Genomic DNA, 57,671 nt, shown 5'->3' on the forward strand with positions numbered 1-57,671 from the left:
GCCGGCCGGGTGGTCTTCGACATCCGCCGTGAGGACGAGTCACTGTCCAGCGAGTTGCTGCGCCGCGGAGAGGTGATGGCCGCAGTGACCAGCCAGTCCCGCCCGGTGCAGGGATGCCGGTCGCAGCCCCTGGGCTCCATGCGCTACCTGGCCTGCGCCAGCCCGGGCTTCGTCTCCCGGCATCTGAGGGGCGGCTCGACCACCGCCGCGCTCGGGCGGGCCCCCATCGTCGACTTCGACCGCAGCGACGGCCACCAGAACCACCATTACCGTCGCCTGGCCCGCCGCGAGCCCACCGGGCCACGGCACTTCATCCCCAGCTCACACGATCACGTCCGCGCGATCGTCGCGGGGCTGGGGTGGGGCCTGATCCCCGAGCAGCTGGCGACCCCGTGGCTCGTCTCCGGTGAGATCGTCGACGTCTCCCCCGATCACCACCTCGACGTCCCCCTGTTCTGGCAACACTGGAAGCTGCAGTCACCGGACCTCGACGCCCTCACCGCCGCGGTCCTCGACACGGCCCGCACCGAACTGCGGGCCTGATCGCGCCGTCTGGGATCATGGGCGCCGTGACTACCGCTGAGACGCCCGGCCCCACCCTCATCGTGGGCCTGGCCAACCCCGGCCCCGACTACGAGGGAACCCGCCACAACATCGGCTGGGACGTCCTGCAGGAGTTGGCCTCCCGCGCACTTCCGATGCCGGCGACTTTCTCCAGCCACAAGCGGACCAACTGCGAGATCGCCCAGACCCGACTCGCCGACACTCCGGTCGTCCTGGCCCGACCCCGCAGCTACATGAACCTCTCGGGGGGTCCGGTCGCCGCGGTCGCCAAGTACTTCTCGGTCAAACCCACCGACATCATCGTGATCCACGACGAGATCGACATCGACTTCGGTCAGGTCCGCCTCAAGCGCGACGGCGGCGAGGGCGGGCACAACGGCCTGCGCTCGATGTCCGGCTCGCTGGGCACCCGCGACTACATCCGCGTGCGCACCGGGGTGGGCCGCCCGCCCGGCCGGATGGCGGTGGCCGACTTCGTCCTCAAACGCTTCTCCAAGCTCGAACAGCCCGACGTGCCGTTCCTCATCCAGGACGCCGCCGACGCCGTCGAACTCCTCCTCAAGCACGGGCTGGAGACGGCACAGAACCAGGTCCACTCGGCGTGACGCGCTCCCGGCGGTTCGAGCGCGAGGCCCACCTGGGTACCGGAGCCGAGCTCTTCCGCCGCGCGAGTGCAGCACTGATCAACTGGGACATGCATCGACGGGCCGGCCTCGTCGTCGTCGCCACCGGACCCGCCACCCCCGGCCGCACCGTCACCCTCCGTCCGCGGACCGGCCCCGGCGCGTGGTTACGCCTGGCCGCCCCCTGCGAGGTCACGGAGGTCATCGACCGACCCGACGCACGTGGTTTCACCTACCGCGCCCTCCCGGGCCACCCCGAGCGTGGGTGGGAGACCTTCCTCGTCCGTCACGATCCCGTCTCCGACGCCGTCGCGCTGACCGTCACCGGCGAATCCGCGCACGCGACCCTGCTCGCGCGGCTGGGCGCACCCCTCGCCCGCGTCGAGCAGGAGCGGATCACCCGCCGCTACCTCGCCGCCCTCCGTGAGCAGCCCTGACCCGTCGCACCGGCCCGCACGTCACAGGTCGTACAGCTCCCGGAGCCGGTCGAGAAGTGCCACCAACGCGCCCTCCCTCAGGGCCTCCGCGACCGAGCCGTCGACGAACCGCTCCGTCCGGACCACCCAGGTGAGCAGCGCGCGGGTCAGATCCTCGTCCGAACATTCCGCCAGCCCGGTGAGATCGGTCAGCGCGCCGTCCGACATCCCGCGCCGCTCCAACTCGTCCAGATACCCGTGCCGGGTGAGCACTCCCCCCCCGAACGCCTCCATCACGGCCAGCGTGTCCTCGCCGTAGGTCGGATACCGCACCAGGTAGGTTCCGTCCCTGTCCCGCCGGCCGCCCGCCCAGGTCACCCCGTCGGCCGCCCGCAGTCGATCGACCACGGGGAGCAGGTGCAGGAACGCAGCCCTGCGTTCCTCGACGCCGTGCGTGGTACTGCTCTCGTCCATACCGGTCCCTGCCTCCGCGCGTCAGGCGACGCCGCTCGTCCGCACCGTATCGAGCAGGTCCGACACCGAACGGCGGGAACCTCTCCTTGCCTGACCATCGGCTGCCACGGGGCGGATCGTTACGGCACCTACCGATCTCCGGCCGGACCGGGGCCGCGTCCCCGCCACCCCGACCGCGCCCCCTCGGCGTCCACCGCGTCCCTCGCCGCCCCTGACCTCGACTTTCACGCCCCCGCCTCCCCCGGTCACCCTGCCTCCGGATTGGGTGCTCGGACGTGCGCGGACGTACCCTGGGTGACGACGACGAGGGCCGTCGACTGCCGTGAGGAGTGCGTGTGACCGAGACCGCCGAGGACACCGGAACGGGCGGGCACGCCACGAGTGCGTATGCCGGCGCGGACGTCAGCTCCGAAGTCGCGCGCCGCCGGACGTTCGCGGTGATCGCGCATCCGGACGCCGGCAAGTCCACGCTCACGGAGGCGCTCGCGCTGCACGCCCGGGTGATCACCGAGGCCGGCGCGGTCCACGGCAAGTCGGGCCGCCGCTCCACCGTGTCGGACTGGATGGAGATGGAGAAGGCCCGCGGTATCTCCGTCAGCTCCACGGCACTGCAGTTCACCTACGCACCGGAGGGATCGGACCCGGGCGACGACCCGTACGTCATCAACCTGGTCGACACCCCCGGCCACGCCGACTTCTCCGAGGACACCTACCGCGTCCTCACCGCCGTCGACGCGGCGGTCATGCTCATCGACGCCGCCAAGGGCCTCGAGCCGCAGACCCTCAAACTGTTCCAGGTGTGCAAGCACAACGGCCTGCCGATCATCACGGTGATCAACAAGTGGGACCGGCCCGGCCAGGCCCCGCTCGAGCTGCTCGACGAAATCACGGAGCAGATCGGCCTCGTCCCCACCCCGCTGTTCATGCCCGTGGGAATCGCGGGCGACTACCGGGGCCTGCTGCGTCGCGGACCGGACGGTGCTCCCGAGGAGTACGTGCACTTCACCCGCACCGCCGGCGGCTCGACCATCGCACCGGAGGAGCTCTACGACCCCGCCACCGCCGCCGAGCGCGAGGGCGAGGTCTGGGAGACCGCCGTCGAGGAGTCCGAGCTGCTCTCGGCGATGGGTCAGGACCACGACCAGGAGCTGTACCTGGCCGGAGAGACCAGCCCGGTCATCTTCGCCTCCGCGATGCTCAACTTCGGTGTGCACCAGATCCTCGACGCGCTCGTCGAGTTGGCGCCGCCGCCGCGCGAGTGGCCGACCGTCTCGGGCGAGCCCCGCACGACCTCGGAACCGTTCTCCGCCATGGTGTTCAAGGTGCAGGCCGGCATGGACGCCGCACACCGCGACCGTCTGGCGTTCATGCGTGTCGTCTCCGGCGAGTTCGAGCGCGGCATGGTGGTCCAGCACGCTCAGACGGGCAAGCCGTTCACCACCAAGTACGCGCTGACGGTGTTCGGCCGCGACCGCACGACCGTCGAGACCGCCTACCCCGGCGACGTGGTGGGCCTGGTCAACGCCACCGCCCTCGCCCCCGGCGACACTCTCTACAGCGGCAAAAAGGTGCAGTTCCCGCCGATCCCGCAGTTCGCACCCGAGCACTTCGCCGTGGTCCGCGCGCAGTCGCTGGGCAAGTACAAGCAGTTCCGCAAAGCCATCGACCAGCTGGCCGCCGAGGGCGTGGTGCAGATCCTGCGCAACGACACCCGTGGCGACGCGAACCCGGTCATGGCCGCGGTCGGGCCCATGCAGTTCGAGGTGGTCACGGCCCGGATGAAGGCCGAGTTCAACGTCGAGGTCGTGGTGGACAACCTGCCGTACACGATCGCCCGCCGCACGGACGCCGAATCCGCCGACGAGCTCGGCCGCCAGCGCGGGGTCGAGGTCTTCCAGCGCACCGACGGTGAGCTCCTGGCCCTGTTCGGGGACAAGTGGCGGCTGCAGTACATCTCCAAGGAGATGGAGCACCTCACGATCGAGCCGCTGGTCGCCGACACCAACTGAGGACTGGCATCCTGGACGTCATGCCAGCAGACAATCCGGCCTCGCCCGACCCCGCCTCCTCCGTCAGCCTCCGCGTCTTCGTCGAGCCCCAGCAGGGCGCGACGTACGCCGATCAGCTCGCCGTCGCCCGCGCGGCCGAGGACCTCGGCTACGAGGCCTTCTTCCGGTCGGACCACTACCTCAAGATGGGCGACATCAGTGGGCTGCCCGGCCCCACCGACGCATGGTTGACCCTCGCCGCCCTGGCCCGGGAGACCTCGACCATCCGGCTCGGCACGCTGCTCACGTCGGTGACGTTCCGCCACCCGGGCCCGCTGGCGATCTCGATGGCCCAGGTCGACGAGATGTCCGGCGGCCGCCTCGACGTGGGACTCGGCGCCGGCTGGTACGCCGACGAGCACACCGCCTACGGCATCCCCTTCCCACCGCTGGGCGAGCGGTTCGACCTGCTGGAGGACACCCTCGGGGCACTGGAGACCTTCTGGTCCACGCCCGCCGGCGAGACGGTCTCCGTCCGCGGGAAGCGCATGGAGATGCTGGACTCCCCCGGCCTTCCCAAGCCCGTGCAGCAGCGCCCGCCGGTGATCGTCGGTGGTCACGGCAAGAAGCGGACCCCGGCGCTGGCCGCCCGGTTCGCCGACGAGTTCAACGTGCCGTTCGCCGACCTCGACACCGTGGCGACGCAGTACCGTCGCGTCGACGAGGCGTGCGCCGAGCGCGGCCGGGCCCCCGGGGAGATCATCCGTTCCGCCGCCCTCGTGCTGTGCTGTGGACGCGACGAGGCGCAGATCGCCCGGCGCGCGGACGCCATCGGCCGCGAGGTGGAAGAGCTGCGGGCCAACGGCGCCGCCGGAACTCCTGCGGAGGTCGTGGACACGATCGGCCGGTACGCGGAGGTCGGGGCGCGGCGCATCTACCTGCAGGTGCTCGACATGTCCGACCTCGACCACCTCGATCTGGTCGCCTCCGAGGTGGCGCGCCAGCTCTGACGCGAGCCCCTCGCCCGGCCGGGCGAAACCGCCTCCCCTGCCGGAGGGGTGGGATTAGTGTCACGCCATGGGGGCAGGAGAAGCGACGACGACGAGGGCAGCACATCCCGGAGGCCGTGCGTGGGCCGCGATGGTACTCCTCGTCGTCGTCGCTCTTCTCTTTCCCCTGATCGCCGCACCGACCCGGGCGGCCACCACGCCCGGCGAGTCCCCCATCAGCGGCATGGTCGACGCCCACGCGCACCTGGCGGCCTCCCAGGCGTTCGGCGGGGCACTACGCTGCGGCGAGCCGTTCTCCCCCGGCGGCCTCGCGGCGGCGATGTCGGACTGCCCGAGCCACTCGGGCACCGGGCACTTCGCGCTGCTCGAATCGGTCCTCGGAGGGACCGCCGTGCCCGGCGGGACCCAGGGGTTCCCCACCTTCGCCCAGTGGCCGTCGCATGACTCCCAACTGCACGAGCAGGCCTACTACACCGGTATAGAGCGGGCATGGCGCGGTGGACTGCGGGTGCTCAACAACCATCTGGTGGCCAACCGGGTCCTCTGCGAGGCCCTCGCCGGGATCGGGGTGCCCGCGCGCTCGTCATGCGATGAGATGGATCAACTCCGACGCCAGGTGGACTACCTCGAGCGGATTGAGGCCCACATCGACGCCGAGCACGGCGGCCCCGGGCAGGGGTGGTTCCGGATCGCCCGGTCGCCGGAGGAGGTGCGGGCGATCGCCGCGGACGGCAAGCTCGCGGTCACCCTGGGCGTGGAGGCGTCCGAACCGTTCGGCTGCCGGGTGGCGGGCGACGCGCCGATGTGCACGATCGAGGACATCGACCGCGGGCTCGACGAGTTCGCCTCATGGGGCGTGTCGACCGTGTTCCCGGTACACAAATTCGACAACGCCCTGGGCGGCGCCCGCATGGACGAGGAGCTGGCGGGCCTCGCGGTCAACATCGGCAACAAGCTTGCCCGCGCCCGCTTCTGGGAGACCGAACCGTGCACCGGTCCCGACGCCGACCACGCCCAGCCCCTGGCCAGCACGCCCGTCGCCGACGGGCTCGCGGCGGCGTCCTCCGACGCACCCGCGGGCGCGGCACTGCCCGTCTATCCCGAGGCCCCGCTGTGCAACGTCCGCGGCCTGACCCCGCTGGGTGAGCACGCGATCCGCGGGCTGATGGCGCGCGGCATGGTGATCAACATCGACCACATGGGCGTGAAGACCGCCCACCGCACGCTCGACCTCGCCGCCGAGGCGGGATACACCGGACTCGTCGTGGACCACGACTGGGCGACCCGGGGCAACACCCGCCGCGTGCACGAGCAGGGCGGGTTCGTCGCCGGGTTCGCCTGGCCCGCCGAGGCCACCGAGACCTTCGAGACCGGTTTCCTCGAGCAGTGGCGGACCACCACCGCGGGCGCCACCCGGCCGTTCACCGGCTACGGATTCGGCTCGGACGTCAACGGTCTGGCCCCGCTCGCCGATCCCCGGCCGAGCGCTGCGGAGGACCCGCTCGTGTACCCGTTCACCGCGCCCAACGGCGAGCTGATGGACCGGTGGCGGTTCGGTGAACGCACGTACGACCTCAACACCGACGGCGTCGCGCAGTACGGCCTCTACGCCGACTGGGCCGCCGATCTCCTGCACCGCGCCGGGCCCGACCGCGACGAGCTCGAGCGTCAGCTCATGGGCGGCGCCGAGGCGTGGACCTCCAACTGGGAGCGGGCGCGCTGACCACCCCGTCGACCTGCGCCGCTACCGTCCGTCGCCCGCCCGGGCGACTACCCTGAGGCAATGACCCCGGACCCGGCCCCCTCCAGTCGTACGCGCCGCCGGCGGACCGCCGGAGCTGCGGCGCTCGGGCTCACAGTCGCCCTCACCGCCTCCGCGTGCGGCAGCCCGCTGCCCAAGCCCGAACCCGGCCAGAGCCCCGCGGCGTACTCCGGACTGGAGGTCTCGGAGGACCGGGTCGAGTACGCCATCGGCAAGGTGACCGACATCGTCGAGGAGGAACTCGAGGCCTCTGGCATCCCCGGAGCCGCCGTGGCGGTGGTCCATGGTGGTGAGGTGGTGGTGGCCGAAGGGTTCGGCGTGCGCAGCACCGAGACCGACGAGGCGGTCGACGAGCGCACGGTCTTCCCCCTGGCGTCGATCTCCAAGTCGGTCAGCGCCACCGTGGTGGCCGCGGAGTCCGCCGCGGGCGAGGTCGACTGGTCGACGCCCGTGCGCGAGCACCTGCCGTGGTTCGAGCTGTCCGACCCCGGGGTGACGGCCCGGGTCACGGTGGGCGACCTGTTCGCACACCGGTCGGGACTTCCCGAGCACGCGGGCGATGACCTCGAGGATCTCGGGTACGAACGACCCGCGATCCTGCACGGCCTGCGCCGTCTGCCACTGGACGACTTCCGCACCTCGTACGCGTACACCAACTTCGGGCTGACCGCCGGGGCCGAGGCGGTGGCGGTCGCGGCGGGCACCCCGTGGGCAGACCTGGGCGGTCAGCGCATCTTCGACCCGCTCGGGATGTCGGACACCTCCTACTCCTACGAGGACCTGCTCGACCGCGACAACCGCGTCGTCGGCCACGTCCGCGCCGCCGCCGACGAATCGGGCGAATCGTCCGGCGACTGGGTCCCGGCCGACCCCGCGCGCGATCCGGACGCCCAGGCCCCCGCGGGTGGCCTGAGCTCCTCGGTGTCGGACATGGCGCGGTGGATGTCCATGGTGCTCGACGACGGCAAGGGGCCCGGTGGCTCGCAGGTGGTCCCCTCCGACGCACTCCGACAGGCCCTGACCCCGCAGGCGGTGTCCTCGCCCCCGCAGTCCGCGGCGGACCGCACCGGGAGCTACGGCTACGGGTTCAACATCTCCACCAGTTCCTCCGGCCGGGTCGAGTGGAGCCACTCCGGGGCGTTCGCACTCGGCGCCGGGACGGCGATGCTGATGATGCCGGCCCTGGACGTCGGCATCATCACCCTGACCAACGCCTCGCCCGTCGGGGTGGCGGAGACGATCAACTCCCGCTTCGCCGACTACGCACAGTTCGGCGACCCGACGCTGCAGTGGCGTGAGCTGTACGGCGAGGCGTTCGGTCCCCTGCTCGCCCCGGTGGGTGACCTCGTCTCGACGCGCCAGCCCTCCGCTCCGGCGCCGCCGCGACCGGCCGACGAGCTGGTGGGCGTCTACCGCAACGACTACTACGGCGAGATCGAGATCCGCCGCGTCGCCGCACCCGCCGACCGGGGATCGGACGAGCGGGATACCGACGGCGCCTCGACGCCGGGGCCCTCCCTCGCGCTCGCCGTGGGCCCGGGCCCGCTGGTCTGGCCGCTCGAACACTGGGACGGCGACACCTTCGCCGCGAGTCCGGTGGGCGAGAACTGGCCGCCCGGGTCCCGCGGCAGCGTCACCCTCGACGGCGACACGGTGACCGTGGAGTTCCTCGACGGAAACGGCCTGGGCACCTTCACCCGCATCGGAGAGGACGAGACGGGCGACTGACCGCGGGACCTACCCCTCGTGGGTCGCCTGCAGCCGCTCCGCTCGTCGCCTGTCGCGCTTCGCGTCCGCGTCGGGCGTGGTGAGGAACGTGGAGAACCAGGCCATCCGGGGATCAGCGTCCACGAGGAACGCCTTGACCGCCAACGTCAGCGGGACGGCGAGGATGGCGCCCAGCGCTCCGGCGATCGCCGACCAGAACACCAGTGACAGGAACGTCACCGTGGGGGTCAGCCCCACCGCGTCGCCTGTGAACTTGGGCTGGATGAAGCTCTGCATGACCAGGTTGATGACGCTGTAGATCACCACCACCCAGATCGCGTCGACCGGCCCGCCGGTGAGCAGGGCGAACAGCGCGGGCGGCACCAGGCCCAGCACGAAACCGATGTTGGGGATGTAGTTGGTGACAAAGGCGAGCACGCCCCACACCAGCGCCAGCGGCACCCCGAGGATCATCAGCGCCACCGTGTCGATCACCGCCACGATGAGGCCGAAGACCGTGGAGACGATCCAGTACGACTTCACGCCGTCGGTGAACGAACCCAGCGCATCGGCCAACCGCGGCCGCTGCCGGGCGATCACCGCGCGACGCCTCGTGATGCCGGGGATGTCGAAGACGAGGAAGGTCAGCGCGATCACCAGGACGGTGAGCTGGCCACCGGCCGAGGACAACTGACCGGCGACGTTCTGAACGGTGCCGACGATGGTGTTGGGGTCCACGCCCTGCAGGCTCGAGGTGACCTGGTCCTCGCTCACCCCGAAGGTGCCGAGGAACGCGATCGTCTGCTCGTACAGCTCGATGAACTTGTCCTGGTACTGCGGGATCTCCTCGGCCGCCACCCACAACGCCCACACCAGCATCCCGACCAGCGCCGCCAGCAAAAGGTAGAGGACCACCAGGACGATGATCATCGCGCCCCACCGTGGCAGCCCGGCCCGCTGCAGCACCCGCTGCAGGGGCTGGGCGGCGATCACCAGGTTCAGCGCGAGGAACGCCGGCATCAGCAGACTCGCGTGCTCGGACAGTCCCCACACCACCACGAACAGGGCCGCGAGGGACACCGCCGTGACACCGGCGATGCCCCAGCCCTTGGGTTCCTCGTGGGGGGCGAGAGCCTCCGGCGTCGGTGCCTCCGAAGGTCGACCGGATGCGATGGAGACGTCTGTACCGGTCGCGGTCGTCCCAGCGGTCAACGTGGGGCCTCGATCGGACGGTTCCGGTTCCGAGGTGTTGTCGCCGGACAAGTCAATGCGGGACATCGCCGCCTCCTGTTGACACCGTCCCCCGAGTAGGACTGCTCCGAGAGTACGTGGATCGGCTGGGCCTCACCACGCCGCCGTTCCCATCCCCGGACGAAATCTGAGGGCAGGGAGCAGACACTTCACGCCTTACCGTTGTCCAGTTCGCCCCGAATCCGAACACAGCATTCTCTCAGAATGCGCCCGCAGGATTTGATTAAATTACCCGAAAGTCCACTTCAAGCGAGTTTAAGTTCCCGGCGAATTTACTGCTCCTCGCGTTGACTTATCTCGTATAAGTAACTGTTCATAGACCCCCTTGACGTTGAGGCCCGATGGGAAGACGCTTATCTCGGCTCGGTTGAGCCATCGCCTCACCTAAGGGCCCATCTCATGACATCGACACCTCTCCGACGAACGGAAGCCCCTCAACCGGGGCCCGTGCTCCTCCCGAATGGATTGTGCGCGCCGTCCGCCGCGGAGAAGTCGAACACGACGAGAGCTGGATTGTTCCGCCGTCACGAAGGCGGATGGTCCTCCCCCTACAGCCACAAGCTGTGGTGTTCGGACGTGATCGTCGTGGGCGTGGCGCTGATCGTCGCGCACTTCCTGCGGTTCGGTATCGCGCCCCGGGAGATCGCGGTGATGCATCAGAGGGTGCCCTACGTGCTGGTCGCAGTCGCTCTCGCCGCGGTCTGGGTGGGATGTCTCCGTCTGACCAACAGCTATGACCCACGAGTGTTCGGCGCGGGGGCGGACGAATACAGTCGGGTCGTCAGGGCGTCGTTCTGGCTCTTCGGCGGGCTGGCCATCTTCGAGGTGGTATTCCAGCCGGACGTCGCCCGAGGGTTCGAGGCGATCGCACTACCTCTCGGCAGTGCTGGCCTGCTGGCAACCCGGTGGTACTGGCGCCATCGCCTCTCGGCTCGACGCTCGAGGGGCGAAGCTCTCGAACGCCTCCTCATAGTGGGATCGGTCGAGTCATCCTCGGCGCTGGCTGAACGTCTGTCGGCGACCCCTGCATTCGGCTACGCGGTGGTGGGTCTCTGCGCGCGCCCGGAGCGAGCTCTCGGCCAGGCTGAGAGTGACCCAACCAACAAGCTGGGCGTACCGATCGTCGGGGACTGGGATTCTGTCGGCGAAGCCGTGACGCTGTCCGGCGCGACCACCGTGGCGGTCACGGCCGCGAACATGTTGGGTCCCAGCATTATGCAGTCCCTGTGCTGGGAGCTCGACGAGTTGGATGTCCGTCTCTTCGTCGCTCCGGGCCTGGTCGATGTCTCCGGTCCACGCGTACTCATGCGACCGCTGGCGGGTCTGCCGTTGCTGCACATCAGCCGGCCTCAGTACAAGAGCGCAGTTCGGCTCTGGAAAGGCATTTCGGACAAGCTGGGAGCAGCAGCGCTCCTTCTCGCTCTGTCGCCGGTACTTCTGACGGTCGCCGTCGCCATCAAGTTCGACTCCCGTGGCCCGGTCTTCTATCGCGCGGCTCGGGTGGGATATCAGAATGAGCCGTTCCGCATGTGGAAATTCCGGTCGATGGTGATCGACGCCGATGCCCGACGTGCAGCTCTGACCGGTACGGACGACGGTAACGGCGTCCTGTTCAAGATGAAGGACGATCCCCGTGTAACCCGCGTCGGGAAGTGGATCCGGCGGTACAGCCTTGACGAGATTCCGCAGTTGTTCAACGTCCTGGCAGGCGACATGAGCATCGTCGGCCCGCGGCCACCGCTGACGGAAGAGGTCGAGAAGTACGACGGACGCATCTCCCGGCGAATGCTGGTCAAGCCCGGGATGACAGGTCTGTGGCAGGTATCGGGACGATCAGACCTCACATGGGAGGAGTCCGTCCGCCTGGATCTCTACTACGTGGAGAACTGGTCACTGATGCAGGACCTCGTGATCCTGTGGCGGACGGCTCGGGCGGTTCTTTCCAGCGACGGAGCCTACTGATGCCTCACTGCCGGTGGGCATGTCGGCCACGCGACGGGGCAGCAACGTGAATCCGATCACCACCACTCAAGTCAACGTGAAGAGGGACGAGATGCCTGCTGAAAGACTTCGGATCGCTGTAATCGGCGCCGGGTACTGGGGACCGAACTTGGCCCGGAACTTCGCCCAGAGCCCCGACTGGGATCTTGCTGCCGTATGCGACCTCGATGTGGAGCGAGCGCGAGCAGTGGCTGACCGGGTCGGGGCCCCTTTCGCATCGTCGCTGGACGAGGTACTGGATGATCCCACGATCCACGCCATCGCGATCGCGACGCCCGCCCGAGCTCACGGGGAGATCGCCACCGCCGCCCTCGGGAAGGGCAAACACGTCGTGGTCGAGAAGCCGCTGGCCGACTCACGCGGTATCGGCGTGGAGATGTGTGACGCCGCCGAACGCAACGGGTTGGTGCTGATGGCTGATCACACCTACTGCTACACGCCGGCCGTACTGAAGATTCGCGAACTCATCGAGTTGGGTGAAATCGGCGAAATCCTTTATATCGATAGCGTCCGGATCAATCTTGGCCTGATCCAGCCGGACGTGGATGTCCTGTGGGATCTTGCGCCACACGATCTGTCGATCCTCGACTTCATCCTGCCCGACGGGCTCGATATGTCCGAGGTCTGCGCAGTGGGTTCAGACCCCCTGAATACCGGCAAGGCCTGCGTGGGCTACCTGACGTTGCCTCTAGGAAGCGGCGGGATCGCTCACGTCCACGTGAACTGGCTGAGCCCCACCAAGATCCGGAGGATGGTGATCGCTGGCTCCCTGCGAACCATCGTCTGGGATGATCTCAATCCCCAACAGCGCATCAGCATCTACGACCGTGGCATCGACCTCGACACGCAATCGCGCACCGAGGCGAACGTGACGCCGGCGACCGTCTCGTACCGGCTCGGCAGCATGTGGGCGCCCGCGCTGGCCGAGCAAGAAGCTCTAGCCAACATGGCCACGGAGTTCGCGTCCGCTATCCGGGGTAGGCGCGCTGCTCGCACGAGCGGCGGGTCAGGTCTCCGGGTCCTCTCCGTTCTGGAAGCAGCCGCTCAAAGCCTTGCCAGGGGTGGGATGCCGGTGGCCGTCGAGCACGAAGTTCCCGAGTTGGAGACGGTCCTATGACAAAGCTCCAAGGTGCGGAAGTCCTGGTCACGGGTGGCGCGGGGACTATCGGATCAACACTCGTCGATCAGCTTCTCGAAGCCGGGGTCACCCGGGTCGATGTTCTCGACAATCTGGTGCGTGGGCGGCTCGCCAATCTCGAGGCCGCCCTCGAGAGCGGGCGGGTCCACTTCACCGAGGGTGATATCCGCGACGCCGAACTCGTGGACGAGGTGACTGCGGGGAAGGACGTCGTATTCCACCAAGCGGCTATCCGCATCACGCAATGTGCGGAAGAGCCACGCCTGGCCCTGGAGGTCATGGTCGACGGAACGTTCAATGTGGTCGAGGCCGCAGCCAGGCACCACGTCGGCAAAGTAGTGGCCGCATCCAGCGCGTCCGTCTATGGAATGGCGGAAATCTTCCCGACCGATGAGCGACATCATCATGGGAACAACGACACCCTGTACGGTGCGGCGAAGACATTCAACGAGGGTCTGCTCAAGAGCTTTCGAGCGATGAGCGGATTGGACTATGTGGCGCTCCGGTACTTCAACGTCTACGGACCTCGCATGGACGTGCACGGCGTCTACACAGAGGTGCTGGTGCGGTGGATGGAACGGATCGCAGACGGCGAACCGCCGCTGATCTTTGGCGACGGCCACCAGACCATGGACTTCGTCTGCGTCCCGGATATCGCACGAGCCAATATTCTCGCTGCTACGAGTGGAATAGCGGCCGGAACCTACAATGTCGCGAGCGGAACCGAGACGAGTCTCCGCGAACTCGCGAGCATGCTCCTCAGGGTCATGGAATCCGATCTGGACATCGAGTTCGGTCCGGAGCGCGCCGTGAACGGGGTCGCACGACGGCTGGCCGACACCGCCGCCGCCCGGCGTGACCTGGGGTTCGAGGCCGCGATCGGGTTGGAGGACGGCCTACGCCGGCTTGTGGAGTGGTGGACTCCGTTGCGAGACGAAGTCGCCGCGGGCCGGAAGACAGGTGCGCTGTGAGAGAGCGCATCAACGTCATGAAGCCCTGGCTCGGCCGGGAGGAAATCGACGCGGTCGCAGAGGCGATCGATAGCGGCTGGATTGCGCAAGGCCCGCGCGTCATCGCCTTCGAGAACGAGTTCGCGAGCGCGATGCAGGCGGATTTCGCGGTCGCCACCTCAAGTTGCACCACCGCCCTGCATCTGGCGTTGGTGGTTGCAGGGATAGGTCCTGGCGACGACGTCGTGGTTCCGTCGCTCTCATTCATCGCCACAACTAACGCAGTCCGCTATGTCGGCGCGGAACCGGTCTTCGCTGACGTCGAACCGGAAGGCGGCAACGTCACCGCCGCAACCGTCACGAAGGCGCTGACGCCGCGGACTCGCGCGGTGATCGTGGTCGACCAGGGCGGAGTTCCCGTCGATCTCGATGCCATTCGAGCGGTTACTGATCCTCTGGACATCGTGGTGGTGGAGGATGCCGCGTGCGGTGCTGGCTCCACCTACAAGGGCTCGCCTGTGGGTGCCCGCGCGGCTCTGACGACATGGTCGTTCCACCCTCGCAAGTTATTGACCACCGGCGAAGGCGGAATGCTCACCACCAACAACCGGGAGTGGGCGGAACGAGCGCGCCGGTTGCGCGAGCATTCCATGTCGGTGTCGGCAGCCGAGCGTCACAACTCGACATTGCCGGCAGCCGAGTCGTACCCCGAGGTCGGGTTCAACTTTCGTATGACAGACGTGCAGGCGGCCATCGGGCGAGTTCAGCTCGGGAGGTTGCCCGCTATCGTGGCCCGGCGTCGGGAAGTCGCCGCCCGCTACTCCGCGGCGATCTCCGACATCCGCGGGCTGCGCGCCGTCTCCGATCCGGAACACGGGACGACAAACTTCCAGTCTTTCTGGGTGGAGGTCTCCGACCCCTACCCCACCGATCGCGAGGGGCTGCTCGGCGCGTTGGCGGCGGAGGACATCTCGGCGCGCCGCGGAATCATGGCGGCCCATCGCGAAGAGCCGTATCGCGATCTCATCCCGGATGGCGGCCTGCCAGCGACAGAACGACTTCACGACAGAACGCTGATTCTGCCGGTGTATCACCAGATGACCGACACCGAACAGGATCGTGTCATAGACGTCCTCCACTCTCCGGCAGCGACATGACAGGGGGACTGCTACTGGTCGGTGCCAGCGGCCTCGCACGTGAAGTGCTCGCCGCAGGCCTCGGGGTCGTCGGGGTCCTCGATGACGATCCGGGCCTGGCTGGGAGGAGTCTCTCGGGCACTCCCGTCCTGGGGGCGGTGGCGGCCGCGGTCGATCGACCCGAACAGCTGCTGATCACGATAGGTCCGAGTATGGCCAGGCAACGTGTCGTCAACGGGCTTGAACGCATGGGCGTCGGCCCGGACCGGTATGCCACGTTCATCGCCGGGTCGGCAGTGGTGGGATCAACCAGCACGGTCGGCGTCGGTTCGATCCTGCTCGATGGCGTCGTCGTCACTGCAGACGTCGAGATCGGCAGCCATGTGGTGATCATGCCGAACTGCACGATCACGCACGACGATCGTCTGGCTGATTTCGCAACCCTAGCCGCCGGCGCCTCACTCGGTGGTGGCGTTCACATCGGGGAAGCCGCGTACGTCGGGATGAACGCGTGCGTGTATCCCCGATGCTCAATCGGGCAACACTCAACTGTCGGTATGGGGGCAGTGGTGATCGGAGATCTGCCGAGGGACCAGACCTGGGCCGGGGTACCCGCACGTCGCTTGAAAGGCGGAAGGTGATGGGGGACGTTCCTTTTCTGGACCTGACGGCGCAATCGGCTGAGATCGCCGATGAGGTACTGCCGGTGTGGCAGCAGCAGCTCGCCACCGGAGCCTTCATCGGCGGCGAGGAAGTCACAGCGTTCGAATTGGAGTTCGCGGCTTACATAGGGGTCCCGCATGTCGTCGGAGTCTCGAACGGCACCGACGCCCTTGAACTCGCGTTCCGCGCGTCCGGGGTTGTCCGGGGCGACGAGGTCATCATGCCGGCCAACACCTTCATCGCGACGGCGGAGGCGGTGTCTCGGATCGGTGCGGTGCCGGTATTCGTTGATGTGGATAAAGACCATCTCCTCATCGATCCGAAGCACGTCGAAGCTGCGATCACCGAGCGAACCCGCGCGGTCGCTCCGGTCCATTTGTTCGGGCAGACCGCGCCCGTAGAAGCTCTCGTGCCTATCGCTTACAAGTACGGATTGACGATCGTCGAAGATGCAGCTCAGGCTCAGGGCGCATCAGGCCCGGCCGGTCGAGCCGGCGCCATTGCTTCGATCTCTGCTACCAGCTTCTATCCCGGGAAGAATCTCGGTGCGGCAGGCGATGCGGGCGCAGTGATGACCAAGGATCCGGAGGCCGCCGCCCTCGTCCGCAACCTGGGCGCCCATGGCAGTTCAAGGAAGTATTTGCACGACCATGTCGGGATGAACGCGCGACTGGACGCCGTTCAGGCGACTGTGTTGCGAGCCAAACTCCGCCGCCTGGAGAGATGGAACGAGGCGCGCCGCGCCGCCGCCGAGCGTTACCAGATGCTTCTCGCGGATACCGCCGGGGTCTGGCTCCCGCGGACGCGGACGGGCAATATCGACGTCTGGCACCTGTACGTGGTGCAGGTCGAGGGGCGCGAACAAGTCATGGCCGGTCTCGCCACCGCCGGTATCTCCACCGCGATCCACTACCCGACTATCGTGCCCCTCACCGAGGCGTACGCGTCGCTGGGATACCGACCAGGCCAATTCCCGGTAGCAGAGCGCGCGGCCACGCGAATTCTGTCGCTACCGATGTTCCCGCATCTGACAGTCGAACAGCAGGAGCGCACTGCCGAGGCCTTGGCCTCAGCAGTGTGGAGCTATTGGGCCGGAGATGACTAACACCGGTGAGCCCGGAGCACGCCGGGCGCTGATGTGGAGTTTCACCAATACAGCCGTCGGGAAGTTCGGGACGCTCTTCATCTCTATAGTCATCGCCCGACTCCTCGGGCCGGAGGAGTTCGGCACCTACGCGGTGGCCCTTGTTGCGCTCGCCGCGGTGCTGAGCTTCAACGAGTTGGGTGTCAGTCTCGCGATCGTGCGTTGGGAGGGAGATCCGTACCGGATCGCTCCCACAGTCACGACGATATCTGTGGTCGCCAGCGTCGCAGTGTTTGGAGCCGGCTGGTTCGCGACCCCGACGTTCGCCGCAGCAATGGGCGACTCGGATGCGACAGATGTGGTGCGCTTGATGCTCGTGTGCGTGCCCCTGAACGGCGTGGCCGCCACACCGGCGGCCCTTCTCCAGCGCGAATACCAACAGGGGCGACGCACAGCCGCCGATCAAGTCAACATCTGGCTCGGGGCGGTGATCTCCGTGACGTTGGCCGCCGCGGGCTGGGGGGCAATGAGCCTCGCAGTCGGCCGGGTGGTGGCGGCAGTCGTGTTCACCGGCATGCTCATTCGGCTGTCGCCAGCTCGACTGAATTGTGGTTGGAACCGGGAGGTGGTGCGACCGCTGTTGAATTTCGGTCTTCCGCTGGCCGGGTCCAGCCTGGTCGTCTTCGCGGTCGGGTATGCAGATCAACTCGTGGTGGGCAACCGACTCGGCGCTCAAGCGCTGGGCTTCTATCTGCTCGCGTTCAATCTCGCCAGTTGGCCCGTGAACATTTTCTCCCAGCCGATCAGGGCCGTAGCGCCGGCCGCCTTCGCCCGCATCCAGAACGATGCTGCGCGAATGGACCAGAGTTTCAGGGCGGCGTTCCGCCTCGTACTTGTCATCGCTCTGCCCGCCTGTGCGTTCTTGGCCGGCGCAGCGGTGCCCATCGTCACTGTCGTGTACGGGGAGGTCTGGGCTCCGGCGGCGCTGGCGTTGCAGTGGCTCGCGTTACAGGCCGCAGTCCGCATCGTTTTTGAATTGTCCTACGACTTTCTCGCGGTCAAGCGCCGATCTGTCACCTTGATGATCGTTCAGGTGTGTTGGCTCGCCGCGTTGATACCCGCACTCATCATTGGCGCTCGGTATGGCATCGCCGGCGTCGGCATAGCGCAATTTGCGGTCGCGCTTCTGGTCCTGATCGGCGGATACACGTGGGCGCTGAGCCGTACAGGTATCGGATTGGTTGCTCTGATACGCACCGCCCTCGTCCCGTGCACAGGTGGAACGCTCGTGTGGGCGGTGGGATACGCGGCTACACAGGGTCTGGAACATCCGTTCGCCGCGGTGTTGGTCGCAGGCGGAGTGACCCTGGCGGTCACCGCTGCGCTGGCACGGCTGTCGCGCGACAGTCTTCACCTGCTCCGGAAGATCGATGTCCTCGAGGAGGTCGCATCATGAGGGTGATCGTCTACCCGCACGACCTGGGCATCGGCGGGAGTCAGCTCAACGCGATCGAACTCGCCGCAGCTGTTCGCGACCGGGGTCACGACGTACTCGTGTTCGGTCGGTCCGGTCCACTCCGCGCGCGGATCGACGAACTAGGTCTGCCATTCGTCGAGGCACCCCCGCAGGGGAAGCGCCCATCGCTTCCCACCGCGCGAGCCCTGGCCGAGTTGTCGAAGCAACGCAGTATCGACGTGATCCACGGTTACGAGTGGCCGCCGATCCTGGACGGGGTCCTCGCCGCGGCGAGGCGCCGATCACCGACGGTGGTAGGGACGGTGATGTCGATGTCTGTGCCGCCTTTCATACCGCACAGCGTCCCCCTGGCCGTCGGGACAGCCGAGATGCGGGACTACGAAGAGGCTGCGGGTCGCCTCCGCCTTCATCTGCTCGAACCACCGGTGGATCTCGAGTTCAACGACCCGCAGAGCGTTGACGGTGTCGCGGAATTCCGACAGCAGCACGGCATAGACGAGACCAGACTGAACATCGTGAGCGTGGGCCGCCTCTCTCGCGAACTGAAGCTCGAGGGGATCTTGACCGCCATCGACGTCGTGGGCGAATTAGCGGCCACGCACGCGGTGCGGTTGGTCCTGGTGGGAGACGGTCCTGCACGCGACGAAGTCGACTGTGTGGCCGATGCCGTCAATCGGCGATGTGGCTCCGGCACGGTGATCCAGACCGGACAGATGGACGACCCGCGGCCTGCTTACGCGGTAGCAGACATTTCACTGGGCATGGGTGGCTCGGCGCTACGGGCGCTCGCATACGGGAAACCGCTCGTGGTCCAGGGGGAGAAAGGGTTCTGGCAGACCATGACGGCAGCGTCGGTCGAGCAGTTCTTGTGGACCGGCTGGTACGGAATCGGCGAAGGCTCCGCCGTGGGAGCCGCGCGTCTGAGGAGCGAGCTCGAAAGTCTGCTCTCCGATCCGCATCAGCGGACCGAGCTCGGGCTGTTCGGTCAGCAACTCGTAAACACGCGCTTCTCGCTGACCAGAGCTGCGGCAATTCAGGACCAGATCTACCGAGAAGCGATCGCACACCCTTGCCCACGACCGCGACGTGATGAGGCCACCGCGCTCTTCCGTTATTCGTCGTACTACCTGCGAAAGCGGATCCAGCGGCTTCGCGGCACCACCACAGAGGACGACTTCAACTCGCGGCCGGTCACCGCTATCAGGAAGGAGGCCATGTCATGACTGATTCGTCCGAGGTGGTCGTCTGGATTGCCGGTGTCGGGTGGGATGACTTGACCGGTACTGATAAGCGTATCGTCCTTGAACTCGGACGCCGGGCCGAAGTCCTCTGGGTCGACCCTCCGCGGCGAGGTGGTTGGGTGCAATGGCGCGCCGGCAACAGGAGTGGGGAATACGTGGCTCCGGGAGTTCGCCGAGTCAGGATTCCGGGACTGCCGGGATTCTCGCGCTGGCCGATCCGTGTGCTGACGAGGTTCACGACAAGCGTGACTGTCCGACATGCGCTCAGCGGGAGCCTCCGGACTCGCGCCATCGTCGTTGCCAATCCCACGGGCTATTTCCCGCCCGGGGTGACCGGTAAGCGTGTTCTCTACGTGACCGATGACTGGATAGCCGGAGCGAAGCTCATGGGCCTGTCGCCTCGATTCGTCACGCGCACCCTATCTAGGGCGGCTCGGGAGTCAAACCTCATTGCGACAGTCAGCCCGGGGCTTATTGAACGGATGAAATCGCTGGGGTTGACAGGAATCCCCTCTGCGTTCGTACTGCCCAACGGTGCGCCGCCTGTGTACCCCCCCCAGCATTCCCGCCGAGCGCCGGTAGCAGGACTTGTCGGAACACTGAACGAACGATTGGATCTGGCACTTCTGGAAGGAGTGGTAGATGCCGGCATTAGAGTGCACCTGATCGGTCCGCGGACAGACCGCGATCCGGAATTCGGTCAACGGCTGGACCGGCTTATCTCGAGAAGTCTTGTCGAATGGACGGACCGCGTTCCTGCCGATGAACTGTGTCCGAGGATCGGAGCCCTCGCAGTGGGACTCACACCGTACACGGACAGCGCATTTAATCGCGCTAGCTTCCCGCTCAAGACTTTCGACTATCTTGCCGCTGGCGTCCCGGTGATCTCTTCTGATCTTCCGGCATCCAGGTGGATCGGTTCCGAGTGTGTTCAGACGACCGAGAACACCACCGAATTTGTTGCGGCTGTGAAATTACATGTCGAAGTGGTGCGGCGGGGTGGACCCACGGTTGAGCGATCGAACCTCTGCCGCGAGTTGGCCAGCCGGCACTCGTGGGAGCACCGTGCGCAGGAACTGCTTGATTCAATCGACGGCACCGGCTAACCACAGATGAAATTTATCCCGTCAAGTCGATACGGTAGATGTGGTAGGTGGACTCGGAGGGGAATTCGTCGGTCAGCCGGCCGTCGATGATCCCCACGGTGCGGCCCTCATGGACGAGTGTCGCCGTGTCACCAAGACCATCTGGCAGAACGAACGACCTGCGGCCGGTGCCGCCGTCGGTCATGGCGAAGAGGTAAGCCTGCCCCTCGTGCACTTTCAACATCGTCTGAGATTCATCTGCGGCATGCCAACGGAGTGACTGAGTATTCAGGACCGGGGCCAGCTCGAGTATTTGATTGTTCACCTGCGTCATAGCTTCGACCTGGCGAAAACCACAGAAGGCCTCACCTAGTTCCTGCGCCTGCCGCACCGGTTGGGTGCTCTTACACGGACCGCCGAGTGACTGCTGAAACCACACGATGCCCCGCGCCTCGTTAATGAGAGAGGACATCGCTGCGCCCCGAATCTCCTCAGGCTCCATGTACCGAGTGAACGCCCCGTCGTCGTTGGCCCCGCTCATCACCTCGACAAAGTTCCAGATCGGCATGAGATTGTCGTCCCGCGCGTCAAGATTCCGCAGTGCCTTCACGAACTTGCCATAGCTTGATGCAGTGCGGCAGGTCGATTCAGGTATCCGTCCGTCGTAGAGATGGCCCCGGTATGCGTCCCCGGCCTCGCAGAAGGGCACCGTGTAGAAGTACATGTCCAGACTGACGACGTCGGCGAAGGTGTTCACATATCGAAGTCGGTCTGCGTACGACAATTCGGGCCCTACTACCATGTTGGTGAAGTTGGCATACAAGAACTGCCTCCCCGTAGCCATCGAATTCTTGAGCCCCTCAAGGTGCGCGAATCCTTCAGCTGGCGGGGTGAAACGCCCGTCGACCTCATCGTCGAGAAGAATGCCGGGCCAATACCGGGATCTGTCGTCAAAGGACGCATTCACCCGCCCACCTACCCAGTACATCTCGGACTCCTGCAGAGCCGCGAAGTCTGTTTCCTCCCACAGCCCGCCGGTGTAAAAAGTGAGTCCGGCGGCTTTGTCAGACCGGGCGTGATCTGCATTCGAGACCTCGCCGTACCAGAGTCCGATCGGGAAGAACCGAGGATCCGTCCAATTGCTTGCATTGGCGAACCGCGCCCAGTACCCGGGCCCCCCCTCCCACGCAATTCGAGGGAGGGTCTGAATGTCGTCGCCAGGCGAATAACTGCCTGGGGTGGGCGAGCTACACCCGCTCGTTATGAGCGACACGGTCAGGACCGCGGCGACCACAAGTCTCCATCTCGGCGATACCATCCATGTTAGAGTAGTTTCACCGTCGGCGGCGGGGGGGGATTTCCGCCAGAGCCAGCATTTTCAGAGCCGGCAGTGGAGGTCGGCCCACTATCGAGTCGGTTGACACGTCCGCGGATTGGGGACACGACATGGATCTATTTGATGTGGCGCAGGCCTGTCGTCGACGCTGGTACGTCACTGTCCCACTTGCGCTGCTCACGTTGGCCATGGCGGGTCTGGCATATTACGCCGTCCCCGTCGTCTACCGAGCATCCGCTGTCGTCGGCCTCGCCCCCTCGCCTCTCACTGGTGGCGAAGGAAACGGGATCATCAATAACGGCGGAACCATCATGCTGGCGAATCTCACTGCTGCGGGTATCGATTCCGCCAGCGTTGCCCAGGACATCAAGGACTCGTCGGGCGCAACCGATTTCGCTGCAGCTGTGGTCGCGGTCCCCGGTGGCCAGATGCCGATGTTGAATCTCGTTGCTTCTGCTCGCGACCGCGACACGGCCGTTTCTGCAGTGACGATCGCGCAACAACGCGCCCAGGATGAATTGGACCGGATTCAGGCCAACGCCGGCATCTCCGAACGTGCATACGGTGTGATCTATCAGGTCAGCGGGACTCCGAACGTGGAAGAATTACGCCCGGGTCGAAAGAAACTGGTGGCGGGCATAGTAGGGCTGGGCGTGATTGTCAGTGTTCTCGCGGGACTGCTCTGGGATCTGAGAAAGTCGAGAGAGCCCAAAGAGAACGGAGCCGTCAGCAATGAGTCCGCCGCGAGGGGTACCGACGGTGGTGAAGACGGCGATGGCGACCCGATAGCCGATGGCCCGGATGGACAGACGCACGACCACGTCAATGATTCGACGAGGTACCTGCTCGACCACGAGTCAGCGATGTTCCACTCACCGGCCGGGGGGCGAAACACGGGAGAACCCGGCAGGGCTGATCCCGCGGGTCGAGGGCTTGTTGATAGCGGTGAAGCCGGCGATGCCGGGCCATCCGAGCCACGGTCCCCCGCGGAAACCGAGCGCGGCGGTAATGCGACCAGCCGTCACCGGCGATAGCGATGTCGGCCGCGGTGCGCTTGCGTGGTTGGTGGCGCTCGGAACGGCTCCGCACCGACCGCATCCCCCTCCTGGGAGCGCTGTTCTGCCTGGTCGTTCCTCTCATCCCCGCGTCGGCCGTCTTGCCGGGACCGCTCAGGGGGCAAGGCTCGCCGGCGCGGCTACTTGCAATCGCGATGCTGCTGGTGGTGCTCTGGCACTTCGTAGGGCGCCGACGATCCGGGCCACCACAATCGCTGAAACCAGGGGCGGTTCTCCTGGTGTTGTTCCTGGTTCTCCAACTGTTCACGTACTTCATGGGGGCGTTCTCCCCCGGAAACGCCGAGATCGAAGCGAATAAGGACCGTATCGCGGTAGCAACCGTCATGTACGCGTTCGTAGCGCTGTACATCATCACCAGAGTCACGCATTCGCGGCAACAGCGCTATCTGATCGGGGCGCTCCTCACCGGGCTCACGTGGGCGATGTGCGTCGGCGTCCTGCAGGGTGTCGTCGGGCTCGACATCCGCAATTTATTCGTACCACCGGGTCTCATCAGTAGCGTTCCGGATACCGAGATCATCGCCCGCGGTGCGGCGGTTCGTGTAGTGGGAACGTCGTCGCACGCGATTGAGTTCGTCGTGCTGTCCGCAGCGACCATTCCGCTCGCACTGCACATGTCCCGCTTCGCGCGCACCACGCGTCGGCGGCGGTGGGCGATCTTCTCGGTTGCGGTGGCCTGTCTCGCCCTACCTCTGGCGGTGTCCCGGACCGGACTGTTAGCGCTGCTAGCCGCATTCGCTGTGTACTGCGTCGGCCAATCTGTGAGATTTCTGCTCAACGCGGTGGTTATCGGAGGAGTAGTAGCGGCTACCTACCGTCTCGTTTATCCCGGCCCCATTGCATCGTTGATCTCCTCGGTACTCGACGCGGGTCAGGACGATAGTATTACCACTCGCACCGATGACTATTCGTGGGTAGGCAGGATGTTCGCCGAGCGCCCTTGGGTCGGGATGGGCCTCGGAGGCAACCCCTATCCGGAATATCAGATCTTGGACAACCAGTGGCTGCAGGCCGTGGTCCAGGGTGGAGTAGTCGGAGTCGCGGCGTTGACATTGTTCGTCTTCGCCGGGTTCGCAGGTCTCGCAGTTGCCCTTCATCGCAGCACGACTCCCAGGGCGCGGGACGAGGCCTACGCATTGGGCGCTTCATTTGCGGCGGTGACGGTGTCGATGGTGACGTTTGATCTCCTGGTATTCCAACAAGTGAGCGCGCTTCTCTTCATTCTTTACGGGCTCTTGTGGACCCGAGTCGCACCCGTCAGATCCGACCCACCGAGTCCGAGGCACGAGGGAAGTGCTCGGCTTGGTGTGAGCAATCGACCGAAAGCACGTGAATACTGACACCGGCTGGTGGACTACACGAATCATCTGCTCGATTCGTCGCGCTCCCATCGCTCGGCCGTGTCCAGCCCGCTCCTGAGGCGGGCAACACCCGCGATCGACAGATAGACGAGCGCGTCCAGCGCTGAAACGGGCCCACGAATCGTGCGGAGTACCGCCACCGCGGTAGAGGGTGACGACCAGTTCGCCTCTGCTACCTCGCGATTCGTACGGTAGATCCGCTTCAGGGTATGTGTGAGGTGCGGGACGCCGACCGGCGTGGTGACGACCGCCGGGTCGGTCCGAACCACTCGATACTCGGCCGGCGAGAACTGCAGATCGAGCCAGAGATCGTCGGCGGTGAGATCCGGGAACCTCCCGATCCGTTCGAGGCCCCCGCTGTTGAGAGCATAGATGCCAGCGCCCCAGATCGAGGTGTTCAGCATGGGTACTCGACGGCGACAACGGTAGTAGCGTCTGACCAGAAAAGTGGACGTGGAGAAGTCGTACTTTCGATCGGGTCGAGCAGCAAGAACACCGGGTTCGCGAAGCACCCTCACCAAGTCGAAGACCGTCTTCTCGGTCACGGTGATATCCGCATCGAGGAAGATACACGGGGCAACTGATGCTGCTCGGAGCCCCGCATTTAGTGCTTCAGCCTTGTTCCCGTCAGCGAGTTCGAGCGCCCTGACCCCGGGGTACGATTGCGCGATCCGGGCGGTGTCGTCTGTGCAACCATTCGCCACGACGATGACATCGAGGGCACCCCTGGCTGCGGCGTCAGCCAGAGGGGCCATGGTTCGCGAAAGGACTGTCGCCTCGTTGTGTGCGGGAATGACGACCGAAGCGGACCGCGGTTCTAGAACGTGGGCCGGACTCTCCTCTGCCTTCGGGAGCTCGTCCCATCGGGCCGGGTCCAGCAGCGCGGTCCGTGTGTGGCGAGAGCCCGGTCGATTACCCCGCAGCAGTGTGGCGAGAACAAGAATGCTACGTACGACTTCCGCGTACGCGTCACTGTGCCACTTGGCCGCGTAGCGAACCTTGTTCACGGCGAGCAATGTGTCGAGTTCTCGTGATGTGCCGGAACCGGCACCGTGATGAATGACCGTCACATCGGGATCGAACAGGATCTCGTGACCGAGCTCTCGGATTCGTCGGCAGTAATCGGTCTCTTCCGAGTACAGGAAAAAGCGCTCATCCCACGGGCCGACCGCCTCCACGACATCTTGCCGGAGCAACAACGCCGCGCCGGTCACCCACTCGGCCTTGCCCGGGCGCGAATAATCCCGTGGATCGGACACGCGCTCGGTGAATGCCGCTGGCCGTCCGAGAATATGGTCCCCGAGGAGCGAGTCCCCCAACGTGCGGAAGACGGTGGGCTCTCGATGGAGCGACCGGTGCAGAGTGCCGTCCGAATGGACCATCGCGGGTGCCACAGCAGCAGCACCAGCCCGGCGGGCAGATTCCACCCACTTGCTCAGTGCGCCGTCGGGTAGACGGAGGTCGGGATTGATCACCGCCTGAAAATCACAGGAACCGGCGCAACGCGTGGCGGCGTTGACTCCCCCGGCGTAGCCGATATTGCGTTCTTCGACGAGGCCGATGTCGGTTCCCGCGGACCGGACGATGTCCCGGGTTCCGTCGGCGGAGCCGTTGTCGACGACGATCACACGGATTGCGAGGTCGGCCGCTGCCCGCCGTAGATCGCCGAGTAGCAACCCGATGTCATCAGCGCTGTTGTAGGTGACGATGACGACGCAGACGTCGGCGTGTTCGTCATCCGCTCGAAAAGAGCGGTCAACGCCCATCCTGGACCTCCTCCAGACCAGCCGGATCAGAGGCCGGATCCACGCGCCGATAGCTGCGACCGCATCGACAACGGAGGTCAGCCTCGAGTCGCTCGCCGCACCGGCAGACCCAGCCCCTGAGACGGGCAGGGTTCCCGACATAGAACCCGTGCGGCGCGAGATCCGTTGCGACGACACTCCCAGCCCCGGTGAAGCTGTACTCGCCCACGGTGTGACCCGCGACGACGACACTGCCGGCGCCGAGGGTGGCGCCCCGGCGAACGAGCGTTCGGGTCAGTGCGTCACCGCTCTTCTTGATCTCGGCCCGCGGCCTGAGGTCATTGGTGAACACGACGGCCGGTCCCAGGAACACGTCGTCCTCGACGGTCACACCGTCGAAGATCATCACCCGGTTCTTCACCGTCACCCGATCGCCGACCACTGCACCAGTCTCGATGAACGCGTGATCGCACACGTTGCAGTCGGCGCCGACAGCTGCGCCGGGAAGGATGTGTGCGAACGCCCATACGCGGGTGCGTGGACCAACGTCATCGCTCTCGCACAGGGCGTGTGAATGGGTGAAGAAATCAGGTGCATCTGACATCTGCGACCCTCCCTGAGATGGGCGGTTCCCCGCTGCTTCCTGTGTCACTTCAGACTAGGGCACCGAATGAAGAAGAAGTCACGCATCGAGAGTTGCCCCTCGCAGCTTCTTGAATTGCTGCGGGCCCTCGATCAGGTATCGGCGCGCAAGTCGTCGTGGTTCGCGATAAAGCCGGTAGAGCCATTCCGCTCCGGTTTTCTGCATCCACTGCGGTGCTCGCGCCACTCTGCCCGCCAGGAAGTCTCCCGATGCTCCGAAAGCGAGCAGTACCCGAGCTCCGGAAAGTGCGCCATAGGTGTCGATCCACTGCTCCTGGCGCGGCTTTCCCAATGCGACCACCAGAATGTCCACCTGTGCGGCGGCGATGCCCCGGACGATCGCTCGCGCTCTGTCCGGGTCATCGAGCTCCTCTCGGCTCGGAGCCCAGACCGATCCCGCGTCGAGTCGCGGCCAGCGCTGCGCCATCACCTCGGCGAGGTCGTCGTGCATGGATCGCGTCCCACCCAGCCACCCGACCCGGGCGTCGGAGTTCTCCGCCGAGCTGAGGATTGCCGGTAACAAGTCCGCGCCGGTCACTCGGGGCCAGGCCAGCCCCGTGAGGGTTCTCCCCCTCCACGCGATCGGCATCCCGTCCGCCAGCCACAGCCACTCGACCGGGTGGGTGACCGACTGGACTCCCGTACCGTCCGGGAAGTGGTGGAGGTGGTCGAGGTTCACCGAGCCGACGGCGAGCGCCACTGACGGGCGTTGCCTGATCGAGTTGCCGATTCGTGTGACGACGTCGTCCTGCGTGGCACGAGTAACGGTGACTCCGGCGAGGTTCATCCCATTGGCCATACGACTAATCCCGACCTGCGAGTCGGACCCGATTCAAACCTCTCGGGCCTACGCATCTGCGAGTGCTCACCGCATCCGGCACCCACACCTGGTGGTCGTCCATTGCCCGATAATACGCGCTGCAGGTGACCTTGTACGGGCAAAGTGAACAGCGTCCCCGCCGGGCGGCCAGCCCAGGACCAGACCCGACCGGACGCACGTGCCCCTCCGACCGGAGATCCGGCCGAGGGGCACGCGCGTCGTCCCGCCGCGTAGGTGCCCGATCAGCTCCCGGCGAGCGCCGAGCGGATGGCGTCGACGTCCACGGAGTCGAGGTCCGCCGGGTCCCAGGTGGGGTTGCGGTCCTTGTCGATCACGACGGCCCGCACGCCCTCGACGAAGTCCGGGCGGGCGGTGATCCAGGCGCCCAGGGCCAGCTCGTTGTCCAGGCACTCCCGCAGGTCCTCGGCCTTCGCGCCGGCACGCAGCAGTTCGATGGTGGCGACGATCGACGTGGGGCAGTGCGACCGCAGCATCTCGAGAGTGGACGTGGCCCACTCGTCCTGCTCACCGGACTCGAGCGCCGCGATCATCTCCTGCGCGGTGTCGCGGGAGAAGACGTCCTCGATGCGCTCGATACGGGCCTCGACGGCGGACTCCCCCGCCTCGGAGCGCTCGAGACCGAACCTCTTCAGTGCGTCGGCCAAGCCGATGGCGGCGACCGCGTCGACGAAGGCGTTGCGCTCGTCGTCGTCGATCAGGTGGGTGCCCAGGCCGGTGAAGAGGGCGTCGGCGGAGTTCATCCGCACGCCCGTCGTGCCGAGGTAGATCGCCACGGCCAGACCGCGCGCACCGCCGCCGCACAGGCGCGGCAGGAAGTGGCTGGCGCCGACGTCCGGGATGAAGCCGATCGCCGTCTCCGGCATGGCCATCATGACCTTCTTGGTCACCACGCGGTGCGAGCCGTTGATCGAGACTCCCAGGCCTCCGCCCATGGCCACCCCGTGGATCACGGCGACCGTGGGGACGCGATGCGTGTGGTACGCCAGATCCATCGCGTACTCCTCGGAGAAGAACTCGTGGTTCCTCTCGTGCTCACCGGCGGCCGCGGCGTCGCGCAGCGCGCGGATGTCGCCACCCGCACAGAACGCCTTCTCCGAGGTGCTCGTGGTGATGACGGCCTCGACGTCCTCGTCCTTGGCCGCCTCGTCCAGCGCCGTGTGCAGGGCCCGGCACATGGACAGGTCCAGCGAGTTCAGGGCCTTGGGGCGATCCAGGACGATGTGCTGTATCCGGCCATCACGCCGGCTGCTGACGAATTCGCTCATGACCCCATAGTGTCAGGCCGCCCACCGACCGTCGCACGGATACTAGGAATTCCTACTTCGCTGCCCCCGATGCGGGCCCGCCGCCTCAGCCCTCCAGCAACTGCGAGGCCACGTCCGGGACATACCTGAACTCCTCGCGCGGCGGGCGGTCGTAGTTCGAATCCGCGCCCTTCGGCCGCTCGGGGATCTCCAGCTCCGGCGGGTCGAGCTTCTCCCACGGCACGGTCGACAGCAGGTGCGAGATGACGTTGATCCGCGAGCGCTTCTTGTCCTCGGACTCCACCGTGAACCACGGGGCCTCGGGAATGTCGGTGTGGACGAACATCTCGTCCTTGGCCCGGCTGTAGTCCTCCCACCGGGTGATCGACTCCAGATCCATCGGCGAGAGCTTCCAGCGGCGCATCGGATCATCGTGGCGCGACCGGAACCGCCGCTCCTGCTCCTCGTCGGACACGGAGAACCAGTACTTGCGCAGCATGATCCCGTCCTCCACCAGCAGCCGCTCGAAGATCGGAGCCTGGTGCAGAAACCGGCGGTACTCGTCGGGTGTGCAGAAGCCCATCACCCGCTCCACGCCGGCGCGGTTGTACCAGGACCGGTCGAAGATCACGATCTCTCCGGCCGCCGGCAGGTGCTCGATGTAGCGCTGGAAGTACCACTGCGTCTTGTGCACCTCCGTCGGGGCGGGCAATGCCACGATCCGGGCGTGCCTCGGGTTGAGGTACTGCGTGATCCGCTTGATGGCCGAGCCCTTGCCCGCGGCATCGCGCCCCTCGAAGACCACCACCATCCGGTTGCCGGTCTCCCGGAGCCACGCCTGCATCTCGACCAGCTCCGCCTGCAGCCGCTCGAGCTCGGCCTCGTAGGCCTTCTTCGGCAGCTTCTCCAGACCGCTGGGTAGGAGGTCCTTCTTCTTCACACCGCTCTTGGCACTGCTCTTGGACGCGCTCTTGCTGTCGCTCTTGCCGGAGGGCTTCTTGCTGCTCATGGCCCGAGCCTACGGACCCAGCCCGGCCCCCTCGGCCGGGACGACGATGTTGACAGTTTTCAGCCAGACTGTCTAGTTTCACGCCCATGTCGCACATCTCCCGCCGGGGCTTCCTCGGCACCGTCGCCGCGGCCGGGATCGCCGCCCTGGCCACCGACCCCACGGCTGCCGCCCAGCCGACCGACTCCGCCGGCGTCGCGACCGACTCCCCCGCACCCGGACGGATCCCCCACGAGGTGCAGGACCACCGGTGCATCGTGGTCGGGAGCGGATTCGGCGGCGGCATCTCGGCGCTTCGTCTCGCTGAGGCGGGCGTCGCCGTCGTCGTCGTCGAACGAGGCCGCCGCTGGCCCACCGGACCGGACTCCACCACCTTCCCCAGCGCCACCTTCCCCGACGAGCGCGCCCTGTGGTTCCGCTCGCCGGCCGAGGTGTTCGGCCGCCCCGTGGACCTCCCGCGCCACACCGGCCTGCTCGAGGCGTCCGTCGGCGAGAACATGACGTCCGTCTGCGCCACCGGCGTCGGCGGCGGCTCCCTCATCTACCAGGGCATGGCGCTACAACCCACCGAGGAGCTGTTCCACACGTGGTTCCCCGGCGCGATCGACTGGCGCGAGATGGAACGCGAGTACTACCCACGCGTCTCCCGGATGCTGCGCCTCGCCGAGGCCCCCGACGAGCTCGTCGCCGCACCCCAGTACGCCGCCTCTCGGATCTTCGCCCAGCGCGTCCGCGACGCGGGGCTCCCCCTGCGCAAGATCCCCATGCCGATCGACTGGGACTACGCCCTCGCGGAACTGCGCGGCGAGATGCGCCCGTCGTACACCAACGGCGACAGCTCCCTGGGCGTCAACAACGGCGGCAAACACTCCGTCGACCTCACCTACCTCGCCCGCGCCGAGGCCACGGGCCTGGTCGAGGTCCGGCCACTGCACGACGTGCGCGCGATGCGCCGCCTGCCCGACGGCCGCTGGGAGCTGGACGTGGAGGTCCTCGACACCGCCGGACGGCTCGTCCGGACGCTGTCGATGCGGGCCCCGGCACTGATCATGGCCGCCGGTTCGGTGGGCACCTCCACCCTGCTCACCCGCGCCGACGCCACCGACGCCGTCACCGACCTGCCCGACGCCGTCGGCAGCGGCTGGGGCACCAACGCCGACCGCATCTACCTGTGGACCGACCCCACCGCCGGGTTCGGCGCCGTCCAGGGCGGACCGGTGGTCTACGGCAGCCTCAACTGGTCCGACCCCGCCACCGCCCACACCGTCATCCAGGCCTCGCTCCCACCGTTCGGACCGGACCCCCACACCACGGTGATGGTCGGCTACGGCGTCAGCGCCGACCGCGGTCGGGTCGTCTACGACGCGGCGCAGGACCGCGGGATCATCCGATGGCCGGCCGGCGGCGACTCCGGCATCCTCACCCACGTCGACCGCACCGCACGCGCCATCGCCGGCCCGACCGGGCACCTCACGGACACCAACCGCATGCTCAACTCCACCTGGCACCCGCTCGGCGGCGCCGTCATGGGACAGGTCTGCGACCTCGACGGCCGCGTCCTGGGCCAGCGCGGGCTGTACGTCGTCGACGGCGCGCTCATCCCCGGCACGACCGCCGCGTGCAACCCGTCGCTGACCATCGCCGCGATCGCCGAGCGCGCGCTGGACAGGATCGTGCGGCAGGACGTGGGCGTCGTTTTTTAGGGGCGCCGACTTCTAGGGGCACCGTTTTTCGGGCACGGCGTCCGGCGGCGTCCGGGATACTGGCGGGGTGCGCTCCCGCGACTCCATCCTCGACGCCACCCGAGCGGTCATCGGGCGCGCCGGTTTCAGGGGCGTCACGATCGCCGCGGTCGCCAAGCAGGCCGAGGTCAGCCGCCAGACCGTCTACTCCATCTTCGGCAGCCGCGAGGACCTGGTCTCGCAGGCCGTCTCCGAGCGACTCACCATGCTCACCGGCGCGTTCACCGATGTGCTCGACGCCGCGACGACGCCCCTCGAGCTGATCGTGGAGATCGTGGTGGTGGGCCGCCACTGCATCCTCGACGATCCCCTCCTGCGCGCGCTCACGCTCGGCGGCGGCTCGAACCCCATCTTCGACCCCGGCTCCGCCGAACGGGCCCGCCAGTACGCGGTCGCGCTCCTCGTCCCCGCCGCCGAGCGGTTCCCGCAACTGGCCGGCCGCCTGGACCTGGTCGCGGAGGTGGGCGTGCACGTGGGCTGGTCGGTGCTGTGCCTGGACTCGCCCGAGGCCCGCTCCGACGACGACCTCCGCACCTTCCTCACCACCTGGCTGGCGCCGCTGCTGGAGACGTTCGGGACGTGAGCGACGTACTGGTCCTGTGGGACCTCGACCTCACCCTCCTCGACCCCGCCGGCTTCGGGACCCGCATGATCACCCCGGCGCTCGCCGACCTCCTCGGCCGCGACCCCGTCATGGGCGCGTCCTTCGCCGGACGGACCGACCGCGCGATCCTCACCGATCTGCTGGAGATCAACGGGATAGGTGTCGACGACGACGAGGTGGTCGCGGCACTGATGGATGCAGTATCCCGGCGCTGCGAAACGTTCGGGGAGGATCTCCTGGCCGGAGGTGGCGGTCCCCTGCCCGGCGCCCACGAGGCTGTCGCCGCCCTGGCCGCGGACCCGCGACTGCACCAGGGGATCGTCACGGGCAACATGCGGCGGACCGCGCTTCTCAAGCTGCGTCTCTGTGGCTTCGACGGGCTACCCGACCCCGGACTCGGCGCGTTCGGTGATCACCACGCGGACCGCGCCCACCTCGTCCGCGACGCCATCGCCGCGGCCCGGGCCCGCGGTGTGGACGTGTCCCCCGGGCGGTCGGTGGTCGTGGGCGATCACGTGCACGATGTCCGCGGGGCGCGCGCCGCGGGTGCCGTCTGCGTGGCTGTCGCCACCGGCAGGGTCTCCGCCGACGACCTCCGCGCCGCCGGCGCCCACACCGTCCTGCCGGATCTCACGGACCCCGACGCACTACTGGCTGCCGTCCACGCCTCCGTCTGACCTGCGGCGTCGCCTGAACCGTGGTGCCGTCTGAGCCGCGGTGCCGTCTGACCTGCGGCGCCCTGGACGGGGCATCCAGGGCACCGCAGGTCACGAGGCTGCAGACGCCGCCCGGGCCCACGGGCTGCCGGTATCCATCGAGCGCCCGGGCGCGGTGGCACGCCGTACCGCCATGCCTCACCTACGCCGCCGCGCTGCCTGCTGCCGTCAACGCCTTCGCCTGAACCGCAGTGCCGTCTGAACCGCAGTGCCATCTGAACCGCAGTGCCGTCTGACCTGCGGTGCCCTGAACGGGGCATCCAGGGCACCGCAGGTCGCGACCGCGCCAGCTTTTTCTCCCGACCATGTCGTACCTCGAACATACAGTCGAACCATGAACACAACAGACGCCGCCCACTCGCAGTTCGTGGTCCCTCCGGGATTCACGACGGTCCCGACCCCCGCCACCGACGTCGTCGTGCCCGAGGCCTTCAGCCGATGGGACCCCGGACAGCGACGCGGCTATCTCGCGCAACGGGCGATCAACGCTGCCGAAGGCCGCACCGTGGCCTATGCGTACGACTGCGTATCCAGGTCCACCCGGAGCGACCAGCGACGCGATCCTCTGGACACGGCGGCGACCATGGTGAGCGCCTCGATGGCTTTGTCCCGCCGCGGGGCATTTCGGCTGGTGGCCACCGCCATAGAACTGACCGAGCGGCTGCCTCTCACCGCGACACTGCTGACGACCGGGTGGATCGGAGTCGACGCGGCCCACGCCATCGCCGAGGAGACCGCCCTGGTGGAGGACCGTCTCATGCCGGAACTCGACCGCCGCATCAGCGAGGGACTCGCACCGACGAGGCGCCGAACCCACCCGCCCAGGATCGGGCCGCTGCGCAAGATGCTCAGCAAGCACGTCGCGAGCTGCGACCCCGTGGGAGCGGACGCCCGCGCACAACAGGCTCGGCGAGAGCAGAACGTGAAGATGACGCCGGTCACGGGCGATCTCGCGCTGCTCACCGCGACCCTCTCAGCCGTCGACGGCCTGGAGATCACTGAACGGATCGAAGCCCTGGTCCGCACCGCCGCAACAGACGACCCCCGGTCGATCGGGCAACTCAGGGCCGCCGGCCTCCTCGCCCTGAGCCGCGGCTGGACCTGTCTGCCCGCACCCGACGGAGACCACCCCACGGACCCGGACGCGATGGCCGCGGCCCGCCGGGTCGTGATCCACGCCTACGACGACGGGGACGCGGACTTCCGGGGACTGTTCGTGGCAGGTTATGGCCCCGTCAGTCGCTTCACGTCCGACGAACTGCAGCGATTCGCCAGACGCAGGCTCGACGCGATCGACACGCTCGCGGACCCGGACAGTGAGGCGTCCCGCCGGTACAGCCCCTCGGAGGCACTGGCGCGCTTCTGTCGAGGCCGCGACGGCACCTGCGTCTTCCCGGGCTGCCAGACCCCGGCGGACAAGACGGACCTCGACCACATCATCCCCTTCGACCACGAGGATCCCCAGCGCGGCGGATACACCACCAGCGACGACCTCGGCAGCATCTGCCGCACCCACCATCGCCTCAAGACCGATGGCATCTGGGCCTACTACCGGAGCCCTGACGGGGACTACGTGTGGATCCATGGTCCGAACCATCCCGACAAGGACCCCGGGACACGCGTCATCACCACCCCCACCGGCCCATTGGCGGAGTTCGGCGCACCGCGACACCCCGAACGCTCCCGGCTACAGAAGGAGGCCGCCGAAGCCGGCAGAACCGGTGACAGCATCCCCGGATCGCAGCGCCAACCGCACACCCGGCACCGTCGCGCCTCCGAACGGAGGTACCTGCGCGCTCAGGCGGAACAGCGACTACACGCTGCCGAGAGCGAACCAGGGTCGCAGTCGGCTGCCTAGGTCGGCCGACCGTGCGACTCAGCCCTCGATCTGCTCGCCCAGCTCCATCCAGCGCTCCTCGAGCGTGTCCTTCTCCGCAGAGACGTCCTTGAGCTCGCGGTCCAGGGCGGCCAGCTTCTCGGTGTCCATCGCCCCTGCCGAGACATCGGCCATGGCCTTGTGGAGTTCGGCCTCGCGCTTGTCGAGCTTGCCCATCTGCCGCTCGATCTTCGACATCTCCTTGGTGAGCGCCCGCTCCTCGGCTGCGGAAAGGGCGGGAGCCGTGGCAGACCCGTCCGCGCCGCCAGCCTCAGAACCGCCAGCCACAGAACCGCCAGCCGAAGCAGACGCGGCGCCCGGCGCGGAGCGCGACACCTTGCCCGAGTCGCCCGCCGCCCCGGCGACGCGACGGCGCTCGAGGTACTCGTCGATGCCGCGCGGGAGGTTGGTGAGCTGGCCGTCGCCGAACAGCGCCCACACCGAGTCACAGATGCGCTCGACGAGGTAGCGGTCGTGCGAGATGACGACCATCGTGCCGGGCCAGCCGTCGAGCAGGTCCTCGAGTTGGCGCAGCGTGTCGATGTCGAGGTCGTTGGTGGGCTCGTCGAGCAGCAGGACGTTGGGCTCGGCCATGAGGACGCGCGTGAGCTGCAGCCGCCGCCGCTCGCCACCGGACAGGTCGCCGACGGGCGTGCGCTGCCGGGCCGGCGAAAAGCCGAGCCGCTCGGCCAGCTGGGAGGCGGTGAGCTCGTCCTTTCCGAACGCCACCCGGGCGGCGACGTCCTCGATCGCCTCGAGCACCCGCTGGTCCAGCGGAAGGTCGTCGAGTTCCTGGCGCAGCCACCCGATCCGGATGGTCTTGCCCTCCTTGCGTCTGCCCGCGGCGAGCGGGGCCTCACCGGCGAGGGCGCGCAGGAGCGTGGTCTTGCCGGAGCCGTTGACGCCGACCAGACCGACGCGCTCGCCGGGCGCCAGTCGCCAGGTGAGGTCCTCGACGAGGGTGCGGCCGTCGGGGGCGTCGAGGCGCACGTCCTCCAGCTCGATGACAACCTTGCCCAGGCGCCGAGCGGCGAAGCTCGACAGCTGTAGCGAGTCGCGGGGCGGCGGCACGTCCTTGATGAGCGCCTCGGCGGCCTCGATGCGGTACCGCGGCTTGGAGGTGCGCGCCGGGGCGCCGCGGCGGAGCCAGGCGAGCTCCTTGCGCATGAGGTTCTGTCGGCGCGACTCGGTGGCCGCGGCCTGGCGGTCGCGCTCGGCGCGGGCGAACACCCAGTCGTTGTAACCGCCCTCGTACTGCTCGACGTGGCCGTCGACGACCTCCCAGGTGTGGGTGGCGATGGTGTCGAGGAACCACCGGTCGTGTGTGACGACGACGAGGGCGCTCGGTCGCGCGACGAGGTGGTCCGCCAACCACTGGACACCCTCGACGTCGAGATGGTTGGTCGGCTCGTCCAGTACTAGCAGGTCCAGGTCCTGCACGAGGGCCGCGGCGAGCGACACCCGCCGCCGCTCGCCCCCGGACAGGTCCTCGACGGGCGTGTCCAGTCCCAGGTCGTGGATGCCGATGCCGTCGAGCACCGCGCGGACACGGGCGTCGCCGGCCCACTCGTGGACGGCCAGGCCGAGCCTGCCGACCACGGCCTGGCCCACGGTGTCGGCGGCGAGCTCGGTCCGCTGCGTGACCACGGCGATCCGCAGGCCGCTGACCTGCGAAACACGCCCCGAATCCGGTTCGGCCACGCCCGTGAGGATCTCCAACAGGGTGGTCTTGCCGCCCCCGTTGAGGCCGACGACGCCGATGCGGTCGCCGGCGTTGACGCCCAGTGAGACGTTGTCGAGCACCTGCCGGATCCCGAAGGAGACCGAGCACTGCTCGAGGTTGATGAGGTTGGTGGGGGCCATCTCTACTTTCCTGTGGGGTCGTCGACGATGTGCGCACCGCCGACCGGGCCGCGGGTCACGCGGACCTCGCGGGCGACGCCGTGCTCGCTGATCTCGGCGGCGACGGCGATCGCGTGGTCACGGTCGGTGCAGAAGAACAGGCAGGTGGGGCCGGAGCCGGAGACCATGCCGTGCAGTGCTCCGGCCTCCTTGCCGACGCGCAGGGTCCGGCGGAGGGCGGGCATGAGTGAGAGGGCTGCTGCCTCCATGTCGTTGGCGAGCAGCCCGGCCACGGCGGCGGGGTCGTCGCCCGCGAGGGCCACGACCAGAGGGTCGACCCCGCCCGCGCGCGGCAGGCCCCGCTCGGGATCAACCGGGTCGCCCTCGGCGCGTAGCCGGTCGCCCTCGGCGCGTAGCCGGTCGAGCTCGGCGCGCAGCCGGTCGAGCTCGGCGAACACCGTCGGGGTGGACAGCCCGCCGTCGGCCAGGGCCACCACGATGTGCTGTTCGGCGCGGGCGTGCAGCAGCGTGGCGAGTTTCTCGCCGCGCCCGGTTCCCAGCGCCGTGCCGCCGCGGATGCAGAAGGGCACGTCGCTGCCCAGCCTGGCGGCCCGCTCCTCCAGCGCCGGCCGGCCGAGCCCCAGACCGAGCAGCCGATCCGTGGCCACCAGGGCAGCGGCGGCGTCCGCGCTGCCGCCGGCCATCCCGCCGGCCACGGGGACGCCCTTGTGGATCCGGATGGCGATCCGGGCATCCGATCCCGCCTCCTCGCGGAGCAGGTCGACGGCCCGGGCGGCGAGATTGGTCCGGTCCGTCGGCACGTGCGGGGCCCCGGGCCCGGTGACGACGACCTCGTCGTCGTACCCGGCGTCGTCGTCGGCGGCGTCGTCCAGCGACACGGTGACCCGCTCCCACAGGTCCACGGCCCGGTACACGGTGAGCAGGTCGTGGTAGCCGTCGGCCCGCACGTCGCCCACGCCGAGGTGGAGGTTGATCTTGGCGGGGGCGACGGCGGTCACGGCGCGCACGCCGGCAGGGGTGGAGGCGTCGCGGGGCATGACCACCAGCCTACGGCTCGCGGTGTGCCGGACCGATCCCGAGCCGCGCCGCCGCCTCCGCGATGCGGACGAAGTCAGCGGTGGTGAGCTGCTCGCCGCGGGCCTTCGGATCGACGCCGGCCTCGGTGAGCGCGAGTTCGGCGTTCGCGCCGGAGCCCGCCCACCCGGACAGGGCGGCGCGCAGGGTCTTGCGACGCTGGGCGAATGCGGCGTCGACCACGGAGAACACCCGACGTCGGTGCGCCTCGCCCAGATCCCACGGGGCCTCGGGGTGGGCGTCGATCCGCACCAGGCCCGACTCGACGTTGGGCACGGGCCAGAAGACGTTGCGGCCGACGACCCCGGTGCGGCGGACGGTACCGAAGAACCCGGCCTTGACGCTCGGCACGCCGTAGACGCGGGAGCCGGGGGCGGCGGCGAGGCGATCGGCCACCTCGAGCTGCACCATCACCAGCGCGGTCCGCAGGGTCGGCACCTCGGCGAGCATGTGCAGCAGCACGGGCACCGAGACGTTGTAGGGCAGGTTGGCCACCAGCGCGGTCGGCGACGGGACCCCGGGTCCCACGAGGTCGGCGCCGGAGACGGCCAATGCGTCGGCGCCCACCACCGTCAGGGCGTCGACGAGCCCGGGAGCCCGCTCGGCGACGGTCCGGGGCAGGCGCTCGGCCAGCACGGGGTCGATCTCCACGGCCACCACGTGGCCGGCGGCGTCGAGCAGCGGCAGCGTCAGCGACCCGAGGCCGGGGCCGACCTCGATCACCGTGTCATCGCGGCCCACGCCGGAGACCGTGACGATCTTGCGGACCGTGTTGGCGTCGTGGACGAAGTTCTGCCCGAGGGTCTTGGTGGGCTTGATGCCCAGTTCCCCGGCGAGCGCGCGCACCTCCTGCGGGCCGAGTGGTTCGGCCTGCCCGCGGAAGGTCGCGTCCGGGCCGGTCAGCGCAGACCCAGCTTGGAGGTGCAGGCGGGCCAGGCGCCCCAGCCCTGCGATGCCCGGACCTTCTCGGCGATCGCGATCTGCTGCTCACGCGTGGCGAGGTGGGCGCTGGGCGCGTACTGCCCGCCACCGTGACCGGTCCAGGTGCCGGCGGCGAACTGCAGCCCGCCGGAGTAGCCGTTGCCGGTGTTGATGCCCCAGTTGCCGCCCGACTCGCACTGGGCGATCGAGTCCCACACGCCTCCGTTCGACACGGCCGGCGCGGAGGGCTTGGGCTTGGTGCCCACGCGGACGACGGCGGGGCGGGCCTCGGTGAGGACCTTCTCCGCGCCGCGGGCGCGTTCGGTCTCGACACCGTTGACGCGGGTGATGGTGTGGACGACCTCGCGCTCCCCGGGGACACCGGGCTCGACGACGGTGCGTTCGCCCTCGGTCGCCTCGGGATCCTCGGTGGTCTGCTCGGGGGCCTCGAACTGCTCGACCGCGGTCTCGTCGGCGACCGTGACGCGGGTGACGGTCACGGGGGTGCCGGGCTCGGCGGGCGCGTCGACGGCGGGGCTGACGGTGTCCAGCGGGCCGAGTGTGATGCCGGCGCGCTCGAGGAACTGCCCGACCGTCTCGCCGGGCGAGGCCATCGGGGTGGCGGGGCCACCGTGGTCGGACAGCAGGAGCTCGCGCGGGGTCACCACGGAGACGGTGGTGCCGTCGAGCGGGACCTCGGAGTCGATGCGCGGGGTGACGTAGCTGCGGGGCGGGACGTCTTCCCGCTCGGCCACCAGGTCGGCGACGGTGGTGGCGGTGGTCCACACCTGCTCGCTGCGGCCGTCGACCTCGACGGTGACGGGCCGGGCGCGCAGGAGGGTGACGGTGTCGCCGTCGCCGATCCGGTCACCGGGAGCGATCACCACGTCCCGCTCGTCGACGCTGTAACCGGCGTCGGCCAGCGCGGCGCGGACGTCGGAGCTGAAGGTCACCAGTTCGAGCTGTTCGCCGTCGACCTCGAGGGTGTACTGCGTGCGCTGGTCCAGCGCCGCGACCCCACCCACGACGAGCGTGGTGAGCATCCCGGCCACGGAGAGCCGCAGCATGGTGGAGCGGGACTCGTGGAGTCGCTTGACGGGGGCGAGCATGCCCCGGGTCGCGGTGGGTCGGGCGCCCGTGGGGGTGTCGGTCCGTGCGTCGTCAACCACTGGTCGGTTCTCTCCTCGGGTAGCTCCGCGAACTGCCGTACGGCCGTTCGCGTTTCATCACGATAGCGTAACGAGCGGGTCGGGTGGAGGCAACGTGACGCCCCTGACATGCGAGGACGAGTCGACGACGACGAGGGTTTCAGATCACGATTCGTTACACTCGCCACTCGGCCCTCACGAGTACCACCCGCCACACGCGCTGTCCGCGCGGGCGGACCCGCCCGTCAGACGGTCAGGCCGAAGACGGCGCGGGCGGTGTCGGCGACCTCCGCAACGAAGTCCTCCGGCCTCTGCCCCCGGACCTCCGCGATCGCCCGGGCGGTGTACCCGACCAGGCCGGGCTCGTTGCGTGCGCCCCGGAACGGCTCGGGCGCCATGTACGGGGCGTCGGTCTCCACGAGCAGCTGCCCGGCCGGGGCCAGACGTGCCGCCTCGCGCAGGTGGTCGTTGGCCTTGAAGGTGACGTTGCCGGTGAAGGACAGGACGTAACCGCGGTCCAGTGCCTCGCGCGCCACGTCCAGCGGCGAGGAGAAGCAGTGCAGCATCACGTGGGGGATGCCCGACCCGGGGCCCGCGACCTCGTCGAGTACACGCAACAGATCGCCGTCGGCGTCACGGTTGTGGATCATCAGGCACTTGCCCAACTCGGCGGCGAGCCCGGCGTGCCAGCGCAGGGACTCCTCCTGCTCGGCCGGGTCGGCGCACCCGTCCATCGTGCGGACCCAGTAGTAGTCCAGGCCGGTCTCCCCCACCGCGACGACCCGCGGGTGGGCGGCGAGCTCGCGCAGGCGCGCCCGCACCTGCTCGCCACGCTCGGGGTCGGTGACCTCGCGGGCGCGGGTGGGGTGCACGGCCACGGCGGCGTAGACACGCTCGTCGGCCTCGGCGGCGGCCACGACCGCCTCGGACTCGGCCAGGTCGTCGCCCACCGTGACCATCGCCGCCACCCCGGCGAGCGCGGCGCGGTCGGCGGCCGAGCGCACCTCGTCGGCGGTGCGGTGCCCGCAGGAGTAGAGGTGCGTGTGGGCGTCCAAGAGCCCTGGCAGCGGCTCGGGCAGGACGGGCGTGGGGCGGGATTTGCGCTTACCCATACGGCCGCCTCAGTCCTCCCCGCGGTCCGACGCGTGCTGGATCGGCGCCCAGCCGGGGCCGGTCTCCGCCAGCTCGGGGTCGACCTTGGCGAACAGGGGACTGGGCTTGGCCAGCGGGGTGCCCGGGGTGATCTCGGTGCGCGCCCACCGCGCCTGCTCGGCGGCGTAGTCGCCCATGATCACCGGGTAACTGCGGCCGGCGTCGGGCAGCCCGACTCCGACGAGCTCGACCGGCATGTCGTCGGTGACCTCGTGCACCTGCGGGGCGGCGGCCCACACACCCTGCCCGCCGATCGCGCCGTGGATCTGCTGCGCGGCCGAGGGCAGGTACGGGGTGAGCAGCGTGTTGGCGTCGGAGACGACCTGCAGCGCGGTGTGCAGGACGGTGCCCAGGCGCTCGCGCTGGTCGGGTTCCTTGGCCAGTTTCCACGGCTCGGTGGCGGCGATGTAGCGGTTGGCGGCGCCGACGATGCGCATGGCCTCCGTGGCGCCCGCCTTGAACCGGGAACGCTCCAGGTGCGCGCCGACGGTGGCGAAGGCCGACTCCGCCTCGCGCAGCAGCTCGGCGTCGATGCCGGACAGGGTGCCGGGCCGCGGGATCTCGCCGAAGTTCTTGTGCGCCATCGACACGGTGCGGTTGACGAGGTTGCCCCAGCCGCCGACCAGCTCGGAGTTGGTGCGGCGCACGTACTCGTCCCAGGTGAAGTCGGTGTCGTGATTCTCCGGGCCCGCGACCGAGATGAAGTAGCGCAGTGCGTCGGGGCCGAACTCGGCCAGGAAGTCCCGGACGTAGATGACGACGCCGCGAGAGGACGAGAACTTGGACCCCGACATGGTGAGGAACTCAGATGAGACCACCTCGGTGGGCAGGTTCAGTGCACCCAGCGCCCCGGGCTCGCCGCCGTGGGCGCCCCGGCCGTCGTAGCCGATGAGCTCGGCCGGCCAGATCTGCGAGTGGAAGGTGATGTTGTCCTTGCCCATGAAGTAGTGGGACACGGCCTCGGGGTCGGTCCACCAGCGCCGCCACGCCTCGGGCTCGCCGGAGCGCCACGCCCACTCGATGGACGCGGACAGGTAGCCCACCACGGCGTCGAACCACACGTAGAGCTTCTTGTCGCCGCGGCCGGACCAGCCCTCCACCGGGATGGGGATCCCCCAGTCGATGTCGCGGCTCATGGCGCGCGGACGCAGGTCCTCCAGCAGGTTGAGCGAGAACTTGAGGACGTTGGGTCGCCAGTCCTTCCGGCCCTTGAGCCAGTCCCCCAGCGAGTCCGCGAGCGCAGGCAGATCGAGGAACCAATGCTCGGTCTCGATGAACTTCGGCGTCTCACCGTTGATCTTGGAGACCGGGTTCTTCAGATCCGCCGGGTCGAGCTGGTTGCCGCAGTTGTCGCACTGGTCGCCCCGGGCGCCGTCGTCACCGCAGATGGGACACGTGCCCTCGATGTAGCGGTCCGGCAGGGTCCGGCCGGTGGACGGGCTCACCGCGCCGGTGGTGGTCTTGGCGACCATGTAGCCGTTGGCGTGCAGGCCGCGGAACAGCTCCTGCACCACCGCGTAGTGGTTGCGCGTGGTGGTGCGGGTGAACAGGTCATAGCTCAGCCCGAGGCCGGCGAGGTCGTCGACGATGACGCGGTTGTAGCGGTCGGCGAGCTCCTGGACGGGCACGCCCTCCTTCTCGGCCTGCACGAGCAGGGGCGTGCCGTGCTCGTCGGTGCCCGAGACCATGAGCACGTCGTTGCCGGCCATCCGCTGGTAGCGCGAGAAGACGTCCGACGGCACCCCGAATCCCGAGACGTGTCCGATGTGCCGGGGGCCGTTCGCGTACGGCCATGCGACCGCGGTGAGGACTGTCTTCGCCATGGCTACAGACTAGGCGGTGGTCGACCCGTCCCCGGAGGTGGTGCTCCCCCCGGCCGTACCCGCGGCGACACGCCCCCGCCGGCGCGCACGCTCGGACTTGGGCAGCTGGTAGACCTTCTCGGTGATGAACGGGTCGCGGGACAGGGCCTTGACGATGGCGACGCACAGCGCGCCCAGCACCAGCACGAACGGCGACGCCGCGATGATGGTGAGGTTCTGAAGACTGTTCAGCGCACTGTCCGGCTCGCCCGCGCGCAGGCCGGGTAGCAGCATGAGGACGGCCACGGCCCCCGTGAGGACGCCCCACAGGACGACGATCCAGTGCGCGGGCTTCTCCGCGCCCTCCTGGGACATCCCGGCCATGACGATCGAGGCCGAGTCCGCCCCCGTGATGAAGAAGATCGCGATGAGCACCACCGCCACCCACGACAGGACGGTTGTGAACGGCAGTTCGCCGAACAGGGCGAACAGCTGGAGAGTGGAGTCACCGTCGCCGTAGATGCTCCTCCCGCGGAGCTCGAGGTCAAGGGCGGCCCCGCCGAAGATCGAGAACCACAGGATGCTCAGTGCGCTGGGCACGATGAGCACGCCCACCACGAACTCGCGGATGGTCCGACCACGGGAGATCCGGGCCAGGAACATGCCGACGAAGGGCGACCAGGAGATCCACCACGCCCAGTAGAAGACCGTCCATCCGGAGAGCCACTCGCCGGCGGTGCCGTCGACGCTCGCCCCGGACCGCGACGCCATGTCGAAGAAGGTGCCGATGTAGCCACCGAGCGATGTGGGGATGAGGTCGAGGATGAACACGGCCGCGCCGGATGCGACCAGCACGAACAGTGCCAGCGCCACCGCGATGGCCATGTTGATGTTGGACAGCAGCTGGATCCCGCGGTCGATGCCGGAGACCGCGGAGATGACGAAGCACAGGCCGAGGACGATGATGATCCCCACGGCCACCGCGGCGCTCTCGGCCGAGACGGTGCCGGTCTCCGCCAGCCCGGCGCGGATCTGCAGTGCGCCGATCCCCAGCGAGGCGGCGGTGCCGAACACGGTCGCGAAGATCGCCAGGACGTCGAGGACCTTGCCCATCCAGCCCCGCGCGCGCCGCTCCCCGATGAGCGGGACGAATGCGGCCGAGATGAGGTGACGCCCCCCGTACCGGTAGGCCGTCAGCGCCAGCGCGAGTCCCACCACCGCGTAGACCGCCCACGCGTGTGCGGTCCAGTGGAATGTGGTGGTCGCCATGGCCGTGGTGACCCCGGGGCGGGCGCCCGGCGGGGTGTCGATGTAGTGCGAGAGGGGCTCGGAGACGCCGTAGAACATCAGTCCGATGCCCATCCCCGCCGCGAACATCATCGAGATCCAGCTGGTGGTGCGGTAGCGCGGCCCCTCGTCGTCGGGCCCGAGCCTGACGTTGCCGAACTTGCTGAACGCCAACCACAGGATGAACGCGACGAACACCGTCGCCGCCAGGACGAACAGCCAGCCCACGCTCTGGGCGGTCCAGTCGAAGGCGGCCGTCGACACGGACTGGAAGGAGTCGGTGAACCCCAGACCCCACAGGAGGACGGCGACGACCAGCACGAGCGCGGGGACGAAGACCCCGAGGCTGAGCTTCGGTGCCGCGCCCGGGTCGTCGGAGCCGCTGCCTGGTGACGACGACGGGACGGGGTGTTCGGCGTTTGTGGTCACCTAGACAGCAGTAGCACGTTATCGGTACCTGAGCGCGTTAAATACGTCTTCACACGGCACCCGGATGGGCTCGGTCGACCGGGATCTGCCACGTTATAGGGGTGCACACGTGGGCGGGACTGCCGCCGGATCCGATCGCGGTCCTGAACGCCTGCGCGCGCCGCGCCGAGCGTGAGGGCCTCCCGCCCCCGGCGGCCCTGCTCGGGGACTGGCTCGGCGCCGCCGCGGTGATCGCCCCGTCGGTCGATCTGGCACCCGTCGATCCTGCTCACGTGTTCGCCGGTGATCCCCTCGTCGTCGTCGAGCCCGACGGCACCGATCCGCACGTCACGCTGGGGTTCCGCTCCTACCCCGACGTCCCGCCCGGCGCCACCCGACTGCTACCCGAGGCCGTGTCCGGGCGCGCCGACGGGCTCCTCGTCCTGGGCCACGACGGCCGCTGGACCGCACGGGGCACGGTCCCCTCCCCCGACGACCTCGCCGTCCGGCCGGACGGCGGCGACGACCACAGCGCCGACCACAGCGCCGTCCACGACGACGACGAGGTCCCCACCCTCGACTGGGCGGCCCCCGACCGGGACGCCCACCGCGCGGCCGTCACGTCCTGCCTCGAGGCGATCCGGGCCGGCGAGATCTACCAGGCCTGCCTGTCCACGCGCCTGGACGGCCGACTGCACGGCGAGCCGATCGCGCTGTTCAGCGCGCTGTGGCGGCGGACGAAGGCCGGGCGTGCGGCGTTCCTCTCCGGGCCGTGGGGCGCGATCGTGTCACTCTCCCCGGAGACGTACCTGTCCCGGCGCGGCCGCGACGTCCGCTCCTCGCCCATCAAGGGGACCCTGCCGCTGACCGCCGACCCGGCCGAGCTGCGCGCGTCGACGAAGGACGTGGCAGAGAACATCATGATCGTCGACCTCGTCCGACACGACCTCGGACGGACCGCCGACCTGGGCTCGGTCACGGTCCCCGAACTGCTCACCGTCCACTCCGCACCCGGGGTGTGGCACCTGGTCTCCACCGTCGCCGCACGGACCGGCGTCCCGCACTCCGAGCTCGTGGACACCACCTTCCCGCCCGCGTCCGTCACCGGCACCCCCAAGCTGCGGGCGCGCGAGCTCATCTCCGGGTGGGAACCGCGGGCGCGGGGCCTGCACTGCGGCGCGATCGGGATCGCGGGGCCCGGGGAACTGGACCTGTCGGTGGCCATCCGCACCCTGGAGATCGCCCCCGACGGGCGGTGCGAGTTCGGCGTGGGCGGCGGCATCACGATCGACTCCGACCCGGACGCCGAATGGGACGAGTGCGTGCACAAGGCGGCGTTCACCTGGGGCGGCGGCCAGGCGCCCTGGTAGCGGCCGGTCAGCTACGCGAGTCGAGCACGGCCTGGTACAGGTCCCGCTTGGTCACCGCCGACCCCTCGGCCACGGCCGCGCAGGCGTCCTTGAGCCGCTCCCCCGCCTCGACACGCTCCTCGACGATCTCCACCAGGTCCTCGAGTGTGGCGGTCGACCCGGCACCGTCGACACCCTCGACGACCACGACGATCTCCCCCAGTACGCCGCCTGCGGTCCGCTCGGCCAGCTCTCCCAGGGTGCCGCGGAGAACCTCCTCGTAGGTCTTGGTCAGCTCCCGGCACACCGCGGCCCGGCGATCCGCACCCAGGACCTGCGCGGCCTCGGCGAGCGTGTCGGCCAGCCTGTGCGGGGACTCGAAGAACACGCACGTGCGCTCCTCGGTCGCCAACCGGGCCAGCCACGTGCGGCGACGCCCCGGCCGTCGCGGCGGGAAGCCGTCGAAGCAGAAGCGGTCGACCGGCAGCCCGCTGAGCACCAGCGCCGTGGTGACCGCAGACGGTCCCGGCAGACACGTCACCGGGAGCCCCGCTTCGATACACGCCACGACCAGTGAGTATCCGGGGTCCGACACGGCCGGCATCCCGGCGTCGGTCACCACCGCCACCACGTCCCCGGCGCGGACCCGCTCGATCAACTGTGGCACGCGGCCCGCCTCGTTGTGCTCGAAGAAGCTCATCACGCGCCCCGCGATGGTCACCCCGAGGGCCGTCGACAGGGAACGCAGCCGGCGGGTGTCCTCTGCGGCCACGATGTCGGCGGACGCCAGGACCTGCCGCAGCCGGTCCGAGGCATCGGCCGGGTTCCCGATGGGGGTGGCCGCCAACACGACACGTCCGGACGTCATGCCGACCACCCTATCGGTGGCCGGGCACCTCCCCGCCCCGCGCAGGGCCCCCACTATGCTCGGCCTGTGACCTCGACCATCGGCGTGCGCTCACCAGGACGCCCGCTGCCCGCCCCCGACACCGGTCCGGTCGACACGACCCGCGACCGGATCGTCACCGGCGTCATCCTGGTCCTGGCGTTCCTCTCGCGCTTCTGGGGCCTGACCTCGGCCACCGACAAGGGCACCCCGGTCTTCGACGAGAAGCACTACGCGCCGCAGTCGTACAACGTCTCCCAGCTCGGCATCGAGGAGAACCCCGCCTACGGCCTGGTCGTCCACCCGCCGGTCGCCAAACAGATCCAGTCCATCGGCGGCATGCTCTTCGACTATTCGCCCCTGGGCTGGCGGTTCACCGCGGCCCTGGCCGGGGTGGCCGTGGTGCTCATGGTCATGCGCATCACCCGGCGACTGACCAGGTCCACTCAGCTCGGGCTGGTCGCCGGGCTACTGATGTGCCTCGACGGCGTCACGTTCGTGACCTCGCGCATCGGGATGCTGGACATCTACCAGGTGCTGTTCGTCGTCGCGGCCGCCGGCGCCCTGCTGGTGGACCGCGACCAGATGCGCGCCCGGATGCACCGCGCCGCGCTCGAGGGCCGGCTCCACCTGTCCGACCTGGGGCCGCGCCTCGGGTTCCGCTGGTGGCGGTTCACCGCCGGCGTCATGCTGGGACTCGCGCTCGGGGTCAAATGGTCCGGCCTCTACTTCATCGCGTTCTTCGGGCTCATGACCGTGGCCTGGGACTGGGCGCTGCGCAGCCGCTACGCCATCCGGCGGCCCCTCGCGGGAGCGCTGGTCCGCGATGCGGTGCCGGCCTTCCTCACCCTGGTGATCTGGCCGGCGATCCTGCACATGTTCACGTGGCTGCCCTGGTTCGCAGGCGAGAACTCGGTGTACCGGCACGTCGTGGGCGACGAGGTCGAGGACAATTGGATGCCCGACGCGGTGCAGTCGTGGCTGTACTACCAGTCGTCGGTACTGGACTTCCACTCCACGCTGACCACCTCGGCCGGGAACCGGCACCCCTGGGAGTCCAAGCCCTGGACCTGGCCCATGAGCCTGCGGCCGATGCTCTACTACGTCGAGCAGGGCGAGGGCGTCACCGGTTGCGGGGAGGCCTCCTGCGTACGGGCGATCATGCTGCTGGGGACGCCGGCCATCTGGTGGCTGGCCATCCCCGTGCTGGCGTGGGCGTTCTGGCGCGCCGTGATCTGCCGCGACGGCCGCTACGCGTTCCCGCTCGTGGGCTACATGGCCGGTTACCTGCCGTGGTTCTTCCAGCACGACCGCCAGATGTACTTCTTCTACGCCTCGGTGATGGCGCCGTTCTTCATCATGATGATCGCCCTGGTCCTGGGCGAGGTCGCCGGCCGGGCCACCGACTCCCCGAGGCGGCAACTCCTCGGCCGCGCGATCGTCTGTCTGTATCTGGCGCTGGTCGCGGTGAACTTCATCTATGCGCTGCCGATCCTGGCGGGCACGCCCATCACCCAGGCCGAGTGGAACCTCCAGCTCTGGCTCCCCTCCTGGCGGTAGGGCTGCGGCCGGGTCCGCGCCCCGCTCGCGGGTCCTGAACACGGCCTGACCGCCGCCTGTGCGGGGCCTGATCCCCACCCTCGGGGGCCTCCGGCCCGGTGTCGCCGGACGCCGTCGGCCAGTACGGTCGCGGCAGTGAACGAGCTACTCCTCCCTCTTGCCGATCTCCCGATGAGCGACCTCACCCGTCAATGGTTGGTCGAGAAACCGGTCATGATCGCCCTCTACATCGTGCTCGCGCTGCTGGTGCGGTGGGTGCTCCACCGGGGCATCGACAAGGTCACCGCACCGTCGGCGGACGGGTCCCCGTCCGCGTGGCGACGCCGCCGTCAGGAGAAGTCCGACCAGCGGGCGGAGGCGAGCGCGTCGGGCCCCGGCCCCGACGGTCCGCACGAGGAGGTCACCGCCGACGAGAGTGGTGGTCTCACCGCTGCGGTTCTGAGGAAGAACAATCGACGACGGTCGGCGGAGCACGTGCGGACCGAGCACAAGCGGGCCGAACGACGCGCGCAGCGGATGGCCACGATCGGGTCGGTGCTCAAGTCGATCGTCTCGTTCGCCGTACTCGTGTGGGTGGTGCTGCAGACACTGGCGATCCTCGGCGTCAACGTGGCGCCCTTCATCGCCTCCGCCGGGATCGTCGGTGTCGCCCTGGGCTTCGGCGCCCAGGCACTCGTCCGGGACTTCCTCTCCGGGCTGTTCATGCTGTTCGAGGACCAGTACGGTGTCGGCGACTGGGTGGACCTGGGCGAGGCCGAGGGGACGGTCGAGCACGTCGGCCTGCGGGTCACCTCCCTGCGGGACCTGCACGGGACGCTCTGGTACTGCCGCAACGGCGACATCCAACGCGTCGGCAACTACAGCCAGGACTTCGGCGTGGCGTTCCTCGAGATCCCGGTCTCCTACACCGCCGACGTCGACCGGGCGTGCACCGTGGCCATCGAGACCGCCAAGCAGGCGGCTCGCGAGGAGCCGATCGCGTCGAACCTCATCTCCGGCCCCGAACTGCAGGGTGTGAACGCGCTGGACGCGGACTTCTGGTCGCTGCGGATGACGGCGGTGACGCAGGCCAACGCTCAGTGGGCCACGGAGCGGGAGCTGCGGCGCCGCATCCGCAACGCCTTCGACGAGGCCGGGATCGACGCCCCGTACCCGGAGGGGCTCCCCGTGTCGGCGATGCGCGCGATGGCCTCGGAGTGAGGCCCTGTCGGCGCTAGCCTCCCAGCACCCTGTCGATGCTGAACCGGCCGGCGCCGACCGCCGCCACGAGCAGCGCGCCCACCCCCAGCGCCACCACGAGTTCCCACCCGTTCTGCGTGATGAACGGTCCGTTGGTGGCGTGGACGAAGTAGAAGGCCCCGGCCATGTCCACCCCGAGCAGGATCCCGGCCAGGGGGGTGAGGAGCCCGGCGATGAGGGCCGCCCCGGCGACCAGCTCGACCCCGGCGACGATCGCGGCGGTGACCGCCGGCTGGGGGATGCCGTAGCCGGCGAACTGCTCGGCCACCCGGCTCAGGCCGAGGGTGAAGAACTTCTGCCACCCGTGGGCCGCGAACACCACCCCGAGCCCGACACGGGCCAGGAGAATCGCGGCATCCCGGAGGGTCTCCAGCCCCCTCACGGGAGGATGCCCCGGCCGGCCTTGGTGAGCCGCCGCTGGAGCGCTCTCATCGCGAGTCCGTACAGCGGCGGCGCGAACTTCTGTGCCGCGAAGCCGAGACGGACGTCCGGGGACGTGTAGACGATGTAGCGCCCCTTGCGCACTCCCGCGAGCATCTTCTCGGCGGCCTCGTCAGGGGTCACCGCGTGGCGCCGGAACTGGTCGACGGTCCTGGCCACCTCCGGATCGGACCTGTCGACGCCGGCGATCTCGACGGTCTCCACGAGCGGGGTGTCGACGCCGCCGGGGCAGACGAGGTGCACGCCGATGTCGTACGGCGCCAGGTCGAAGCGCAGCACCTCGGCGATGCCGCGGATCCCGAACTTGGCGGCACTGTAGGCGGCGTGCCACGGCAGGCCGAGCAGACCGGCGGCGGACGAGACCATGACGAGCGCCCCGGGCCTGCGGGCGGCCATCATCGCCGGCACGAACGCCTCGACGACGTGGATGGTGCCCATGAGGTTGACCTCGACCATCGAACGCCAGACCCGGTGCTCCAGCAGATCCGGGCGGCCCCACGCCGAGTTGCCGGCCACGTGGAAGATCGCGTCGGGCGCACCGCTTCCGGCCATGACGCGCTCCCCGAACGCCATCACGGCCTCGTGGTCGGTGAGGTCGACCATCTCGGCGAGAAGCACGGGCGCACCGGCGTCCCTGCAGTCCTGCTCGGCGGCGGTCAGCCCCTCGGCGTTGATGTCGGTGAGCACCAATCGGGCCCCCTCCCGCGCGAGCCGGAGGGCCGCCGCACGGCCGATCCCGCTGGCCGCGCCGGTCACCACGCAGACCCTGCCCCGGTAGTCCTTGATCCGTCGCCTCGACATCTACTCCCCCACGTAAAGGGCCCGGGTCGAAAAGCGGCGGGCCACCCGATGAGATCACCGTAGCGGCCCGCCGGGGTCCGTGAGGCGCGACGGCCGGGCGCGTCCGCTCTAGACGGGTGGGGTGAGTCGGGTCGGCTGCAGTGTGTCGTGGCCGCCGCGGGCGGGGATGGGCGGGACGTACTCACGCAGCACGCAGCGGCTGCCGCTGTAGATGGTGGCCATACAGCGGTTGCAGTGCACGCACAGGGATCGACGCCGGTCGTCCTCCTTGAGCTTGTTCGGCAGGTCGGGCTCGCGCAGCAGACCACGGCCCATCGCGACGAACTCGAAGCCGGCACCCATCGCCTTGTCGATGGACGGGCGGTCGACGATGCCGCCGAGCAGCATCATCGGCAGGTCCACGGCCTCGCGGATCTGTCGGGCGTCGTCGAACATGTACGCGTCGGTGTACGGGTACTCCTTGAACATCTTGGGGCCCACGATCTTCATGCCCATCTTGATCACCGCGGGCTGGGTGGCGGCGAACTCCTCCAGAGGCGCGGCGCCCTTGAACAGGTAGATGGGGTTGAGCAGGGAGCTGCCGACCGTCATCACCAACGCGTCGGCGGAGCCGTCCTGCTCGAGCCACTGGGCGACCTGGCGGGCCTCGTCGATCCAGAACCCGCCGGGCACCCCGTCGTCCATGTTGAGCTTGATGGTCACCGCGATCTTGTCGCCCATGGCATCCCGGATGGCGCGGCCGATGCGCCGGGCGAAGCGGGCGCGGTTCTCCAGCGATCCACCGTAGGAGTCCTTGCGCCGGTTGAGTTTGGGGCTGAGGAACTCACTGACCAGGTAATTGTGGCCGAAGTGCACCTCGATGGCGTCGAACCCGGCCTCGTGGGCCCCGCGCGCGGCGCGGACGTGGTCCTCCACGATCCGGTCGATGTCGGCCTCGGTGCACGCCTTGGTGATCGCCAGCCCGGTGGGAGCCGGGATCCGGGACGGCCCGAGCGGGGGCAGCCCGTTGGACGAACCGTTGGCCACGGCCCCGGCGTGTCCGACCTGGGCCGAGATCGCGGCGCCCTCGGCGTGCACGGCGTCGGTGAGCTTGCGCAGCATCCCGCCGTCGTCCATGCCCCAGTGATACTGGTGCTTGTCGGTGCGGCCCTCGGGGGAGGTCGCGAGATAGGCGACGGTCGTCATCCCCACGCCGCCGCGCGCGTACTCGGCGTGGAACTCGATGAGCTCGTCGGTGATCCGCCCCTTGGGACAACGCCCCTCGAAGGTCGCGGCCTTGACGATGCGGTTACGCAGCGTCACGTTGCCGATCTTGCCGGGGCTGAAGACGTCGGGTGCGGGTGTGCCGGGCGCGAGACTCATGACCAGAACTATAACCTGTTCCACTGCTCCGGTCCCGCGTCTGGCCAGCACTTTTGCCGCGCAAATCTGGATGCACCCCGGGCCCGGCCGCGCCACCGCCCGTCACCTGCGGACCATAGGTTGGCCTTACCCGCTCGGGCCGCCCGCACCGACGGTGCTCCTCCGGATGTGCGCGGCCAGTACGGCGAGCGCCGAGGCCCCCTCCGGGGTCCCGGCCACGACCGGGAAGCAGTGCACCATGCCGAGCCAGACCCGCAGGTCGATCGACGCGCCGCGGGAGCGGCTGGTCTCGACGAAGGAACGGACGTCCGCGACCACGAAGTCATCACCGCCGCACACGATCGCCGTCGGCGGTGCGGTGGTGTCGAGCGGCCGGTGAGCGGGTGAGATCCCCGGGTCGTCGACCGGGGTGTCCCCGGCGTAGGCGTCGCGGCAGGCGCGGGCGATCCGCGGCGGGGTGAGCGGGTCCATCGCCCCGATCCACCGGCTCGCACGACCCCGCCGGTCCGACCCGGCGGGGTCGGTGAGGTCGACCCAGGGGCTGACCAACGCCAGAGCGGCCGGGTGTTCCCCGCGCCGGCGGAGGCGGTCGAGCAGACCGAGAGCGAGAGCTCCGCCCGCGGAGTCCCCGGCGACGGCGACCCGCCCGGCACCGCCGACTCGTTCGGCGAGGTGTCGGAATGCGGCGTCGGCGTCGTCGAGGGCGGCCGGGTACGGGTGCTCGGGCGCGAGCCGGTAGTCGGGCACGTAGGCGGTCGATCCGGATAGCTGGGCGAGGGTCACCGCCATGGCGGCGTGCGTGTCCGGGGATCCGGCGACGTAGCCCCCGCCGTGCAGGACGAGCAGGCCCGGGGCGCCCTCGGGCCCGTCGACCCAGAGTCCCGGCACCGGCGCGCCGCACGCCGGGCCGGCCACCCGCCGGGACCCCGTGGCACGGGACGCAGCGGTGGCCACCGCGCGCATCATCCGTATCCACCTCCGGTCGAACGGCGCGACGGTGAGCGCGGGACGGACGACCAGTTGCAGACCGAGGCGTTGGAGCCGAGCCGACGGGCTCGGCCGACGCGAGAGGGGGATCCGCCGGTCCGCCTCGGTGACCAGTCGGCGCGCCAGCAGGGTGAGCAGTACCCGCAGGACGCAACCCTCGACCACACCGACGGGCCGGGAGGGGGACCGGAGGGACCGGGTCCACTCGAGTTCGCCGCCACCCCCGGGGAGCGCACGCACGGCGACGTACCCCGCGTACCGCCGACCGAGTCGGTGGAGCAGCGGGCCCGCCCACTCCCGCCACCGTGTGGCGGGGGCGAGGGCGAGCACGTCCCCGGGCTCGGCGGAGAATCGCCGCACGACCGCGACGGTGACGGTGTGACGGGCCACTGCGCCTCCTCGGGGACAACGCTGTCTCACTGCAGGGCCAGCTCAACACAAAGCGGAAAGGCCGTCCCCGCTTGCGCGGAAACGGCCTCTGAACTCGAAGTCCTTGGGTGGAGCTAAGGGGAATCGAACCCCTGACCTTCTCGATGCGAACGAGACGCGCTACCAACTGCGCTATAGCCCCTCGCCGCCCCTGCGGGCGACGTTGCCACTCTACCGGGCGGCTGCGCCACCCTCTCGAGCAGCGTGGAATACCTTACCAGGATGGTCGGTCCCCCGACCAAACCGGGCCGCCTGTCACCCCACTGCGCGCCGCAACGGCTCGCGATGATGACGCCGGCGATCGTGGTGACCGGGGTCGGAGTCGAGGCGATCGTCGAAGGTGTCGAGCATGTCGAACGCCGGGTCCTCGTCATCGATCTCCAGCACGACCGCGCCGGGGCGGCGCAGGCGGGGCGGCACGACGGACAGCTCGTCGTCCTCGCGGGACTCCACGCCCAGCCGGGCACGACGCATCCGCTCGACGCGGCGGCGGCGCAGGCTCTCCTCGAGCTTGACCTGGCGACGCAGGTACGTCATGTAGGCGGCCAGCAGCAGTACGGAGCCTCCGGCGGACCACCACACGGCGGGCACGGTGAGCAGCGCGGCGATCACCGTGACGACGGACAGCGCCACGAGGATGAGTGCCGTGCGCTGACGCGCGTGTGCCCGCTGCTCCGCGGCCTCGCGGTCCGCCATCGGGTCGTAGGCCCCGCGCCCACGACGCCGCTCGGCGAAGTCCAGATCGGCGTCGGTGAGTTCGACCTCGGGCTCGGCCGGACGCCGACGCCCACGGTGGGTGAGCACGGCCTCCTCGTCGATGCCCGCGGCGTCCTCGGCGTGATCGGTCCGTTCGGACTCCCGCTCCCCCGCCCGGCGTTCGACGAGTTCGCCGTCGACGACCACCGGTCGCCGCGTCTCGTCGTCGGTCTCCGAGGCGCGTGCGTCGGCTCCGGCCACGGTGGCGCGGATGTCGCCGACCTCGGCGGCCACCGCCGAGGCGGTCCGCTCGTCCATCGACGCCACGGCACGGACGGAGTCCCTGTCGTCGACCACGACGACCGCCGGGATCTCGGACGTGATCTCCTCGGCGGACGGCTCGCCGGTCGCGGCTGCGCGCCGCTGCTCCATCGCCCGGCGGACGGCCTCGCCACGCCGGCCCGCGGCCTCGCGGCGCAGGGTCTGCTCGAGCAGGTGCTCCCACGTCTCGGTGTCGAGGAGTTCGGCGTCCGTCGCGCCCGCCCCGGACGGCAGACCGAAGAGCGACTCCTCGGCCTCGGTCTGGACCGGATCGGTGGCGGCACGGCCCCGACTGGGCACCAGACGGCCGGAGCCGCCCGAGTAGAGCGTGCGGGTCTCGGCCAGTGCGTCACCGGTGCGGCGTATGGGATTGCGCGACCGGATGAGCATCGGCGCGAGGACGAAAAGCCAGACCACCACCAGCAGGATTATCAGCAGCGAGCTCGACATCGATCAGGCCTCCTCGAGCGTCTACCGACGACACGGGACGTCGCGGTGAGGTCCCCACCGTAACGGCGCGTCGGCCGCGTCCGGTGACGGCGCGCCGCAGGTCACGATGCTCAGGACATACTCAGACGCGTGTTCACGCGCGTTGCGCCAGACCCGCTGCCACGAGGGCCGCGACGGCGCCCCGCCCGTGCTCCTCCCGGGTACGTGCCAGGAGGAGATGATCGCGCCACGCGCCGTCGACGTGGAGGTAGCGCCGCAGCAGTCCCTCCTCGCGGAAACCGCACCGGCCGAGCACGACGCGGCTGGCGGTGTTCTCCGGCCGGACGGTGGCGTCGACCCGGTGTAGGGCTCCCGGCCCCAGTGCGTGGTCGACGCCCAGCGCCAGCGCCGCGGTGGCCACCCCGCCGCCGACGAACGGCCGCCCCACCCAGTAGCCGATCCACCCCGAGTGCAGCGCGCCGCGGACCATCCCTCCCACGGTGAGCTGCCCGCAGAAGCGCCCGTCCAGTTCGATGGCCGCGGGCAGGGTCGCCCCGGCGCGGGCGTATCGCTTGAGCTGCGCGTGGATGGGCGGCCAGGCCCGCGCGGAGTTGTTCTCGTGCCACCGGCCCTCGACGGTCGGTTCCCACGGCTCGAGGTGGTCGCGCTCGAACAGTCGCAACGCCGCCCAGTCCCGGGCGTCGCGGCGCCGGACGGGCCGCAGGCTCACCACACCGGCGCGCACGCGCACCGGTCCCGCCTCGATGGGCCACCCGGGATGCGCGACCGTGTCGGCCGCGAGGGCGTTCCACAGGCCGCTCACGTCGCCGACCCGATCACCCGCGCTGGGCGAGGAACATCACGTCGACCTCGTCACCCGTACGCACGGCGGTGATGCCGGGGTCGATCACGACGAGGCAGTTCGCCTCGGCGAGCGAGGCCAGCAGGTGGGTGGAGGATCCCTGGGCCCCGCCGAGTGCGCGGACCAGGTACTCGCCCGTGTCCGTGTCGCGCATCAGCTGTCCACGCAGGTAGCCACGCCGGCCCTCGACCGACGAGATCGGCGCGACGGTCCGCGCGCGGACGGTACGGCGCATGGGTTGCCGCTTGCCGAGCGCGATCCGGATGAGGGGCCGGACCATGATCTCGAAGACCACCAGCGCGCTCACCGGGTTGGACGGCAGCAGGAAGGTCGGCACCTCGTCGCGGCCGAGCCGACCGAAACCCTGTACCGACCCGGGGTGCATGGCCACCCGGTTGACCTCGATCTGCCCGAGCTCGGCCATGACCTGACGAATGCGGTTCGTGGCCTCGCCGCCGGCGGCGCCGGAGACCACCACGAGTTCACTGCGGACCAGCTGACCCTCGAGCACCTCGCGCAGGCGGGAAGGTTCGGTACTGGCGATACCCACGCGGTGGACGTCGGCGCCGGCGTCCCGGCCGGCCGCGGTGAGGGCGTACGAGTTGACGTCGTAGACCTGACCCGTGCCGGGGCGGCCGTCGACGTCGACGAGCTCGTCGCCCACGGAGATGACCGCCATCCGCGGTTTGGGGTGCACGAGCACCTTCGCCCGACCGACGGAGGCGAGCAGCCCGACCTGCGCCGGCCCGATGATGCTGCCCGCGCGTACCGCCACGTCACCGGGCTGCACGTCGTCACCGATCCGGCGGACGTAGTCACCCGTGCGGACGGCGCGGGTCGGGGTGATGTGACGTCCCTCGGCGGTGGCCCACCCGATCGGCAGGACCGCGTCCGCGAGCGTGGGCAGCGGCGCGCCGGTGTCCACGCGGACGGTCTGGCCGGGCTGCAGCCGGGCCGGCTGGCGGGATCCCGCGGTGATCTGACCGACGACGGGCAGGCTTGCGGACCCGGCGGGGCCGTCCCCGCCCTGCGTGACGGATCCGCCCTGCGCGGCGGGACCGCCGACGCGCACGTCGACACTGCGGACCGCGTACCCGTCGATGGCCGCCTGGTCGAACGCCGGCAACGGCCGTTCGGCCACGACCTCCTCGGCACACAGCAGTCCCTGCGCCTCGGAGATCGCCACGCGGACCGGGCGCGGCGCGACCGCGGCCGCCGTCACCAACGCGAGCTGTTCCTCGACGGAGCGCACCAGGTGTCCCCTTCCCGTACCAGTCACGGCCCGTTGACCGGGCCCGCCTCACCTACGGGCCCGTCAGGAACCCAGTCGGTCCGAGAGCCACTCGCGGAGGTCGTCCGCGTACGCCGGATTGTCCAGCGCGAAGTCCACACAGGCCTTGATGTAGCCACCCGGGTTGCCGAGATCGTGCCGCGTGCCGTCATGGACCACGACGTGCACGGGGTGCCCCTCGCCGATGAGCAGGTCGATCGCGTCGGTGAGCTGCAGTTCGCCGCCGGCGCCCGGCTCGATCCGCCGCAGCGCGTCGAAGATGGCGCGGTCGAGCACGTACCGCCCGGCCGCGGCGAGGTTGGACGGCGCGTCCTCCGCGGCGGGCTTCTCGACCATGCCGAGCACCTTCTTCACCGAGGGGTCGTCGGTGTCCTCGACGCGGAACACGCCGTAGGAGGAGACGTTCTCCGGATCCACCTCGAAGGCGCACAGCACGCTGCCCCCGCGCGCGGCCCGGACATCGGACATCTGGCCGAGGATCCCGAACGGCAGGACGAGGTCGTCCGGCAACAGCACGGCGACGGCCTTCTCCTCGTCCCCGAGAACCGACTCCACCTGCGCGACCGCGTGTCCGAGCCCCAGCGGCTCGTCCTGACGCACG

Annotated in this window: 49 protein-coding genes and 1 tRNA gene (2 of these 50 running past the window's edge); 25 read left to right on the top strand and 25 right to left on the bottom strand. The window is 69.0% G+C overall.

Going from position 1 to position 57,671, the window contains the following annotated elements:
* The 3 genes in view from L8M95_RS04335 to L8M95_RS04345 are tightly spaced (at most 17 nt apart) and all read left to right on the top strand, a layout consistent with a single transcriptional unit that may run on beyond the window.
* Positions 1-543, top strand: the 3' portion of a protein-coding gene (locus tag L8M95_RS04335; RefSeq protein ID WP_260488241.1) for a LysR family transcriptional regulator ArgP. The gene continues 354 nt to the left of window position 1, outside the view; only the last 543 of its 897 coding nucleotides appear in the window; its start codon lies beyond the left edge, outside the window; the stop codon is at positions 541-543.
* Between the two features lie 17 nt (positions 544-560).
* Positions 561-1,169 (top strand): aminoacyl-tRNA hydrolase, encoded by a 609-nt coding sequence (pth, locus tag L8M95_RS04340; protein WP_260488243.1) that lies wholly within the window; start codon positions 561-563, stop codon positions 1,167-1,169.
* On the top strand, positions 1,166-1,624 hold the full coding sequence (locus L8M95_RS04345) for a DUF1990 family protein (RefSeq protein ID WP_260488245.1): 459 nt from the start codon (positions 1,166-1,168) through the stop codon (positions 1,622-1,624). Before pth ends, L8M95_RS04345 begins: the two co-directional genes overlap by 4 nt.
* Positions 1,625-1,645: 21 nt before the next feature.
* Here L8M95_RS04345 and L8M95_RS04350 read toward each other — a convergent pair whose 3' ends face one another.
* Positions 1,646-2,077, bottom strand: a complete 432-nt coding sequence (locus tag L8M95_RS04350; protein ID WP_260488247.1) for a DUF6508 domain-containing protein — start codon at positions 2,075-2,077, stop codon at positions 1,646-1,648.
* 335 nt (positions 2,078-2,412) lie between these two features.
* On the opposite strand from L8M95_RS04350, the gene L8M95_RS04355 reads away from it, so the two are divergent.
* From L8M95_RS04355 to L8M95_RS04370, 4 genes are all read left to right on the top strand, one after another.
* A complete protein-coding gene (locus tag L8M95_RS04355) occupies positions 2,413-4,086 on the top strand; it encodes a peptide chain release factor 3 (protein ID WP_260488249.1) in 1,674 nt (557 codons plus the stop codon).
* Positions 4,087-4,106: 20 nt separating this feature from the next.
* A complete protein-coding gene (locus L8M95_RS04360) occupies positions 4,107-5,075 on the top strand; it encodes an LLM class F420-dependent oxidoreductase (protein WP_260488251.1) in 969 nt (322 codons plus the stop codon).
* A 67-nt stretch (positions 5,076-5,142) separates the two neighbouring features.
* Complete coding sequence (locus L8M95_RS04365) at positions 5,143-6,798, top strand: hypothetical protein (protein WP_260488252.1); 1,656 nt, start codon at positions 5,143-5,145, stop codon at positions 6,796-6,798.
* A gap of 60 nt (positions 6,799-6,858) precedes the next feature.
* Positions 6,859-8,565: a serine hydrolase gene (locus L8M95_RS04370; protein ID WP_260488253.1), complete on the top strand. Its 1,707-nt coding sequence runs from the start codon at positions 6,859-6,861 to the stop codon at positions 8,563-8,565.
* A gap of 9 nt (positions 8,566-8,574) precedes the next feature.
* Here the strand turns inward: L8M95_RS04370 and L8M95_RS04375 are convergent, their stop codons facing one another.
* Positions 8,575-9,822: an AI-2E family transporter gene (locus L8M95_RS04375; RefSeq protein ID WP_260488254.1), complete on the bottom strand. Its 1,248-nt coding sequence runs from the start codon at positions 9,820-9,822 to the stop codon at positions 8,575-8,577.
* Between the two features lie 549 nt (positions 9,823-10,371).
* Between L8M95_RS04375 and L8M95_RS04380 the strand changes: the two genes are divergently transcribed.
* Genes L8M95_RS04380 through L8M95_RS04420 form a run of 9 tightly spaced genes read left to right on the top strand, consistent with a single transcriptional unit; the run spans position 10,372 to position 20,591 of the window.
* Positions 10,372-11,757: a sugar transferase gene (locus L8M95_RS04380; RefSeq protein WP_260488255.1), complete on the top strand. Its 1,386-nt coding sequence runs from the start codon at positions 10,372-10,374 to the stop codon at positions 11,755-11,757.
* Positions 11,758-11,803: 46 nt separating this feature from the next.
* The gene (locus L8M95_RS04385) at positions 11,804-12,913 is read left to right on the top strand and encodes a Gfo/Idh/MocA family protein (protein ID WP_260488257.1); all 1,110 of its coding nucleotides are present in this window, start codon (positions 11,804-11,806) and stop codon (positions 12,911-12,913) included.
* Entirely contained in the window at positions 12,910-13,905 is a 996-nt protein-coding gene (locus tag L8M95_RS04390; protein ID WP_260488259.1) for an SDR family NAD(P)-dependent oxidoreductase, read from the top strand. The genes L8M95_RS04385 and L8M95_RS04390 overlap by 4 nt, the downstream gene beginning before the upstream one ends.
* A complete protein-coding gene (locus L8M95_RS04395; protein ID WP_260488261.1) occupies positions 13,902-15,041 on the top strand; it encodes a DegT/DnrJ/EryC1/StrS aminotransferase family protein in 1,140 nt (379 codons plus the stop codon). Before L8M95_RS04390 ends, L8M95_RS04395 begins: the two co-directional genes overlap by 4 nt.
* Positions 15,038-15,661 (top strand): NeuD/PglB/VioB family sugar acetyltransferase, encoded by a 624-nt coding sequence (locus L8M95_RS04400; RefSeq protein WP_260488263.1) that lies wholly within the window; start codon positions 15,038-15,040, stop codon positions 15,659-15,661. Before L8M95_RS04395 ends, L8M95_RS04400 begins: the two co-directional genes overlap by 4 nt.
* Positions 15,661-16,788 (top strand): DegT/DnrJ/EryC1/StrS aminotransferase family protein, encoded by a 1,128-nt coding sequence (locus tag L8M95_RS04405; protein WP_260488265.1) that lies wholly within the window; start codon positions 15,661-15,663, stop codon positions 16,786-16,788. Before L8M95_RS04400 ends, L8M95_RS04405 begins: the two co-directional genes overlap by 1 nt.
* Positions 16,781-18,223, top strand: a complete 1,443-nt coding sequence (locus L8M95_RS04410; protein ID WP_260488267.1) for an oligosaccharide flippase family protein — start codon at positions 16,781-16,783, stop codon at positions 18,221-18,223. The genes L8M95_RS04405 and L8M95_RS04410 overlap by 8 nt, the downstream gene beginning before the upstream one ends.
* A complete protein-coding gene (locus L8M95_RS04415) occupies positions 18,220-19,467 on the top strand; it encodes a glycosyltransferase (RefSeq protein WP_260488269.1) in 1,248 nt (415 codons plus the stop codon). Before L8M95_RS04410 ends, L8M95_RS04415 begins: the two co-directional genes overlap by 4 nt.
* Positions 19,464-20,591 (top strand): glycosyltransferase, encoded by a 1,128-nt coding sequence (locus L8M95_RS04420; protein ID WP_260488270.1) that lies wholly within the window; start codon positions 19,464-19,466, stop codon positions 20,589-20,591. Before L8M95_RS04415 ends, L8M95_RS04420 begins: the two co-directional genes overlap by 4 nt.
* Positions 20,592-20,604: 13 nt before the next feature.
* Here the strand turns inward: L8M95_RS04420 and L8M95_RS04425 are convergent, their stop codons facing one another.
* Positions 20,605-21,864: a hypothetical protein gene (locus L8M95_RS04425; protein WP_260488272.1), complete on the bottom strand. Its 1,260-nt coding sequence runs from the start codon at positions 21,862-21,864 to the stop codon at positions 20,605-20,607.
* A gap of 152 nt (positions 21,865-22,016) precedes the next feature.
* On the opposite strand from L8M95_RS04425, the gene L8M95_RS04430 reads away from it, so the two are divergent.
* Both L8M95_RS04430 and L8M95_RS04435 read left to right on the top strand, forming a co-directional pair.
* Positions 22,017-22,940 carry a hypothetical protein gene (locus tag L8M95_RS04430; RefSeq protein ID WP_260488274.1) on the top strand — a complete coding sequence of 308 codons (924 nt, stop codon included), beginning with the start codon at positions 22,017-22,019 and terminating at the stop codon, positions 22,938-22,940.
* A 2-nt stretch (positions 22,941-22,942) separates the two neighbouring features.
* Positions 22,943-24,322 carry an O-antigen ligase family protein gene (locus tag L8M95_RS04435; RefSeq protein WP_260488276.1) on the top strand — a complete coding sequence of 460 codons (1,380 nt, stop codon included), beginning with the start codon at positions 22,943-22,945 and terminating at the stop codon, positions 24,320-24,322.
* Positions 24,323-24,345: 23 nt separating this feature from the next.
* Here L8M95_RS04435 and L8M95_RS04440 read toward each other — a convergent pair whose 3' ends face one another.
* The 5 genes from L8M95_RS04440 to ppk2 form a co-directional block, all read right to left on the bottom strand.
* The gene (locus tag L8M95_RS04440) at positions 24,346-26,109 is read right to left on the bottom strand and encodes a glycosyltransferase family 2 protein (protein ID WP_260488278.1); all 1,764 of its coding nucleotides are present in this window, start codon (positions 26,107-26,109) and stop codon (positions 24,346-24,348) included.
* The gene (locus tag L8M95_RS04445) at positions 26,099-26,740 is read right to left on the bottom strand and encodes an acyltransferase (RefSeq protein WP_260488280.1); all 642 of its coding nucleotides are present in this window, start codon (positions 26,738-26,740) and stop codon (positions 26,099-26,101) included. Before L8M95_RS04445 ends, L8M95_RS04440 begins: the two co-directional genes overlap by 11 nt.
* Before the next feature lie 30 nt (positions 26,741-26,770).
* Entirely contained in the window at positions 26,771-27,529 is a 759-nt protein-coding gene (locus tag L8M95_RS04450; protein ID WP_260488283.1) for a WecB/TagA/CpsF family glycosyltransferase, read from the bottom strand.
* Positions 27,530-27,792: 263 nt separating this feature from the next.
* On the bottom strand, positions 27,793-28,836 hold the full coding sequence (locus L8M95_RS04455; protein ID WP_260488285.1) for an enoyl-CoA hydratase/isomerase family protein: 1,044 nt from the start codon (positions 28,834-28,836) through the stop codon (positions 27,793-27,795).
* Positions 28,837-28,921: 85 nt separating this feature from the next.
* Positions 28,922-29,824 carry a polyphosphate kinase 2 gene (gene ppk2, locus L8M95_RS04460; protein ID WP_260488287.1) on the bottom strand — a complete coding sequence of 301 codons (903 nt, stop codon included), beginning with the start codon at positions 29,822-29,824 and terminating at the stop codon, positions 28,922-28,924.
* A gap of 86 nt (positions 29,825-29,910) precedes the next feature.
* Here ppk2 and L8M95_RS04465 point away from each other — a divergent pair, with 86 nt between their 5' ends.
* From L8M95_RS04465 to L8M95_RS04480, 4 genes are all read left to right on the top strand, one after another.
* Positions 29,911-31,527, top strand: coding sequence for a GMC oxidoreductase (locus tag L8M95_RS04465; RefSeq protein ID WP_260488289.1), 1,617 nt, complete (start codon positions 29,911-29,913; stop codon positions 31,525-31,527).
* Between the two features lie 67 nt (positions 31,528-31,594).
* On the top strand, positions 31,595-32,149 hold the full coding sequence (locus L8M95_RS04470) for a TetR/AcrR family transcriptional regulator (RefSeq protein ID WP_260488291.1): 555 nt from the start codon (positions 31,595-31,597) through the stop codon (positions 32,147-32,149).
* Positions 32,146-32,847: an HAD hydrolase-like protein gene (locus L8M95_RS04475; protein ID WP_260488293.1), complete on the top strand. Its 702-nt coding sequence runs from the start codon at positions 32,146-32,148 to the stop codon at positions 32,845-32,847. Before L8M95_RS04470 ends, L8M95_RS04475 begins: the two co-directional genes overlap by 4 nt.
* Before the next feature lie 373 nt (positions 32,848-33,220).
* The gene (locus L8M95_RS04480) at positions 33,221-34,744 is read left to right on the top strand and encodes an HNH endonuclease signature motif containing protein (RefSeq protein ID WP_260488295.1); all 1,524 of its coding nucleotides are present in this window, start codon (positions 33,221-33,223) and stop codon (positions 34,742-34,744) included.
* A gap of 18 nt (positions 34,745-34,762) precedes the next feature.
* On the opposite strand, the gene L8M95_RS04485 is transcribed toward L8M95_RS04480, so the two are convergent.
* The 7 genes from L8M95_RS04485 to L8M95_RS04520 all read right to left on the bottom strand — a co-directional run bounded on the left by L8M95_RS04485 (position 34,763) and on the right by L8M95_RS04520 (position 44,438).
* Complete coding sequence (locus L8M95_RS04485) at positions 34,763-36,625, bottom strand: ABC-F family ATP-binding cassette domain-containing protein (protein WP_260488298.1); 1,863 nt, start codon at positions 36,623-36,625, stop codon at positions 34,763-34,765.
* A gap of 2 nt (positions 36,626-36,627) precedes the next feature.
* A complete protein-coding gene (locus tag L8M95_RS04490; protein ID WP_260488300.1) occupies positions 36,628-37,662 on the bottom strand; it encodes a 4-(cytidine 5'-diphospho)-2-C-methyl-D-erythritol kinase in 1,035 nt (344 codons plus the stop codon).
* A gap of 10 nt (positions 37,663-37,672) precedes the next feature.
* On the bottom strand, positions 37,673-38,602 hold the full coding sequence (gene rsmA, locus L8M95_RS04495) for a 16S rRNA (adenine(1518)-N(6)/adenine(1519)-N(6))-dimethyltransferase RsmA (protein ID WP_260489159.1): 930 nt from the start codon (positions 38,600-38,602) through the stop codon (positions 37,673-37,675).
* Positions 38,599-39,789: a transglycosylase family protein gene (locus L8M95_RS17495; RefSeq protein ID WP_312027444.1), complete on the bottom strand. Its 1,191-nt coding sequence runs from the start codon at positions 39,787-39,789 to the stop codon at positions 38,599-38,601. Before L8M95_RS17495 ends, rsmA begins: the two co-directional genes overlap by 4 nt.
* 224 nt (positions 39,790-40,013) lie before the next feature.
* Positions 40,014-40,880: a TatD family hydrolase gene (locus L8M95_RS04510; protein ID WP_260488302.1), complete on the bottom strand. Its 867-nt coding sequence runs from the start codon at positions 40,878-40,880 to the stop codon at positions 40,014-40,016.
* Positions 40,881-40,889: 9 nt separating this feature from the next.
* Positions 40,890-42,743, bottom strand: coding sequence for a methionine--tRNA ligase (metG, locus tag L8M95_RS04515; protein WP_260488304.1), 1,854 nt, complete (start codon positions 42,741-42,743; stop codon positions 40,890-40,892).
* Between the two features lie 9 nt (positions 42,744-42,752).
* Entirely contained in the window at positions 42,753-44,438 is a 1,686-nt protein-coding gene (locus L8M95_RS04520; RefSeq protein ID WP_260488306.1) for a BCCT family transporter, read from the bottom strand.
* Positions 44,439-44,539: 101 nt separating this feature from the next.
* On the opposite strand from L8M95_RS04520, the gene L8M95_RS04525 reads away from it, so the two are divergent.
* Entirely contained in the window at positions 44,540-45,787 is a 1,248-nt protein-coding gene (locus L8M95_RS04525) for an aminodeoxychorismate synthase component I (protein WP_260488307.1), read from the top strand.
* Between the two features lie 7 nt (positions 45,788-45,794).
* On the opposite strand, the gene rsmI is transcribed toward L8M95_RS04525, so the two are convergent.
* On the bottom strand, positions 45,795-46,634 hold the full coding sequence (gene rsmI, locus L8M95_RS04530) for a 16S rRNA (cytidine(1402)-2'-O)-methyltransferase (RefSeq protein WP_260488309.1): 840 nt from the start codon (positions 46,632-46,634) through the stop codon (positions 45,795-45,797).
* Between the two features lie 66 nt (positions 46,635-46,700).
* On the opposite strand from rsmI, the gene L8M95_RS04535 reads away from it, so the two are divergent.
* Positions 46,701-48,212, top strand: coding sequence for a dolichyl-phosphate-mannose--protein mannosyltransferase (locus L8M95_RS04535; RefSeq protein ID WP_260488311.1), 1,512 nt, complete (start codon positions 46,701-46,703; stop codon positions 48,210-48,212).
* A gap of 171 nt (positions 48,213-48,383) precedes the next feature.
* Positions 48,384-49,412 carry a mechanosensitive ion channel family protein gene (locus L8M95_RS04540; protein WP_260489160.1) on the top strand — a complete coding sequence of 343 codons (1,029 nt, stop codon included), beginning with the start codon at positions 48,384-48,386 and terminating at the stop codon, positions 49,410-49,412.
* A gap of 13 nt (positions 49,413-49,425) precedes the next feature.
* Here the strand turns inward: L8M95_RS04540 and L8M95_RS04545 are convergent, their stop codons facing one another.
* The 9 genes from L8M95_RS04545 to L8M95_RS04585 form a co-directional block, all read right to left on the bottom strand.
* Positions 49,426-49,824: a DoxX family protein gene (locus L8M95_RS04545; RefSeq protein ID WP_260489161.1), complete on the bottom strand. Its 399-nt coding sequence runs from the start codon at positions 49,822-49,824 to the stop codon at positions 49,426-49,428.
* 5 nt (positions 49,825-49,829) lie between these two features.
* Positions 49,830-50,693, bottom strand: a complete 864-nt coding sequence (locus L8M95_RS04550; RefSeq protein WP_260488313.1) for an SDR family oxidoreductase — start codon at positions 50,691-50,693, stop codon at positions 49,830-49,832.
* A 108-nt stretch (positions 50,694-50,801) separates the two neighbouring features.
* Positions 50,802-52,055, bottom strand: a complete 1,254-nt coding sequence (locus tag L8M95_RS04555) for an NADH:flavin oxidoreductase (protein ID WP_260488315.1) — start codon at positions 52,053-52,055, stop codon at positions 50,802-50,804.
* 126 nt (positions 52,056-52,181) lie between these two features.
* Positions 52,182-53,432, bottom strand: coding sequence for an alpha/beta hydrolase fold domain-containing protein (locus L8M95_RS04560; protein WP_260488317.1), 1,251 nt, complete (start codon positions 53,430-53,432; stop codon positions 52,182-52,184).
* Between the two features lie 108 nt (positions 53,433-53,540).
* Positions 53,541-53,613, bottom strand: a tRNA-Ala gene (locus L8M95_RS04565).
* A 113-nt stretch (positions 53,614-53,726) separates the two neighbouring features.
* Complete coding sequence (gene glpR / locus L8M95_RS04570; RefSeq protein ID WP_260488319.1) at positions 53,727-54,938, bottom strand: gephyrin-like molybdotransferase receptor GlpR; 1,212 nt, start codon at positions 54,936-54,938, stop codon at positions 53,727-53,729.
* A gap of 133 nt (positions 54,939-55,071) precedes the next feature.
* On the bottom strand, positions 55,072-55,731 hold the full coding sequence (locus L8M95_RS04575) for a GNAT family N-acetyltransferase (protein ID WP_260489162.1): 660 nt from the start codon (positions 55,729-55,731) through the stop codon (positions 55,072-55,074).
* Positions 55,732-55,753: 22 nt separating this feature from the next.
* A complete protein-coding gene (gene glp / locus L8M95_RS04580; protein ID WP_260488321.1) occupies positions 55,754-57,031 on the bottom strand; it encodes a gephyrin-like molybdotransferase Glp in 1,278 nt (425 codons plus the stop codon).
* A gap of 63 nt (positions 57,032-57,094) precedes the next feature.
* A protein-coding gene (locus L8M95_RS04585; protein ID WP_260488323.1) for a UTP--glucose-1-phosphate uridylyltransferase crosses the window boundary here: on the bottom strand, positions 57,095-57,671 show its 3' portion. Its footprint extends 323 nt past the window's final position; only the last 577 of its 900 coding nucleotides appear in the window; the start codon falls outside the window, past its right edge; its stop codon occupies positions 57,095-57,097.

This window comes from Dietzia sp. B32, from assembly GCF_024732245.1.
Taxonomy (GTDB): Bacteria; Actinomycetota; Actinomycetes; order Mycobacteriales; family Mycobacteriaceae; genus Dietzia.

Coding starts and splice junctions, on each gene's coding strand:
- metG (WP_260488304.1), bottom strand. CDS start 42,743: ATGGCGAAGACAGTCCTCACCGCGGTCGCATGGCCGTACGCGAACGGC.
- L8M95_RS04485 (WP_260488298.1), bottom strand. CDS start 36,625: ATGGCCCCCACCAACCTCATCAACCTCGAGCAGTGCTCGGTCTCCTTC.
- L8M95_RS04430 (WP_260488274.1), top strand. CDS start 22,017: ATGGATCTATTTGATGTGGCGCAGGCCTGTCGTCGACGCTGGTACGTC.
- L8M95_RS04480 (WP_260488295.1), top strand. CDS start 33,221: ATGAACACAACAGACGCCGCCCACTCGCAGTTCGTGGTCCCTCCGGGA.
- rsmI (WP_260488309.1), bottom strand. CDS start 46,634: ATGACGTCCGGACGTGTCGTGTTGGCGGCCACCCCCATCGGGAACCCG.
- ppk2 (WP_260488287.1), bottom strand. CDS start 29,824: ATGAGCAGCAAGAAGCCCTCCGGCAAGAGCGACAGCAAGAGCGCGTCC.
- L8M95_RS04400 (WP_260488263.1), top strand. CDS start 15,038: ATGACAGGGGGACTGCTACTGGTCGGTGCCAGCGGCCTCGCACGTGAA.
- L8M95_RS04540 (WP_260489160.1), top strand. CDS start 48,384: ATGAGCGACCTCACCCGTCAATGGTTGGTCGAGAAACCGGTCATGATC.
- L8M95_RS04455 (WP_260488285.1), bottom strand. CDS start 28,836: ATGAGCGAATTCGTCAGCAGCCGGCGTGATGGCCGGATACAGCACATC.
- L8M95_RS04555 (WP_260488315.1), bottom strand. CDS start 52,055: ATGAGTCTCGCGCCCGGCACACCCGCACCCGACGTCTTCAGCCCCGGC.
- L8M95_RS04510 (WP_260488302.1), bottom strand. CDS start 40,880: ATGGGTAAGCGCAAATCCCGCCCCACGCCCGTCCTGCCCGAGCCGCTG.
- L8M95_RS04370 (WP_260488253.1), top strand. CDS start 6,859: ATGACCCCGGACCCGGCCCCCTCCAGTCGTACGCGCCGCCGGCGGACC.
- glpR (WP_260488319.1), bottom strand. CDS start 54,938: ATGTCGAGCTCGCTGCTGATAATCCTGCTGGTGGTGGTCTGGCTTTTC.
- L8M95_RS04450 (WP_260488283.1), bottom strand. CDS start 27,529: ATGGCCAATGGGATGAACCTCGCCGGAGTCACCGTTACTCGTGCCACG.
- L8M95_RS04390 (WP_260488259.1), top strand. CDS start 12,910: ATGACAAAGCTCCAAGGTGCGGAAGTCCTGGTCACGGGTGGCGCGGGG.
- L8M95_RS04490 (WP_260488300.1), bottom strand. CDS start 37,662: ATGCCCCGCGACGCCTCCACCCCTGCCGGCGTGCGCGCCGTGACCGCC.
- L8M95_RS04365 (WP_260488252.1), top strand. CDS start 5,143: ATGGGGGCAGGAGAAGCGACGACGACGAGGGCAGCACATCCCGGAGGC.
- L8M95_RS04350 (WP_260488247.1), bottom strand. CDS start 2,077: ATGGACGAGAGCAGTACCACGCACGGCGTCGAGGAACGCAGGGCTGCG.
- L8M95_RS04405 (WP_260488265.1), top strand. CDS start 15,661: ATGGGGGACGTTCCTTTTCTGGACCTGACGGCGCAATCGGCTGAGATC.
- L8M95_RS04550 (WP_260488313.1), bottom strand. CDS start 50,693: ATGTCGAGGCGACGGATCAAGGACTACCGGGGCAGGGTCTGCGTGGTG.
- L8M95_RS04435 (WP_260488276.1), top strand. CDS start 22,943: ATGTCGGCCGCGGTGCGCTTGCGTGGTTGGTGGCGCTCGGAACGGCTC.
- L8M95_RS04375 (WP_260488254.1), bottom strand. CDS start 9,822: ATGTCCCGCATTGACTTGTCCGGCGACAACACCTCGGAACCGGAACCG.
- L8M95_RS04420 (WP_260488270.1), top strand. CDS start 19,464: ATGACTGATTCGTCCGAGGTGGTCGTCTGGATTGCCGGTGTCGGGTGG.
- L8M95_RS04360 (WP_260488251.1), top strand. CDS start 4,107: ATGCCAGCAGACAATCCGGCCTCGCCCGACCCCGCCTCCTCCGTCAGC.
- L8M95_RS04440 (WP_260488278.1), bottom strand. CDS start 26,109: ATGGGCGTTGACCGCTCTTTTCGAGCGGATGACGAACACGCCGACGTC.
- L8M95_RS04465 (WP_260488289.1), top strand. CDS start 29,911: ATGTCGCACATCTCCCGCCGGGGCTTCCTCGGCACCGTCGCCGCGGCC.
- L8M95_RS04410 (WP_260488267.1), top strand. CDS start 16,781: ATGACTAACACCGGTGAGCCCGGAGCACGCCGGGCGCTGATGTGGAGT.
- L8M95_RS04415 (WP_260488269.1), top strand. CDS start 18,220: ATGAGGGTGATCGTCTACCCGCACGACCTGGGCATCGGCGGGAGTCAG.
- pth (WP_260488243.1), top strand. CDS start 561: ATGGGCGCCGTGACTACCGCTGAGACGCCCGGCCCCACCCTCATCGTG.